The organism is Vibrio sp. MMG023 (genome assembly GCF_021654215.1).
Lineage (GTDB): Bacteria > Pseudomonadota > Gammaproteobacteria > Enterobacterales > Vibrionaceae > Vibrio > Vibrio jasicida.
The window spans coordinates 57,672-115,342 of record NZ_JAKFZP010000007.1; the positions used below are offsets into that span (position 1 = coordinate 57,672).

The 57,671-nt window shown below is 45.6% G+C and carries 50 protein-coding genes (2 of these 50 cut by a window edge); 27 read left to right on the forward strand and 23 right to left on the reverse strand.

Annotated elements, in window-relative coordinates; genetic code table 11:
* Positions 1–1,259, reverse strand: the 5' portion of a protein-coding gene (locus L1076_RS21285; RefSeq protein WP_237304416.1) for a sulfatase-like hydrolase/transferase. 313 nt of this gene lie to the left of the window's left edge; 1,259 of the gene's 1,572 nt are visible here — the first part of the coding sequence; it begins with the start codon at positions 1,257–1,259; its stop codon lies beyond the left edge, outside the window.
* 137 nt (positions 1,260–1,396) lie between these two features.
* On the opposite strand from L1076_RS21285, the gene L1076_RS21290 reads away from it, so the two are divergent.
* A complete protein-coding gene (locus tag L1076_RS21290) occupies positions 1,397–2,209 on the forward strand; it encodes an AraC family transcriptional regulator (RefSeq protein ID WP_237304417.1) in 813 nt (270 codons plus the stop codon).
* Between the two features lie 78 nt (positions 2,210–2,287).
* Here L1076_RS21290 and L1076_RS21295 read toward each other — a convergent pair whose 3' ends face one another.
* The 7 genes from L1076_RS21295 to L1076_RS21325 form a co-directional block, all read right to left on the reverse strand.
* The gene (locus L1076_RS21295) at positions 2,288–2,869 is read right to left on the reverse strand and encodes a DJ-1/PfpI family protein (protein WP_038879906.1); all 582 of its coding nucleotides are present in this window, start codon (positions 2,867–2,869) and stop codon (positions 2,288–2,290) included.
* Positions 2,869–3,510, reverse strand: coding sequence for a bifunctional 4-hydroxy-2-oxoglutarate aldolase/2-dehydro-3-deoxy-phosphogluconate aldolase (locus L1076_RS21300; RefSeq protein ID WP_038879908.1), 642 nt, complete (start codon positions 3,508–3,510; stop codon positions 2,869–2,871). The genes L1076_RS21295 and L1076_RS21300 overlap by 1 nt, the downstream gene beginning before the upstream one ends.
* Positions 3,503–4,450: a sugar kinase gene (locus tag L1076_RS21305; RefSeq protein ID WP_237304418.1), complete on the reverse strand. Its 948-nt coding sequence runs from the start codon at positions 4,448–4,450 to the stop codon at positions 3,503–3,505. The genes L1076_RS21300 and L1076_RS21305 overlap by 8 nt, the downstream gene beginning before the upstream one ends.
* Positions 4,451–4,548: 98 nt before the next feature.
* Positions 4,549–5,301, reverse strand: coding sequence for a 2-dehydro-3-deoxy-D-gluconate 5-dehydrogenase KduD (gene kduD, locus L1076_RS21310; RefSeq protein ID WP_005449923.1), 753 nt, complete (start codon positions 5,299–5,301; stop codon positions 4,549–4,551).
* A 9-nt stretch (positions 5,302–5,310) separates the two neighbouring features.
* On the reverse strand, positions 5,311–6,144 hold the full coding sequence (kduI, locus tag L1076_RS21315) for a 5-dehydro-4-deoxy-D-glucuronate isomerase (protein WP_104026155.1): 834 nt from the start codon (positions 6,142–6,144) through the stop codon (positions 5,311–5,313).
* 14 nt (positions 6,145–6,158) lie between these two features.
* Positions 6,159–7,916, reverse strand: a complete 1,758-nt coding sequence (locus L1076_RS21320) for a sodium/substrate symport (RefSeq protein WP_038879920.1) — start codon at positions 7,914–7,916, stop codon at positions 6,159–6,161.
* Between the two features lie 11 nt (positions 7,917–7,927).
* Positions 7,928–9,088, reverse strand: coding sequence for a glycoside hydrolase family 88 protein (locus tag L1076_RS21325; protein ID WP_104036906.1), 1,161 nt, complete (start codon positions 9,086–9,088; stop codon positions 7,928–7,930).
* 328 nt (positions 9,089–9,416) lie between these two features.
* Here L1076_RS21325 and L1076_RS21330 point away from each other — a divergent pair, with 328 nt between their 5' ends.
* The 5 genes from L1076_RS21330 (at position 9,417) to L1076_RS21350 (ending at position 16,331) form a co-directional block, all read left to right on the forward strand.
* Positions 9,417–10,664, forward strand: a complete 1,248-nt coding sequence (locus L1076_RS21330) for a carbohydrate porin (protein WP_038879926.1) — start codon at positions 9,417–9,419, stop codon at positions 10,662–10,664.
* A 75-nt stretch (positions 10,665–10,739) separates the two neighbouring features.
* Positions 10,740–11,891: an anaerobic sulfatase maturase gene (locus L1076_RS21335; RefSeq protein WP_054756525.1), complete on the forward strand. Its 1,152-nt coding sequence runs from the start codon at positions 10,740–10,742 to the stop codon at positions 11,889–11,891.
* Positions 11,892–11,906: 15 nt separating this feature from the next.
* Positions 11,907–13,652 (forward strand): DUF4955 domain-containing protein, encoded by a 1,746-nt coding sequence (locus L1076_RS21340; protein WP_237304419.1) that lies wholly within the window; start codon positions 11,907–11,909, stop codon positions 13,650–13,652.
* Between the two features lie 96 nt (positions 13,653–13,748).
* Entirely contained in the window at positions 13,749–15,620 is a 1,872-nt protein-coding gene (locus L1076_RS21345) for a DUF294 nucleotidyltransferase-like domain-containing protein (RefSeq protein ID WP_237304420.1), read from the forward strand.
* A gap of 3 nt (positions 15,621–15,623) precedes the next feature.
* Positions 15,624–16,331, forward strand: coding sequence for an exonuclease domain-containing protein (locus L1076_RS21350; protein WP_237304421.1), 708 nt, complete (start codon positions 15,624–15,626; stop codon positions 16,329–16,331).
* Positions 16,332–16,406: 75 nt separating this feature from the next.
* Here the strand turns inward: L1076_RS21350 and L1076_RS21355 are convergent, their stop codons facing one another.
* Positions 16,407–17,408: an arginine deiminase-related protein gene (locus tag L1076_RS21355; protein WP_237304422.1), complete on the reverse strand. Its 1,002-nt coding sequence runs from the start codon at positions 17,406–17,408 to the stop codon at positions 16,407–16,409.
* Positions 17,409–17,813: 405 nt separating this feature from the next.
* Here L1076_RS21355 and L1076_RS21360 point away from each other — a divergent pair, with 405 nt between their 5' ends.
* Both L1076_RS21360 and L1076_RS21365 read left to right on the forward strand, forming a co-directional pair.
* A complete protein-coding gene (locus L1076_RS21360; protein WP_042600274.1) occupies positions 17,814–19,652 on the forward strand; it encodes an ABC transporter ATP-binding protein in 1,839 nt (612 codons plus the stop codon).
* A gap of 636 nt (positions 19,653–20,288) precedes the next feature.
* Positions 20,289–20,996 (forward strand): DUF445 family protein, encoded by a 708-nt coding sequence (locus L1076_RS21365; protein ID WP_038871536.1) that lies wholly within the window; start codon positions 20,289–20,291, stop codon positions 20,994–20,996.
* A gap of 68 nt (positions 20,997–21,064) precedes the next feature.
* Here the strand turns inward: L1076_RS21365 and L1076_RS21370 are convergent, their stop codons facing one another.
* Positions 21,065–21,541 (reverse strand): Lrp/AsnC ligand binding domain-containing protein, encoded by a 477-nt coding sequence (locus tag L1076_RS21370; protein ID WP_237304423.1) that lies wholly within the window; start codon positions 21,539–21,541, stop codon positions 21,065–21,067.
* A 322-nt stretch (positions 21,542–21,863) separates the two neighbouring features.
* On the opposite strand from L1076_RS21370, the gene L1076_RS21375 reads away from it, so the two are divergent.
* On the forward strand, positions 21,864–22,031 hold the full coding sequence (locus L1076_RS21375; RefSeq protein WP_005428989.1) for a hypothetical protein: 168 nt from the start codon (positions 21,864–21,866) through the stop codon (positions 22,029–22,031).
* 7 nt (positions 22,032–22,038) lie between these two features.
* Here L1076_RS21375 and L1076_RS21380 read toward each other — a convergent pair whose 3' ends face one another.
* Complete coding sequence (locus L1076_RS21380; RefSeq protein ID WP_038871541.1) at positions 22,039–22,287, reverse strand: hypothetical protein; 249 nt, start codon at positions 22,285–22,287, stop codon at positions 22,039–22,041.
* Between the two features lie 445 nt (positions 22,288–22,732).
* Here L1076_RS21380 and L1076_RS21385 point away from each other — a divergent pair, with 445 nt between their 5' ends.
* Positions 22,733–23,338: a histidine phosphatase family protein gene (locus L1076_RS21385; protein WP_237304424.1), complete on the forward strand. Its 606-nt coding sequence runs from the start codon at positions 22,733–22,735 to the stop codon at positions 23,336–23,338.
* Positions 23,339–23,345: 7 nt separating this feature from the next.
* The gene (locus L1076_RS21390; RefSeq protein ID WP_237304425.1) at positions 23,346–23,870 is read left to right on the forward strand and encodes a GNAT family N-acetyltransferase; all 525 of its coding nucleotides are present in this window, start codon (positions 23,346–23,348) and stop codon (positions 23,868–23,870) included.
* A 41-nt stretch (positions 23,871–23,911) separates the two neighbouring features.
* Here L1076_RS21390 and L1076_RS21395 read toward each other — a convergent pair whose 3' ends face one another.
* Positions 23,912–24,151 carry an RNA recognition motif containing protein gene (locus L1076_RS21395; RefSeq protein ID WP_038871547.1) on the reverse strand — a complete coding sequence of 80 codons (240 nt, stop codon included), beginning with the start codon at positions 24,149–24,151 and terminating at the stop codon, positions 23,912–23,914.
* Between the two features lie 148 nt (positions 24,152–24,299).
* On the opposite strand from L1076_RS21395, the gene L1076_RS21400 reads away from it, so the two are divergent.
* Complete coding sequence (locus L1076_RS21400) at positions 24,300–24,830, forward strand: GNAT family N-acetyltransferase (RefSeq protein WP_237304426.1); 531 nt, start codon at positions 24,300–24,302, stop codon at positions 24,828–24,830.
* 50 nt (positions 24,831–24,880) lie between these two features.
* On the opposite strand, the gene putP is transcribed toward L1076_RS21400, so the two are convergent.
* The 4 genes from putP to L1076_RS21420 all read right to left on the reverse strand — a co-directional run bounded on the left by putP (position 24,881) and on the right by L1076_RS21420 (position 31,587).
* Positions 24,881–26,374 carry a sodium/proline symporter PutP gene (gene putP / locus L1076_RS21405; RefSeq protein WP_038871553.1) on the reverse strand — a complete coding sequence of 498 codons (1,494 nt, stop codon included), beginning with the start codon at positions 26,372–26,374 and terminating at the stop codon, positions 24,881–24,883.
* 137 nt (positions 26,375–26,511) lie between these two features.
* On the reverse strand, positions 26,512–27,219 hold the full coding sequence (locus L1076_RS21410) for a 1-pyrroline-5-carboxylate dehydrogenase (protein ID WP_038871556.1): 708 nt from the start codon (positions 27,217–27,219) through the stop codon (positions 26,512–26,514).
* An 11-nt stretch (positions 27,220–27,230) separates the two neighbouring features.
* On the reverse strand, positions 27,231–30,362 hold the full coding sequence (gene putA, locus L1076_RS21415) for a bifunctional proline dehydrogenase/L-glutamate gamma-semialdehyde dehydrogenase PutA (protein ID WP_237304427.1): 3,132 nt from the start codon (positions 30,360–30,362) through the stop codon (positions 27,231–27,233).
* 415 nt (positions 30,363–30,777) lie between these two features.
* The gene (locus L1076_RS21420; RefSeq protein ID WP_038879960.1) at positions 30,778–31,587 is read right to left on the reverse strand and encodes an AraC family transcriptional regulator; all 810 of its coding nucleotides are present in this window, start codon (positions 31,585–31,587) and stop codon (positions 30,778–30,780) included.
* 779 nt (positions 31,588–32,366) lie between these two features.
* On the opposite strand from L1076_RS21420, the gene L1076_RS21425 reads away from it, so the two are divergent.
* Complete coding sequence (locus tag L1076_RS21425) at positions 32,367–33,086, forward strand: helix-turn-helix transcriptional regulator (protein ID WP_080774286.1); 720 nt, start codon at positions 32,367–32,369, stop codon at positions 33,084–33,086.
* A gap of 63 nt (positions 33,087–33,149) precedes the next feature.
* Here L1076_RS21425 and pdxH read toward each other — a convergent pair whose 3' ends face one another.
* Positions 33,150–33,785, reverse strand: coding sequence for a pyridoxamine 5'-phosphate oxidase (gene pdxH / locus L1076_RS21430; protein ID WP_237304428.1), 636 nt, complete (start codon positions 33,783–33,785; stop codon positions 33,150–33,152).
* Positions 33,786–33,912: 127 nt separating this feature from the next.
* Between pdxH and L1076_RS21435 the strand changes: the two genes are divergently transcribed.
* The 6 genes from L1076_RS21435 (at position 33,913) to L1076_RS21460 (ending at position 43,369) form a co-directional block, all read left to right on the forward strand.
* On the forward strand, positions 33,913–35,796 hold the full coding sequence (locus L1076_RS21435) for an ATP-binding protein (RefSeq protein WP_237304429.1): 1,884 nt from the start codon (positions 33,913–33,915) through the stop codon (positions 35,794–35,796).
* Complete coding sequence (locus L1076_RS21440; RefSeq protein WP_102388943.1) at positions 35,789–37,015, forward strand: response regulator; 1,227 nt, start codon at positions 35,789–35,791, stop codon at positions 37,013–37,015. Before L1076_RS21435 ends, L1076_RS21440 begins: the two co-directional genes overlap by 8 nt.
* 113 nt (positions 37,016–37,128) lie before the next feature.
* On the forward strand, positions 37,129–38,520 hold the full coding sequence (locus tag L1076_RS21445; RefSeq protein ID WP_038871570.1) for an HlyD family type I secretion periplasmic adaptor subunit: 1,392 nt from the start codon (positions 37,129–37,131) through the stop codon (positions 38,518–38,520).
* 113 nt (positions 38,521–38,633) lie between these two features.
* Complete coding sequence (locus tag L1076_RS21450; protein ID WP_038871574.1) at positions 38,634–39,317, forward strand: transglutaminase-like cysteine peptidase; 684 nt, start codon at positions 38,634–38,636, stop codon at positions 39,315–39,317.
* A 5-nt stretch (positions 39,318–39,322) separates the two neighbouring features.
* Positions 39,323–41,236 (forward strand): LapD/MoxY N-terminal periplasmic domain-containing protein, encoded by a 1,914-nt coding sequence (locus L1076_RS21455; RefSeq protein WP_038871616.1) that lies wholly within the window; start codon positions 39,323–39,325, stop codon positions 41,234–41,236.
* Positions 41,237–41,254: 18 nt separating this feature from the next.
* Entirely contained in the window at positions 41,255–43,369 is a 2,115-nt protein-coding gene (locus L1076_RS21460; RefSeq protein ID WP_104036006.1) for a type I secretion system permease/ATPase, read from the forward strand.
* A 57-nt stretch (positions 43,370–43,426) separates the two neighbouring features.
* Here the strand turns inward: L1076_RS21460 and L1076_RS27030 are convergent, their stop codons facing one another.
* The gene (locus L1076_RS27030) at positions 43,427–43,561 is read right to left on the reverse strand and encodes a hypothetical protein (RefSeq protein ID WP_009706678.1); all 135 of its coding nucleotides are present in this window, start codon (positions 43,559–43,561) and stop codon (positions 43,427–43,429) included.
* Positions 43,562–43,769: 208 nt separating this feature from the next.
* Here L1076_RS27030 and L1076_RS21465 point away from each other — a divergent pair, with 208 nt between their 5' ends.
* Together L1076_RS21465 and L1076_RS21470 are read left to right on the forward strand one after the other, a co-directional pair.
* Positions 43,770–44,357: a mechanosensitive ion channel family protein gene (locus tag L1076_RS21465; RefSeq protein WP_181028008.1), complete on the forward strand. Its 588-nt coding sequence runs from the start codon at positions 43,770–43,772 to the stop codon at positions 44,355–44,357.
* A 133-nt stretch (positions 44,358–44,490) separates the two neighbouring features.
* Positions 44,491–45,075 (forward strand): NAD(P)H-dependent oxidoreductase, encoded by a 585-nt coding sequence (locus tag L1076_RS21470; RefSeq protein WP_237304430.1) that lies wholly within the window; start codon positions 44,491–44,493, stop codon positions 45,073–45,075.
* Positions 45,076–45,137: 62 nt separating this feature from the next.
* Here L1076_RS21470 and L1076_RS21475 read toward each other — a convergent pair whose 3' ends face one another.
* On the reverse strand, positions 45,138–46,763 hold the full coding sequence (locus L1076_RS21475; RefSeq protein WP_237304431.1) for an ABC transporter substrate-binding protein: 1,626 nt from the start codon (positions 46,761–46,763) through the stop codon (positions 45,138–45,140).
* A 187-nt stretch (positions 46,764–46,950) separates the two neighbouring features.
* Here L1076_RS21475 and mpaA point away from each other — a divergent pair, with 187 nt between their 5' ends.
* Complete coding sequence (mpaA, locus tag L1076_RS21480) at positions 46,951–47,661, forward strand: murein tripeptide amidase MpaA (protein WP_237304432.1); 711 nt, start codon at positions 46,951–46,953, stop codon at positions 47,659–47,661.
* A gap of 20 nt (positions 47,662–47,681) precedes the next feature.
* On the opposite strand, the gene L1076_RS21485 is transcribed toward mpaA, so the two are convergent.
* Positions 47,682–48,533 (reverse strand): SIS domain-containing protein, encoded by an 852-nt coding sequence (locus tag L1076_RS21485; protein ID WP_005428937.1) that lies wholly within the window; start codon positions 48,531–48,533, stop codon positions 47,682–47,684.
* 242 nt (positions 48,534–48,775) lie between these two features.
* Here L1076_RS21485 and murQ point away from each other — a divergent pair, with 242 nt between their 5' ends.
* From murQ to L1076_RS21505, 4 genes are all read left to right on the forward strand, one after another.
* Positions 48,776–49,678 carry an N-acetylmuramic acid 6-phosphate etherase gene (gene murQ / locus L1076_RS21490; RefSeq protein WP_237304433.1) on the forward strand — a complete coding sequence of 301 codons (903 nt, stop codon included), beginning with the start codon at positions 48,776–48,778 and terminating at the stop codon, positions 49,676–49,678.
* Positions 49,679–49,706: 28 nt separating this feature from the next.
* Positions 49,707–51,161, forward strand: coding sequence for a PTS N-acetylmuramic acid transporter subunit IIBC (gene murP / locus L1076_RS21495; RefSeq protein WP_237304434.1), 1,455 nt, complete (start codon positions 49,707–49,709; stop codon positions 51,159–51,161).
* Between the two features lie 152 nt (positions 51,162–51,313).
* Positions 51,314–52,372, forward strand: a complete 1,059-nt coding sequence (locus L1076_RS21500) for a porin (RefSeq protein WP_237304435.1) — start codon at positions 51,314–51,316, stop codon at positions 52,370–52,372.
* A 224-nt stretch (positions 52,373–52,596) separates the two neighbouring features.
* Positions 52,597–52,845: a hypothetical protein gene (locus L1076_RS21505; RefSeq protein WP_061009058.1), complete on the forward strand. Its 249-nt coding sequence runs from the start codon at positions 52,597–52,599 to the stop codon at positions 52,843–52,845.
* Positions 52,846–52,857: 12 nt separating this feature from the next.
* Here L1076_RS21505 and L1076_RS21510 read toward each other — a convergent pair whose 3' ends face one another.
* A complete protein-coding gene (locus L1076_RS21510) occupies positions 52,858–53,760 on the reverse strand; it encodes a LysR family transcriptional regulator (protein ID WP_237304436.1) in 903 nt (300 codons plus the stop codon).
* 92 nt (positions 53,761–53,852) lie between these two features.
* Between L1076_RS21510 and L1076_RS21515 the strand changes: the two genes are divergently transcribed.
* Positions 53,853–54,506 carry a CatB-related O-acetyltransferase gene (locus tag L1076_RS21515; RefSeq protein WP_237304437.1) on the forward strand — a complete coding sequence of 218 codons (654 nt, stop codon included), beginning with the start codon at positions 53,853–53,855 and terminating at the stop codon, positions 54,504–54,506.
* Between the two features lie 66 nt (positions 54,507–54,572).
* Here L1076_RS21515 and L1076_RS21520 read toward each other — a convergent pair whose 3' ends face one another.
* Both L1076_RS21520 and L1076_RS21525 read right to left on the reverse strand, forming a co-directional pair.
* Complete coding sequence (locus tag L1076_RS21520; RefSeq protein WP_237304438.1) at positions 54,573–56,252, reverse strand: FapA family protein; 1,680 nt, start codon at positions 56,250–56,252, stop codon at positions 54,573–54,575.
* A gap of 448 nt (positions 56,253–56,700) precedes the next feature.
* Positions 56,701–57,671: the 3' end of a GNAT family N-acetyltransferase gene (locus L1076_RS21525; RefSeq protein ID WP_237304439.1), read on the reverse strand. It continues 1,048 nt past the right edge of the window; 971 of the gene's 2,019 nt are visible here — the last part of the coding sequence; its start codon lies off the right edge, out of view — the gene reads right to left on this strand; the stop codon is at positions 56,701–56,703.

Sequence of the window (57,671 nt, forward strand, 5' to 3'; positions counted from 1 at the left end):
ACCTGAGTCAATGGGCGGCGAGCCTTACCTTGCATCACATTCAGCAAGTTATCGCCTTCCATTTGTGATGGAATTTCAATACCTGCAAATCCGAGGATAGTTGGCGCTACATCAATTGCAGAAACGCTCTCATCGGATTGTTTCAACATGGTTTGCTGAGATTTAGGAGGCTTGATCATCAATGGAATACGGAAAATATCTGGCTGGAAGTAAGAGCCTTTATCCGCCATAGCCATACGACCATTCATATCACCATGATCAGCAGAAAACACAATCGCAGTTTCATCCCATAACCCTTCTTCTTTGAGGAAGTAGTTTAAATGACCGATAGCATGATCAACCACCTCAACTTGCAGTAAATGACAAGCAATATAGTCCTTCGCCACTTCGGCGTCATACATCCCCCAATATTGCTGATAGAGCGCATAAATTGGGTTATCCTTTTCCTGCATGGTAAAACTATCAGGCAAGGTAATAGCAGCTTTGATTTGCTCGTAGCGTTCCTCTAAACCACTTGGCACAGAATAAGGCTGATGAGGGTCGAAGAATTCTAATTGAGTGAAAATTGGCTTAGCTGGCGCTTGGATTTTCGATGCTTTTATTTGCTCCACAGCCAACTTCGCCAAGAACACTGAGTAATGTGCATCTAACGGGAAATCACTGCCATCTTGCTGTTCAATCCAACCGCCAAATGAATTGGCAGGAGACAACTTATCAATCTGGAAACCACGGAGCTCTTTGCGATATTTTGGTAACTGTACGCCCATATTCGCGAGGTATGCTAGGTAGCGGTCATCGTCTTCTACTGGTGGTCCCCAGCGATCCCAAGCATGCACGTTTTCACCAAAGGTACGAACGAATTTCTCTACACCAACGTGACATTTACCTGAATGTTTGAGGGAGTAACCGACACGTTTTAGGTAGTCTTGGAAAATGATGTCGTCGAGCTCGAGATCCACCTTCATTCCTACAGGCGTACGTTCACCGTTTGAAAGATAGGGAGGGTGCATGCCAGTAAAAATAGCGGCCCTTGCCGGACCGCATAAAGGGCTGGGAGTAAATGCCGAACTAAATGAAGTACCTTCCGTGGCAATGGACTCGATGTTTGGCGTATTGATCACGCCAGAAAGCGGACGTTGGGGGTGATAACAATCCGCAGAAATCATATCGACAGTAATGAACACGATATTGGGCTGTTGTTGGTCATTTCTATAGAAAGCGCCCTTTCTCTCTTTAGGGTTTAAGAAATCAGAAATCATCTAGGCCTCAAAAAATATGCAAAGGTGATAGAGCTCTATTATTCAAGCCTTATCACGGACTACTGATTCCTAAAGTTAATCGTGATTGGTACTATAAACCATAGTAAAAATCCCTATTAAATGTAAAAAGCGAAACAATGAAAAATCAGCCGCTCCTCATCGAAGAATCCGCAGATTCATGTGGCATTACTCTACGCTCAATGTGGGATGTACATGCCGACATAAACTACCATATCAAATGGCCAAGAGACCGCATGTTGCCTATGCTGCCAAATGCCATTGTGGCGGTATACACCATCCAAGGCAGTGGGTGCATCAAGATGAAGAGCGGGAAAATTCTCACGGTTTCCGCACCAAGTGTGACCTTCATTGACAGCAGAAACATCGATAGCTACTGGACAAATGGAATCGTTTGGAACTTAAACTGGTTCGAGTTTTTAATGCAGGGTGTTACTCCGATTCCTTTTGAAGAACCTATTGCGTTGAAGAACGACGACTACCCAAACATTCTGTCTGAAGTCAAGGAACTCATTGCGTCTAAATCACCAATAAAACTCAATGCAGCGGTCGCAGGCTTTGGGTTTGTTTTTTATAAATGGCTCACCTTAATTGACCAATCGAAATCCATGACCAACCAAGAAAAGACGGTGCATGAGATTGTGGCAAAAATGAGCGAGAATATCGGTGAGAATATCGCCATAAAACAGTTTGCGCAGGAAGCGGGCTACACAGAACAATATCTAAGAAAACTCTTCCTTAAATACCTTAACGTGTCCCCAAAACAGTATTACTTAAAGCTGAAACTCGATGCCAGTATGATGATGCTCAAGCGCTCTGGAACTAATGTAAAGCGAGTCGCCTTCGAACTCGGCTTCAACGACAGCTTCCATTTTAGTCGCGCCTTTAAAAAGCAGTTTGGTGTTTGCCCATCAAAAGCAAATGACCTCTGATGGGCAAAGTTTTTGCAGAATATTAGGCCGTAATCGCGCATGGCTAGCGGCTAGTTGTGAATGTTTAGTAATCAAAGATTAGTGATTAAGCGGCCAGTTTGAGAAGTAAATATGATCCGCTTGCCAATCAACATCTTTGTTGTCTTGGAACAGCTTCGCAGCAACCGTAAAAGCAAACTCAAAGCTCACCCCTAACCCTTTCGCACTGATGAAAGGAGCGTCGACAACCACAGGCTGATCAACATACACGCCATCAGAAAAGTTCTTCTCTAGACCACCACCCGTTGTGTAATGGTGCAGCCCTAGAAGCTTGTTTGCAGCCAGTACTTTGGCACCGGATGAACACAGTGCGCAGATCCACTTATCTTCTGCGATATGTATTTTTAGAAACTCAATCACTTTGCTGCTGCACGTCAAATTGTCCGTACCCATTGGACCGCCCGGCATCATCACCGCATCGTACAGCTCCGCACTTTTTTCTGACAGCAAGTAGTCTGCAGAAATCAACGTTTTAAAATAGGAGCTCAAGGGTTTGCGATCGTGGATTGATAATACGTCCACTTCAATTTTGAGTCGGCGCATAATATCAATAAAGACCACCGCTTCTGCCTCTTCAAAACCATCCGCTAATAAAACGGCAACGCGTTTAGTCTCCGCCATTACTGCTTCTCCTGTTGATTAACCACCTTTACGGCTTCTCTCGTTAAGCGTCCTATTTCTTCCCAGTCTTGGTCTTCAATTAATGATTGGGGCACCATCCATGTACCACCACATGCCACCGTATTCGGTAACGCTAAGTACTGATTGATATTACCTTCGTTCACCCCGCCAGTTGGCATGAACTGTACATCTTTATAAGGCCCAGAAAGGGCTTTGAGCATGGCGACACCACCTGCAGCCTCTGCAGGAAAAAACTTCATCAAACGAATGCCTTGCTGTCGTGCTTGCTCCAACTCACTCGGAGTACAAACACCTGGAATAAATGGAATGCCTTTGGCAGCACACGCTTGCAAAGTATCTGGGTTAAAGCCCGGTGCTACAATAAATGACGCCCCAGCTAGAGTCGCTTGCTCGACTTGCTCTGCATCCAGCACCGTACCAGCACCAATATACATATCAGGCTGAGCAACGCTCAGTAGTGCAATAGCCTCCGCCGCAGCTGGGGTTCTAAACGTGATTTCAATGACGTTCAAGCCGTTGTCAGATAAGGCTTTGCCTAACGAGAGTACATCTTCAGCGCGCTCAATCGCGACTACAGGAATTACTTTATAAGACGCAAGTTTTGCACCTAAATTATTCATACAATTTGTCTCTTAGTAGATCAGTTATTGGTGACGGTACAATGGCACCTTTATATTGAATGACTTTGCTAGCCAATAAGTTGCCAATTTGACATGACGTGCCGAGCTCTAAACCTTCGCTTATTCCCCAAATAAAGCCTGCATTGAACGAGTCACCAGCTGAGGTGGTATCAATCACTTTTTCCACCGGGCTAGCAGGGTGATGGGTCACAGAATTGTTCCAGTTTGCTAAAGATCCGACACTGCAACCGTCCGCTCCTTGCTTGATAACGACGACCGCTTTGCTTTGCTGATTGAGTCGTTGAATGGTGGTCTCAAGGCTTTTATCGCCCCACAGTGCCTGTTCATCATCGCTGGTTAGCAATAAGTAATCGCTGATGTTGACGATGGCTTGATACCAATGTTGAGCATCGAGCCTACTGCTCCATAAACTCGGACGATAATTGCTATCGAAAATAACTCGAGCCCCTTGGTGGCGAGCATCAGTTAAAGTTGAGATAAGTTTGGCTCGGTCCTCGTCATCTAAAATGGCAAGAGAGATGCCCGATAGGTAAAGAAAATCAAAGGACATAAGCGATTGTTCAATCTTTGAAAATTGCTCATGCTTGAGTAATTGAGACGCCGCCGATTGATGTCGCCAATAAGCGAAACTGCGCTCTCCAGCATCATCTAATTGGATCATGTAAAGCCCGGTTGGATGTGCTGGGTCAATCAATACATATTGAGTATCAATCCCTTCTACTTGCCATTTTCCTGCCATGTGTCGAGAAATCGAATCTTCACCTAGCGCCGTGATATAGGCAGGCTTTAAATCAGGATTTAGGCGACTGAGATAAACCGCAGTATTTAATGTGTCACCACCATAGCTCTGAGTCATTTGCCCAAAAGGCTGCCCGCTGAGCTCGATCATACATTCGCCGATCAGGGCTATTTTTTTCATCGAAAACACCGAAAGTAACGTAACAATTCCGAGAGAAGCTCGGGAATAAAATCAGAAAGAAAATGCCTGCGAGTGCAGGCATTTTTGAAGTATCGAGATTAGCGAGCTAGCCAGCCACCATCGACAGCTAACGTATAACCGTTCACGTAATCAGACGCTGGTGACGCTAGGAAAATCACCGGACCCGCCAAGTCTTCTGGCAAACCCCAACGTTGTGCTGGGATACGCTCTAAAATGGCTTGGTTTCGATCTGCATCGGCGCGTAAAGCAGCGGTGTTATTGGTCGCCATGTAGCCTGGGGCAATCGCATTCACATTAATGTTGTGTGCTGCCCACTCGTTCGCCATCAAGCGGGTAATCCCCATAACGCCACTTTTCGATGCTGTATAAGAAGGCACTCGAATACCGCCTTGGAAAGAGAGCATAGATGCCACGTTGATGATCTTCCCGCCGGTGCCTTGTGCGATAAATTGTTTCGCAACCGCTTGAGACAAGAAGAACACCGACTTAACGTTAATGTCCATTACGTCGTCCCAATCTTGCTCAGAGAATTCCAACGCATCGTTACGACGAATAATGCCTGCATTGTTAACCAAGATATCGACACGACCAAACTCTGTCACAGCACGATCCACAATCGAGCTAATGTCATCCGTTTTCATCAAGTTCGCTCGGATATCGATGAATCGGCGACCTGTAGCTTGGATTTTTTCGATGGTTTCTGTCGGCTCAACAATATTCACACCAACAATGTCACACCCCGCTTGGGCTAGCCCTAGAGCCATACCTTGTCCTAGACCTGTATCGCAACCTGTCACAATCGCAACTTTATCTGTCAGTTTAAATTCCATGTTTTGCTCCTAGCGAAGATCGGTGGTTTTAATGTGGTCCATGTCGTCGAACGTTTGGTTCTCACCAACCATTCCCCAAATAAAGCTGTAGTTTTTGGTCCCCACGCCAGAGTGGATAGACCAACTCGGAGAAATAACCGCTTGTTCGTTGTGTACCAAAATATGGCGAGTCTCTGTTGGTTCACCCATCATATGGAACACCGCTTGTTCCGGTTGGATATCGCAGTACAAGTACACTTCCATACGGCGTTCATGTGTGTGGCAAGGCATGGTGTTCCAAAGGCTGCCAGCTTCCAGTTTGGTTAGGCCCATCACAAGCTGACAGGTCTCAACAACATCTGGCACAATGTATTTATAAATGGTTCGTTCGTTACAGCTTTCACTATCCCCCAGCGTTACTGGCATCGCATCTGCTTGAGTGATTTTGCGTGTAGGGTACGCGGCATGAGCAGGTGCACTGTTGTAGTAAAATTTCGCAGGCTGACTTTCGCTTTCACTGCCAAATGACACCGATTTTGCACCTTTACCAATGTATAACGCTTGTTGGTTTTCTAGCTCGTAAACCTCGCCATCAACGTCGACGTAGCCCAAGCTACCAATGTTGATAATGCCCATCTCACGGCGCTCTAGCAGGTAATCCACACCGAATTTTTTACCAATACCATCGAAAGAAACTTTCTCTTTTTGCGGCATCACACCACCAAACAGAATGCGATCGATATGACTGTAAGTCATGGTGTAGCTATCTGCCTCAAAGATACTCTCAACAAGAAACTCATCTCGTAGCTGTTGGGTGTCTAGCGTTTTTGCGTGTGCTTTATGAATGCCTTGACGTGTGTTCATATTTCTTTCACCTATCATTGTGTAACACTTGCGATTTTTTGTTTATTTCCAAGACTTTGAGAGTAAATCAAGCCTCCGATGGTCATGATGAACAGACCACAAATTAAGAAGTAATAAGCATGCTCGTTCGGAAGTAAGAAGAATGCCGTGATGACGCCACCAAAGAGCAGTGTTAAGCGACCTAGAATTCGACACTGCATCACATCTGACTCTTCCATGCCTACTGGCGAGACAATTGGTGTCTTTTGATTCGTAAAGAATTGTTCAATGGCACTCTTCCTTTCTCCTTCTGGCGCTTTGTAGAACAAGCCCGTACATAGGAAGAAGCCAACAGTGACAATAGCGTGCATAAACTGGGTAATAACCACACCCAAGTCACCAAGCTCACGTCCTGTTAATGCAACGCCAATCGTTTCTGAGACCCATTGAGCATTGAAGACATTGTTACTGATTAAGCTAACCACGAAACCGAAACAAACAGTCGCCCAACCTGCCCAATCAGGAACTCGCTTAATGAACATGCCAAGTGTTTGAGGGATCATCATCGGAATATTCACAAGACCTGCGAAAATGATCATCATTGAGAACAGGCTGATGCCACGTAATTCGTTCAAGAACAGCGCGAAGCCAATTACAATCAATCCCATCACTCCCGTCGAAATCTTACTAGCACGTAGCTCTTGTTCTTCGGTCGCGTCTTTATTCAGCATTGGCTTGTAGATAGATTTCACAAATGATGCCGCGACAAAGTTAATACGGGAATCCAGCGTTGACATTGTGGCCGCGAACATAGCCGAAACCACCAGACCAACCATGCCTGCAGGAAGAAGAACCTGAACTGCTGATAGATAAGCCGCTTGGTTCGCTTTTGCGCCAAGTTGTGGATACATTCCAGTAAGGTCAACACCAGCACTTGCAGACCACATCGGTGGGATAAACCACATTACACTGCCGAATGCGAACAACAATGCGGTTAGATAAGCCGCTTTGCGAGCTTGAGCTGAGTCCTTTACACACAAGAAGCGAACTGACTGACCAATGTTATTCATGTCGATAACGCGTTGAATAAACATGGCACCAATCCATAATAAGAAGATTTCTTGGTAGTGGATGCCATTGCCCGTCCAAAGCGTCGCGCCTTGCCAGTGGTCTGTGATGTCCGAAATACTGTCTACGTTGTTCATGACAGCGATAAAGGTCACCACACTGATGGCAACAATCAATAATGCCTGTAAAAAGTCACTCGATACGACGGCCCAGGCACCACCAGTAATGGTCATGAAGACAACGGCTGCACCTGTGATCACGATAGCCAGTTGGATGTTGATACCAATCACTGCAGAGATAAAGATTGAAACTGCATATAGCGTAATTGCCCCGCCCATCAACCCCGTAACCATGTAGATAAACGTATAGAAACGCTCTGTCTTTGCACCGTAACGCTGTCGAATGGCTTCCATTGGTGTAATCACATTGAGCTGTCTGAAGCGAGGAGCAAAGATACGTGCACAAACTAGATAGCCGACAATGTTAAATACAAAAATCCAAACAACGGCAAAGCCATCGATATAGGCTTTACCTGCCGCCCCAGTAAAAGTCCAAGCACTGAAAGTGGTCATAAAGGCACTAGAGCCCGCCATCCACCAAACCATCTTGCCGCCCCCGCGAAAATAATCACTGGTGTTGGCAACCTGCTTACGAAAAATAAATCCAAGCAAGATCATGAAAATAAAATAAAAAACAATCGCGCTAATATCGTATCCAGAAATCATTATCAGTTTCCTTACCAGAAGTAGCGTTGATGACCGCAAATACGCATCAATGCTTCGAGATAGTAGTAATCACCGTAGGGCAACATGTTGTTCGCCATGTCTTTTGCGACAAACGATGCGCCTTGAGAAAGCAGGCCATGAGCAGAAGGGTCTGCCGTTAGATCGCATTGTTCTATCAATCCTTGAACCAAATGCATGCCCCATTGCTCGAAGAAGTCACGTTCTTGTACATCCTCACAAAGGCTTGCAATCAACAAAAAGCCAGCTGCAGTAATAGCCCCCGCCGAACTGTCTTTGTATGGATGCTCCGACTCTGGTAAACGGTAGTCCCAGACAGGAACGGCATCGTCTTGCAGATAAGGTGTAACAAACAGCGCCAACTTTTTCGCAAGCGCCAAAAAATCTGGATTTTTGGTGTACTGGTAGGTTTGAGCAAAACCATGAATAGCCCACGATTGACCTCGAGCCCAACAAGAGTCGTCTGCATATCCTTGAAAGGTTTCGCCTTTGATTGGTGTTTGCGTCAGTGGATCAAAGTTAAAGGTATGAAAAGTAGAGAAATCTTCACGAACAATATGCTTAGCCATTGTTTTAGAGTGATTAATTGCTGCATCTTTTAATACATCGCTATTGGTTTGATTTGCAGCCCAAAAAAGCAGTGCCGTATTTTGTAGCGAATCGATAATTGTTTTTCCCTGAGTTTTCTCAGGGCCAAGAATGTGTGTTTCATTCCACGCAACAATATATTGGCCAAGTCGACGATATCGTTGATATAAACTATGAGCAGCTTCGATACCCATTGATTTATATTCCTCATCTTCGGTCAACATATAGCCAGCAACGCAACTTAATGAATATTGAAAACCTAAGTCATGATCATGCCAATTTGGGTTGATAAGTAATTCTTTAAAGTAAGGTTTACGCATATTTGCGCTATTTTTGAATGTCTCATCGCCGGTTAGCTGGTAGCAAAGCCACAGTTGACCAGTCCAGAAAGAAGAAACCCAATCTGAAGGACCACAGTAGCGCCATGTGCCATCTTCGTTACCAATCTTAGGATTATTAATACCAATACGAGGGATGTTGTTTTTAACTGAAGAAACAACCTTAGTTAATTGCCCTTCAAAATCAGTGTTGTTATACCTTTTTGAGGGATATGCATGTTCTATCATTGCGACTCGTTCCAGGTTGATTATTTTATTTCACGTATTTTTTATCTGGAGCCAGTTTATGAAGATTTGAGAGCTTCATTCAATGTGTAAAAACATACAAAAATGAAAAAAAAGAAACTACTTCGGAAATTTTCCTTATTTAGGTGACAATTTGTGAATAATGTCACAGAGCCAATAATTGAGGGCGATCACGCTTATAATATATGAATCAATAGAGTTTCATTTTTTTCATCCCTCAGCAACTTTCTTCATTCTAATAAAAAAAATAATCACTTAATTTCTATTTTGACTTTTGTCTTTACAAAATAAATAAAACAAGGAAATTAATGTGAACCACTCTACGATCAAAACCTCCCTTCTCATGACATCAATTGCCTTATGCAGCCAAGGTGTTGCTGCGCAAGATATCGATTTTTCTGGATATTTCCGTGCGGGAGCAGGCTCTAGTTCAAGCAATGGTGCGATGGTTTCTTACAACAAACAAAAACTTGGTCGCCTCGGAAACGAAGATGACATTTACCTAGGTTTAGGCCTAGGTACCCAACTTGCGAAAACCGAACAATACGACGTCTACTTCCAATCTCGTTTTGTTTACCAGTCTGATGGTTCAAACGACTGGGAAGCCATGGATGACGACGATACAGATTTCATGTTCAAAGAAGTGAACGTGGCGGTTAAAGGGCTGATCCCTTCTCTGCCGGAATCCACCGTATGGGCAGGTAAACGCTACAACCAACGTCACGATAACCACATCATTGATACCTACTACTGGAACGTGTCTGGTACTGGTGGTGGTATTGACTACATTCCTGTTGGTGACGGCCTGCTGTCGGTATCTGCTATCCGCTCGGACCGTAAAAGCCAAGACTTTGATGATCCAGGCACAAAAAATAACAAGCTCAACGTCAATATTTTCGACATTCGCTACAAAGGCATAAAATTGTGGGAAAACGCTGAGCTAGAAATCGGTCTTGACTACGGTATGCCAAATGAGTCGGATGAATTTACGTTGCAAACCGAAGATGGTGTGATGGCTACTGGCTTGGTTACCTACGGCGGTAAATGGGGTAAGAACAATACGGTTTTCCAATACGGTACCAACGGCTTCTCCAAAGCGCTGTTTAACGACCATGCAGGTAAAAATTACTTCGCAGAAGTGCAAAAAGATGCATCCGCTTACCGAGTAATGAACTATGGCTTGTTGAAACTGACCGACGACGTTGTACTTGCTCACTCTCTGTTCTGGACCTCTTCAATTGACGATATCGAGATTAACCAGACCACAACACAAACGACTTTTTCAGCGGTTATTCGCCCTGAATACAGCTGGGACGACAACAATAAAACCGTACTCGAGCTAGGCTACTTCGATGCGACGACTGCCGATGACACCCCTCAATCAGCTAGCAAGGTAACACTTGCTCAAACTTGGTCGCCATCTAAGAGCTTCTGGGCTCGCCCTGAACTGCGCGTATTCGCGACTTACTTCCAAGACTATGAAGACGATCATGCATTCGGTGATAACAACGACACCGAATTCCAAGTCGGTATTCAAGTTGAAGGCTGGTTCAAATAAGACAAAGCCTGCTCCTTCGGGAGCAGGTCTTTTTCTGTGAAACAACAATAAGTCTAGAAATAAAGGAAACGCGGAATGCAGTCATCTTACCCTTTTCACATCATGGCAAAGCCGACAGGATCTACCTGCAATATTCAGTGTGACTATTGCTATTTTCTCGGTCGTGAAGAAACGCTGAAAGAAGTGACTGCGAACTCAATGCCGCTCGAAACATTAGAACTCTACATTAAGCAATACATTGAAGCTCAACCCACCGAACAAGTGGTTTTCAGTTGGCAAGGTGGTGAACCAACACTGCTCGGTCTCGACTACTTTGAAACCATCATCAAGCTGCAAAAAAAACACAACCCACTTGGTAAAACCATTCATAACGATTTGCAAACCAACGGAATGTTGCTCAACAAGCCGTGGTGTAAGTTTCTTAAAACTCATCGTTTCTTCGTCGGGTTAAGCATCGACGGAACCCAAGAGGTTCATGATCATTATCGCCACACACGCTCAGGTAGAGGCACACATAAAAAGGTGCTCAATGCGGCGGCTTTGCTTCATAAATACCACATCCCTTTTGCGACCCTCACTTGTGTGACTCACCAAAGCACACACTCTGCACTAGAGATTTATCGCTTCCTGCGTGATGAAGTGAAAACCAAACAAATGCAATTTATCCCGATCGTGGATAAAGCCGAGCTAGAAATGCGCTCTTCATGCCTAGTCACTACTCAAGAACCTTATTCTGTTTCCCCACAAGGTTGGGGCGAATTCATGACAACCGTCTTTGATGAATGGCTGAAAAACGATATTGGTCAGGTTTACATTCCAACCGTTGAGGACTGCCTCGCCGTTCTACTGAATCATCCCTCTTCATCCTGTGTGACAAGCCAATATTGTGGTCGTGCTCTTGCGATCATGCAGGAAGGCTCCGTCTACAGTTGCGATCACTACATCGAAGATAGCCACCGCTTAGGCAATGTCAAAAATACACACTTGGCACAAATGGCATGCGACCCAAAGCAACAATCTTTTGGTCTCGATAAGACCCACTCACTTTCTCAACAATGCCAGCAATGCCCATACCTCAAGTTCTGTTTTGGCGGTTGCCCTAAAGACAGGGTGCGTTCAAACAAAGAATCTTCTCCGCAAAATTACCTCTGCTCAGGATTGCGCGCTTTCTACCAGCACGCCATTCCAGCATTAAAACAACGCATAAAAAACCTGTACCCCCAATAACAAGGAAATGATTCCATGAGATACAAAATAGGAACTCTCTCTGTCGCTTTGCTGCTTGTCGCTTGTAATAGCGAGTCGAGTGTCGAAAACACCAGCCAGTACTGGACGGATTTTGTTGCCAGCCGAGATTCAGCATCAGGTCTGTTGGATACCTCAACAACACTACCTGAAGAGCGCATTCTTCAAGACTACTCCTTTGCTGGTTATAAATTTAGCGATACGCCATTACCGGCACCCGCCCCAACAGAAACGGATGCTCTATACCAAGTGTTTAATGTCCAAGATTTTGGGGCAACACCGAATGATTCAATCAGCGATAAAGCTGCGATAAAAGCCACTATTGAAGCGATGAAACAAAGCCGCACGACGAATCCCGCTGAGTCAAAAATCGCTATACTTTATTTTCCTGAAGGCACTTACATCATCAATAATGCCGCAGATGATGCTCTCATCGATCCAGATAACGTAGATGACATAAAAAACAAACAGCCGATTTTCGTCGATCTGGATAATGTAGTGGTGAAAGGTGATGGTATTGGTAAAACGGTGCTCAAGATGGACACCTACCTGCAACCAGAAGACCCATCGAAAAAATGGACGACACCGCACATGTTTCAACTCGGCGCAAGAAGTGACGCCGAAACCACAGCCGCACCTATCGAGCTTTCACAAACGCTTGAAGGCGGCTCAAGCTTTTCTGTTCAGGTAGACAGTAATGCAGGTTTTTCTGTCGGCGACAGTGTTCAAATTTCTGCTTTAATTCAACGCGAGCCAGCGATCAACGACGCAATCTCACCGTACCTCATCGAATACAAAGCCTCAGCAGCAGACACGCCAGTTTGGGCAAATCTGGTTCAAGGGCTCGATAAACGCGAGAAACATACCATTGCAGCTATTGATGGCAATGTTCTGACATTCTCTACCCCAGTTGCACATACGCTCGATCAAGCCGACGCTTGGCAAGTGAAAAAAGTCACCTCTTATCAAAACGTCGGGATTGAGAACATGACGATTTCTGGCAATTGGCACGAAGAATTTGTCCATCATGAAAGTGCCTTGCACGACAGTGGTTATAGCTTGTTAGCACTTAACCGAGTTCATGACAGCTGGGTAAGAAACATTGAACTACGCGATTTCAACCAAGGAGGCGTGCTATGGAATACCTACAATGTGACGGTTGATGATGTCACGCTGTCCGGAACGCCGGGACACCTTGCTTTCACTATCATGTATGGCAACTACAACTTAATTGAAAACATTACCGACAACTCTCACGCTTGGCATGCGCCTGGCGTATCGAAATACTCGATTGCCAATGTGTACAAAAACAGCCAATACGCCGCTAACTCCTCTATTGATTTGCATGGTGAGCAGTCCATGCACAACCTATTCGATAACATGAAGGGCGGATGGATTTATGGTCGCTGGGGCGCGAGTTCAGGCAACCAGCCAAACCATCTAAAAGGGCTCACTTTCTGGAATCCTGTCAACACTGGCGTGAGCGCAAATGAATTTATGTTTATGAAGGATGATGGCATTTATGGTCGTGTAATTATGCCTTACATCATCGGGATGACGGGCTCAGAATTCTCTGTGGCACCACAAGCCAAATACATCAATACCATGATCGAAAACGGTACGGCGAACTACTCCGAAGTACCCGATGAAAGCCTTAAGCAAGCACATTTGGAGTCTATCGGTACGGCGGTTGAACCGACATCACTCTTCGATGCACAGTTGAATTTACGCCATGCTAAGTAACCGATGAATTCGAGGTAAAGCCGAAAGGCGAAGTCACTTAATAATATCGACAGGAGGCTCAAATTGAGCCTCCTATAACAACCAGAAGCTGTCCTTATGAAAACCTCCGCAACACTCAATATCCTGCACTTCTTAGAGAAGCTCGACCCTTTTGATAAGCTCCCCACAGAGATCGTTGAGCAGCTCGCCGATCTCGTAGTGGTTAGTTACCTAGCTAAGGGAGAAACCATCGACGAAGAAACTTTAAGTCAGTCGGCGCACTTGTACTTCATCCGCTCAGGTGCAATTGAGCAAAAAGACTCGACAGGAGGTTTGTTGGCTCGATTGGGAGAAAATGACCAGTTTGGGTTTACCTTCTTTCAAGACTCTTCCCTTCAATCACAACGTTATCAGGTCTACGCACTAGACAGCACCTTGCTTTACTCCATCCCCTACGAAGCTGTGCGTAAGGTGATGAACAGCGCAAGCACAACGACAGATTGCTTTGATCCACAAGCACCAAAACGTCTAAACAGTGCCGTCAATCACTCGCAACACAAAGAAAACAAAAATTTATTCTTCAGAACTGTAAAAGACATCGCGAGTGGAAACATTACGTCTGTGGACTATCTCACCCCAATCCAAGACGTAGCAGAGCAAATGTGTTCTCGTCCTAAAAGCTCTTGTGCCGTCGTAGAAAAAAGCGGTGAATTGGTGGGAGTCATTACCGATCGAGACATGACCATGAAAGTGGTGGCGAAAGGGCTCCCACTCACGACGCCAGTTCACCAAATCATGACCTCTCCTGTAACCGTGATCGATGAAGACGAGCGGATCATTGAAGCCATTTCACTCATGCTAGAGCACAATATCCGGAGCCTGCCTGTTATATCAAAAGGGCAAGTCTGCGGACTGCTTACGACCACCCACTTAGTACACAACCACCGTACCCAATCGTTGTTTTTGATTGAGAAGATTCGCTACGCTGATTCTATCGAAGCTCTTGCCAAGCTGCGCGACGAGAAAGAATCGATTTTTCAGGCGCTGGTTGAAAACGGCACCTCCTCAAACTTACAAGGCAAAATCATGTCGATGATCATGGATGCGTTTACTCGCAGAATCATTGAACTAACGGAAAAGGTACTTGGTCCTGCGCCCTGTAAGTATGCTTGGATGGTGGCTGGTTCTCATGCGCGTAATGAAGTGCATCTCTTATCTGACCAAGACAATGCCATCGTCGTTGAAGATGACAAATTCCAAGAGCACCAACTGTACTTTGCCCACCTTGCGATGCGAGTTTGCAACGCCCTAGCGGCTTGTGGCTACCCACTTTGCGATGGTAAATATATGGCGGCATCTCCTCGGTGGTGTCAGCCTCTGCAACGTTGGAAGCACTATTACAACAAATGGGTTTCTAGCCCGGAGTACAATCAATTATTGAATATCAGTGTGTTCCTAGAGACCCGCGCCATCTATGGCTCTTATGAGTTAGTCGAGGAGTTGCAAGATCACCTCAACGATTGTATTCAACACAATTCGAGCTTCTTGCCATGCTTGACGCGAGATGCCATTAACATTTCACCACCACTGAGCATCTTTAATAACTTGGTGGTAGAGAAAGGTGGGGAGCACAGCAATACCTTAAACATCAAAAAGTACGCCTTGAATCTCATCGTAGATTTAGCGCGAATTTTCAGCCTCTCGGTAGGATGCAAGCTTGCTGGCACAGAGGAGCGATTTCGTTATGCTATGACTCATAAAGCCATTTCTGAAGATGCCTGCGAGAGCATTATTGAAGCGCTGCGATTCATCAGCCAAGTTCGCTTCCGCCATCAATTGCATGCTATACAAAACGGGCATATACCCGATAACCACATCGCACCCGATCAATTCAGCAGTTTTGAAAGAAAGCACCTCAAAGAAGCATTTAAAATCATCGGTAATTTGCAAGACGTCGCAAAGCTTAGGTTTGTAAAAGGAAACCAATAAGCCATGTTGACGAGTCTAAAACACAAATTCCACTTGGAGAACATCGAGACACTTCGACAACATATCAAGGACCAAGGTGAATGGATTGGCGGTTGGGGAGCCTACCTCAGCACCCCATTGCCCTCAGTCACATCACCACTTCAACAGCTTGAATATGTCGCTATTGACTTTGAGACAAGTGGACTCGATTTTAAACACGACCAGATTTTGTCTATTGGTTTAGTGCCATTCAGTTTTCAACAAATCGAACTGTCGACCGTTGACGAGCTTTTTATCTCACACGGGCAATACATCACCGCTAAAAGTGCCAGCGTGAACCAATTAACCCCCAAGCACCTCAGCCAAGGGCTCACTCTCGATGCAGCGATGAATAAACTTTTTGAAGCCTTGGCAGGAAAAGTGGTGTTAGCTCATGGCGCATTCATTGAGAAAGGCTTTCTGTCGTGCTACCTCAGAAAAAAGTTTGGCATCGTTAAACTTCCCTTTTACTTTATCGATACGATGGAGCTCGAACGACGATTCTTATCATCAAACCTTGCTCATAGCCCTGCCAGCTTTCAGCTTGATGACCTCAGGGAGAACCTTGGATTCCCTGCTTACTACAACCACAGCGCAGCAAGTGATGCGTTAGCATGTGCCGAGCTTTTTATTGCCAGAGTGCATAAAACAACTTCACTCGCCAATGCCTCTCTACACAAGGTCATGTTGTAAACCCGCTGGAGCCCATCAATAAAAAAGCACCACATCTTTCAACATGGTGCTTTTTGGGGGAAATTCAGAAATGGTTTACAGCACGGCTTTGCGGCTTGGTAGGAACACTTCGCCTAACATGCAGCGTACAGAACCACCACCAATCGATTCGATGGTAGAAACGTCGAATGGGAGCAATTTACCGTGAGTCGCGAGTTGATTTCGTTGTGCTGGAGAGAACGCATCGTAAGCCGATTGAGACATAGCAATCACCTTATCGCCGCGTACCGTTTCCAGCTGAAGGATGTTGCCGCAGAACTGGTTCATCTGCTCAAGCGAAATAGAAATAACCTGCTTGTCTTTCGCCAATGACTTAAGCACAAAGCGACGCTCAAACTCAGGGATTACTTCGTCACAAATAACGCAGAACTGCTCCCCCACTGCCATCATCACGTTAGTGTGGTAAATCGGTGCACCAGAAGGCAAACGGGTTTGGAAAGAAATCACGCGATCGTAACCAATACGCTTGGCGTAGTCTTCTAACACCAGACGATCACAACGCTGTGAGAGCGCGGCATAGATGGTCTTATTAAAGTGATCGAACACCATCACGCCCGTGCTTTCTAGGTAGGCTTCTTCATCTAAATATTCAGTCAGCGAGTCTTGTTGATGCACTTCGCGACCCGCTTGTGCTAATGCTGCGACCAGCGCATCTGGGCGAACTTCATGCTGACGGTTTTCACACGCCATCGGGAACGTATACAAAGTGCCTTCTGGAGTGGTGCTAAACCAGTTATTCGGGAACACCGCATCTGGCGTGGCAATGCCTGATTGAGGGTAATCAAACTCGACGACTTGCACGCCTTCTTTGCGCAATATTTCAACCATCGCGGAAAATTCAGCCATGGTGTTACGTGAGACTTCTTCTTGAGTCAGAGAAACTTGGTGTTGAAACTCGTTGTCTTGCGCGGTTTCTTCGTTAAAACGAAACTCTTTCGGCGGCACCATCACAACGCAATTTGCGGTATGACGCAGAGCACTTTGCGTGCTTTCTTCTTTTCCATGTGCATTCTGAGGCACTGATTCGTGTAATAGCATCCAAACATTCCTTTTGACTAGAATGATGAGATTGTAAAATTATTGTTAACTTCAGTTTTACTGTTTTTAATAATAATTCTATTAGTCAAAAGTAATATTTACTGTAAAAAACCACTAAAGCCCGATTTTTTATTGTCACTTTGAAGGTTTACTGTTTTATGAAGTGTGAATCACATTCTCAAGAATAATGCACCGACTATTAAGCAATAACCAACTAGTTACATTTAAAAGACAATCGGTTAGACTATTTTTTCGCCTCTCTCACATTCGTAACTTTGTCTGCTTTTCTGGCTAGCAGACCACAATATGTCTTACCCCATACTCAGTATTAACTGCTTAGTCCAAGGCAGGAAGAATTGATGAATTCAATGACTGAGATGGGAACCATTAACTTTAGGAAGAGTTATGTTTAAACGATTTGAAGGCTTTACCGAGCCGTTCCCCAAATCACAGCCTGACCAGCCCCCTACTGGGATTTTCGCGTTTTTACGCCACTACACTCGCGGCTTTGAAAAACCGCTGATCATCATGTCGATCATGTCGACCATTGTGGCGATCGTGGAAGTGTCTTTATTTGGTGCCATGGGTCAGTTGGTCGATTGGCTTTCCACCAGCAACCCTGAAACGTTTTTGCAAGACAACAAAGCAGAGCTGATGTTTTACGGCGCGTTGTTACTGATTGTCATGCCCATTTTGGTGGTTGCGTATTCTTTGTTGATTCACCAAACCTTGCTTGGTAACTACCCTATGTCGGTGCGTTGGTTGGCACACCGCTATTTACTCAATCAAAGCCTGAACTTCTATCAGGATGATTTTGCGGGACGTGTTGCCACCAAAGTAATGCAAACCTCACTGGCCGTGCGTGAGACCGTCATGAAAACGATGGACGTCTTTGTTTATGTGTCTGTCTACTTCACCAGCATGATCGTGATGTTAGCCGCAGCAGATTGGCGTTTAATGATTCCAATGATCATTTGGTTATTGGCTTATATTGCCATTCAAGTGCATTTTGTTCCGAAACTGAAAGACGTTGCGTCTGAACAAGCGGACGCTCGATCGACTATGACAGGTCGTATTGTCGATAGTTACACGAATATTCAGACGGTAAAGCTGTTCTCGCACAGTAAGCGTGAAACCGACTACGCCGAAGAGGGTATGAAAGGCTTCTTAAATACCGTGTACCGTCAAATGCGTTTGGTGACTGGTTTTGATATCGCGGTTGAGATTTCAAATTACCTGCTGGTTTTCTCGGTAGCGGCTCTGTCAATTTACTTGTGGCTAGACAGCGCGATCAGTGTCGGTGCCATCGCGATTGCGGTCAGTTTAGCACTGCGCGTGAACGGCATGTCAATGTGGATAATGTGGGAGGTCGGTGCTCTATTTGAAAACATGGGCACGGTTGTCGATGGGATGAAGACACTGTCTAAACCTATCGATATTAAAGACAAAGCTGATGCAAAAGATCTGCAAGTTTCTCAAGGTGGTATCCACTTTGACAACGTCAGCTTCCACTACGGTGAAAACAAGGGAGTGATAAGCAACCTCGACCTCAATATCAAACCAGGAGAGAAAGTCGGCCTGGTCGGGCGTTCAGGGGCTGGTAAATCCACCTTAGTGAACCTGTTGCTGCGTTTTCATGATGTTGAAGAAGGCAGTATCAAGATTGACGGACAAGAGATATCAAGTGTCACACAAGACTCGCTACGTTCAAATATCGGCATGGTGACACAAGATACGTCACTGCTGCACCGTTCGATTCGTGACAACATCTTGTATGGCAACCCAGATGCAAGCGAAGAAGACCTGATCAAAGCCACCAAGCAAGCGCACGCGCATGAGTTTATCGAAACCCTAACTGACCCGTTTGGCAACATTGGATACGACGCACAAGTAGGTGAACGTGGTGTGAAACTGTCTGGTGGTCAACGCCAACGTATCGCCATTTCGCGAGTACTGCTAAAAGACGCACCTCTGCTGGTACTTGATGAAGCGACTTCAGCACTGGATTCAGAAGTTGAAGCGGCAATTCAAGAAAGCTTGAACGAGCTCATGCAGGGTAAAACGGTTATTGCTATTGCACACCGTTTGTCGACCATTGCGCAAATGGATCGCCTGATAGTGCTCGATAAAGGTAACGTGGTTGAACAAGGGACTCATAAAGAGCTGATTGCCAACAACGGCATTTATGCTCAGCTTTGGGCACACCAGACTGGTGGTTTTCTTGGAGAAGAATCCAATAGCTAAATCTCTTTCAAAAAAGAGACCAACAGAAACGGCGCTTCAAGCGCCGTTTTTTTTACCTTCTGTCTACTGAGGTAATTTTGATAACCCCAAACAAAAGGTGATCGAGATCACTTAAAATCTCACATATGAAACAATAATATGGGTGCATATCACATTTTTTCTGTTAATATAGCGCCCCGTTGCGTATTCGAAAGCAGTGGACACAACGCAGAGTATTGAGCTGGCTTCATTTGTTATTTCACTTTTTGAGAAACAGCTATACTCAATCGATGGCTTAGTTATTAATCTAATAATAAGGTAATTAGCTTATGTGCAAATGTGGTTCAATGCAGATCGTACAAGTAAAACAAAGTTGGGCAGATAAACTATTCGGCTACTCAGAGCGCTGGAAATGCCAACTTTGCTGTAAGATCTTCCGCTTCTAAAAGACCAAAAAAGACGCTTAGATTTTCTAAGAAAAAGCAGTGGCCCGACAATGATTGTCGGGTTTTGTTTTTTTGGCCTTTATCAACATTATGCTTCTTTATCACCACGCCTTACCCAATCGATTATTCTCACAACCTAGCATCTCGGTGTGACTTAGGTATAGAATCATGTCCACTTATTCCTTCTTCAATTCATACATAATCGCTCACTATGAACAAAAGTTTGCTGACTAATATCCTTGCTATCGCTCTGATGGGTGCAGGATACCAAATTCAAAACGATTACCTTTGGTATGCAGGTTTGTTTGCGTTTTCTGGCGCAATTACCAACTGGCTAGCCATCCACATGCTGTTTGAGAAAGTTCCAGGGCTTTATGGTTCTGGCGTTATTCCTGCACGGTTCGAGGAGTTTAAGCTGGCCATCAAAAACTTGATGATGGAGCAGTTCTTTACTGAAGCAAACATCGACCGTTTCCTTAATAAAGAAATGGCAGGAGGCGTAAACATCAACCTTCAACCTGTCATCGAAAAAGTGGACTTAAACCCAGCGTTTGATTCACTTGTCGAAGTCATCGAAGGCTCACAGTTTGGAGGTATGCTTGCAATGTTTGGAGGCACAGAAGCCCTGCAACCAATGAGACAACCGTTTGTTGAAAAGATGCAGGAATCAATTGTAGAACTGAGCCAAAGCGACACCATCAAAGCAGCGTTAAAAGATCAATTAGAATCGCCAGCGATGATGGATGAAATCAAACAAAACATTGAAAGCATTATTGATCAGCGGCTAAGTGAATTGACGCCCGCTCTCGTTAAAGAAATCGTGCAGAAGATGATAAAAGAGCACTTGGGTTGGCTAGTCGTCTGGGGCGGTGTTTTTGGTGGTTTAATTGGTATTTTAACCACCTACGTTAGCGCATAAGCATTTATCTACCTGATACAAAAAAGGAGCCAGTAGGCTCCTTTTTTGTATCTAGCATTTAGCCTTAGTTAGCTTAACAGCTCTGGATTAACGCCAAACCCCGTTTTATGCTCTTCGATCACCACTTCACTACGAGTCTGAATCACACCAGGCAACGTCCCAAGCTTACTCGACATGAACTCTTGATAAGCTTTCATGTTCTTTACTCTTACCTTAATCATGGTGTCAAAATCACCAGACAATGAATAGCACTCTTCAATCTCTGGCATCAGCTCTACGGCTTTAGCAAATTTTTCAAAAATCGAAAAGCTGGTTTGATCGAGACGGATATGGATAAAAACTTGTACATCTAAACCTAACTTTTCCGCATTAAGTTCGGCGTGATAGCCATTAATATAGCCTTCTTTTTCGAGTCTTTTGACTCTCTCAGAGCATGGAGACGTGGTTAAATTGACTTGTTTTGCCAATTCAACGATCGGAATTCGGCCTCGAGAATGCAGAATCCTTAAAATCTGTAAATCAATTCTGTCTAGTTGATAACTCATTAACCACATCCTTTTAACAACTTAGGAGCCTTCAGATTAATAGTTACTATTCAGTTTGCAAATAGTGAAAGAGAGAACGTGTGAAACCTGCATACATTTAACGATTGCCATGTACAAAAAAGTGTCAAACGTTCAAAAAATGAAAACATTCATATGCCAAATTTATAGATGCACAGACCAATATAGGTAACTTTATTAATAAGATAATTTTGTTAACGAAAAAATGGAATGATGAACTTTGGAGAGAAAAATACGAGCTTTAAAGAAAAGAAATGAGCCAAATAGTAAGGTAATAATAGGCAAAAATAATGAGGAGAAAGCAATGTTAACCCTACAACTCGCGTACAAACCATTTGGTGTTGGCGAATGGACGTACACGACCGTTTCACACGAAGTCGCAAAGTCTCTGGCGTCTGAATATGCCTCTTACGGCTGGCCAGTTATGATCGACGGATTACCATTTGCTACCGAGAAAGAACTCGCAGCCTAAACGCCGGTTACATTATCGCTGATGTCTGTCGCGCTGGATGCTGAACTAATTCACCAATAGCGCGATGGTTACAGCAACGACAATAATATTGAGGCTCCATTTCGTAATAGTGTTCACCTGTTACAAATTTGGCCATCAGCTGCGTAAAGCTCACCACTTTGCCGCTCAGTGTCGCAATTTGCTCTGGTTCACAACGCTTCATGATCACTTTATGCTGCGTTGATCTTCTACAAGCTGAGCAATAAATATCTGGCATTACATCTCTCCCTGCTTTTTCCTGTGCTACTGACAATTGACATATTTTGTTCAAAATAATTCCACAATAAAAAAGCCCCATTGTTTTTTTGTGTCCCACCTCCAAAAAATCCCTTTTCAGTGGTCAAATTATGAGACCTTGGTCAGACCTCAACTTTCATTCCTCAACTATGAAAAATAACGCTTATGTATGTAATTCTACGCGACATAGCACATAAGTTATTATTGCGGTTTGTTTTTATTCAAAAGCGATTGGCGACGGCTGACAATTATCAAGCCCCCCCATCATCACCGGTTCAAATTTCAGCGATTTACAGTGTGAATTTCATCCAAAAATAATAGAGAATCACAAGGATATGAATTAGTTGAACCCACTTTTATTTGGTAAAGCCATGCTATTGTTCAGCGTGCCTGCCAAATAAAAATAACTGACAAGGAAGTCACCGATGATCCACATTACTTTTGTTCGTCATGGACGTTCACAAGCGGATGATTTACGCGTTCACGAAGGGCGCTTTGATAGTCCGCTCACCGAAGTAGGGATTCAACAAGCCGAAAATCGCGCGAAACAATTTGCCGAAGAAGGGCGAAAGTACGATGCAATTTTAAGTAGCTCAATGCAGCGTGCACGTCATGTTGGAGAGATATTTTCTACACACCTAAATGTCCCTATGACCACACATGATGAATTGATGGAGCGTGATAACGGCCCTTTGCAAGGGCTACCTTTTAGCGAATCTCAACACAAATACCCTATGGCTGATTTCGTCAACCCGTACCAACCTTGCGTTGTCTCTGCCAATGAAGGGGAAAGCGGTGTGGAACTTTTTGCACGTGCTAGCCTTGCTCTTCAGTCCATCATAAGAAGAAGTCGTGGCCGTTACTTGGTGGTCTCCCACGGCCGTTTTATGAGCGCCATGTTCAATGTGATTTGCGGCAACCAACCTAGAGCGAATGAAGCTGGAGTTCAATTCGCATTTCACGATTTAGGCTACTTCGATACTACCTACCGACCTGATCTTGATGTTTGGGTCATTCAATCTGTAAGGTGATGCCGTTATGCCAACACAACCAAAACTCTTTACTGAACGACTCATTCTGCGACCTTTTCAGCATGAAGATAGTGAACGCGTCGCTTTACTCGCGGGTGAAAAAATCATCGCAGATATGACCGCGAACATTCCACATCCTTATGGGCTGTCTATGGCGAAAGCATGGATTGAAGGACATGAGCCAACGTACGACGAGCGCAGAGGTGTCGTCTACGCGATTACCTTGCGTGAGTCAGGAGAGTTATTAGGGGCCGTGAGCATACCGACAATTGAGGATGGTTATGGCACTTTAGGATATTGGCTAGGTGTCCCTTACTGGGGGAAGGGTTACGCGTTTGAAGCTACGAAAGCCCTCATCGACTTCGCACGTGTCGACTTTGAGTTAGCCGGAATTAAGGTACTGCACTTAGTAGAAAACCACCGTTCCAAATCGGTGATAAACAAACTCAATGTACCTTATGTCGAAAACACTTGGGTTGGTCCTAAAGGGGCTGAGCGTGAAGTTTGTGTCTATCAAAAGACGTTCGTTTGAAGGGACAAAAAAGCCAGCGATGATGCTGGCTTTTCTCTATCTTAGTCTTGAGCGACTTTCACGCGGATTTTGCTTTTCGCGACGCTAGAAAGGTTTAGCGCTTCTAGTGCAGCAATTGCTTCTGCTTCATCTGGCATGATCACAAAGCCAAACCCTTTCGATAGACCCGTTTCTTGATCAAGAACCAGAGTACAAAGTTCTACTTTGCCGTGCGCTGAGAATAATGTGCGCATATCTTGCTCGGTCGTTTCACGAGCCAAGTTTCTTACTAAAAGTTTCATAATGAACCTAGTTGGTTTAATAACCGTACGATTCTCTCAGGTTCTTCCAAGCAAACCAAGCGAATAATATTGTACTAACGACTAGATCATTCTAAGTACATCTGATTAAATGATTTTTCGTTCATTTTTCACCCAAAGGAGAATCGATATGGAAACGAAACGTCTTAAGTTAGTCCCTGCTTGTTTGGAACGTGCAGAAGAAGCACATCAAGCGGTTGTGCGCAGCCAGAAGACGCTCGAAACGTACCTTCCTTGGGTGCCACATGTGCTCACGCTAGAAGCCATGATTGAGGGAACAGAAAAAGCCATCGCCAACTTTGAAAACTTCGAAGAAGAATTGCGTTACTTCATTATCGAAAAGGAAAGCGATCGCTTAATTGGTGCCGTTGGCCTGATGATTAGAGACCAAGAAGTACCGGCATTTGAGATTGGCTACTGGTTAGATGATATCGCTGTTGGTAGCGGCTACATTTCCGAAGCGGTGCTTGAACTAGAGCGCTACGCGTTCGAAGATCTTGGTGCGAGGCGCATTGCTATTACGGCAGATTCAACCAACCTAAAAAGCCGCGCCGTCGCAGAGCGTTGTGGTTATGATTTTGAAGGCGAGTTGAGACACGACCGCCTGTCTACCTCAGGGGAATTAAGTAACACTGTAGTTTACGCCAAAATCCGTCACTAAAAGCAAAAAAGCCCGCGATGGTCGCGGGCTTTGTTTTCACTTGAGAATGATTAGTCTAGTTCAACCAACTTCTTCTGGTACTCTTTGTGTTGCTCTAGTACGTCTTGCGCAGCACCGCCAGTCATTTTGCTCACAACCACGATAGCGATAGTAGAGAAGATGATGCCCGGTACGATTTCGTACACATCGAACCAACCGCCTGTTAGCTGTTTCCAAACCACGATAGTCACACCACCGATTAGGATACCTGCTAGTGCGCCGTTACGGTTCATACCGCTCCAGTAAAGGCTAAGTACAACTGCCGGACCAAACGCAGCACCAAAGCCTGCCCAAGCGTAAGATACAAGACCTAGAACAGAGCTATCTGGCGTCATTGCTAGGAATAGCGCGATAAGAGAAATCACGATAACGCCTACACGACCAATCATTACCACTTCTTCAGACGTTGCATCTGGCTTAATCACTTGCTTGTAGAAGTCTTCAGCAAGAGCTGATGAAGATACTAGAAGCTGTGAATCTGCAGTACTCATTACCGCCGCAAGAATTGCCGCCAGTAGGATACCTGCAATCACTGGGTGGAATACCGTATTCACCAATAGCATGAAGATTTTCTCACCATCATCCAGTTGGGTACCAGGGTGACCTGTTACCCACACTAGACCAACAAGACCCACAAGCATTGCACCCGCCATAGACAGCGCAGTCCAACCCACAGCGATACGACGCGCTGTTGTTAGGTCTTTGTTTGAACGAGAAGCTTTAAAACGCGCTAGGATATGTGGCTGACCAAAGTAGCCTAGGCCCCAAGCCGCTAGCGAAATGATCGCGATAGCCGATAGAGGTTCACCTTTCACATCGTTCCATAGCGTTAATAGCTCTGGGTTGATGTTGTGCATGTCAGTCGCTAGTTGACCTAGACCGCCGTCCATTACAGCAACAGGCACAATCATCAGTGCCGCCGCCATCAATAGACCTTGTACTAAATCCGTCCAAGATACCGCCAGGAAGCCACCAAATAGCGTGTACGAAACCACACACACGGTACCGATGATAACGGCAATGCTGTAATCCAAGCCGAATACGGTTTCAAACAGTTTACCCCCTGCAACCAAGCCTGAGCTGGTGTAGAAAAGGAAGAATAAAAGAATGAAGAACGCAGAGATTGTCTGAATCAGTTTCGACTTATCGTTGAAGCGACGCGACAGGAACTCAGGCAGCGTTAGTGAATCGGTTTGAATACTATACGTACGTAGACGCTTCGCATTGATCAACCAGTTTGCCCACGTACCCAGTAGCAGACCACCCGCTAGCCAGAACGCTTCGATACCTGCTGCATACGCATACCCCGGAAGACCCAGCAGCAACCAACCACTCATGTCTGATGCGCCCGCAGAGAGTGCCGCTGGCCATGGACCAAGGCTACGACCACCTAGGAAGTAGTCAGATGAATTGGAAGTCCTCTTATACGCGTAAACGCCAATGGCAACCATAATTAGTAAATACGCCACAAAAGTGGTCGTGATAGCAAAGCTATTTTCTATCATTTGATAGTCCTCGTTATAATTATTTCCTTCCTTGCCCGCTTTGATATTTTGCCATCGCAGCAATACATCAAAGTAAGAGATACCAACCCGAGTAAGCTCTCAGGCTCTTTTGATTCAGATTGGTATCACAAGTCAGGTTAGTGGGAGTCGCTTCCCAACTCGAGTAGAGTCGCGTTACCGCCCACTGCTGTAATATTTATCGTTCGAGTACGCTCAGTAATGAAGCGCAACGACAGATGAGGATCATGAGTCAATGTCGGTGACTCTAAATCCGTTTCAGAAACTAAACCGACGATGGCACCGTCACGCTTAGCCAGTTGCAGGTTAAGCGCATGCTCAACCTGTGAATGCCCAACATAACCAACACTACGTACGTCGCTGTCTAACAGCGGGGAAGACGCGTCGTACGCAACCACTTGGATTAAGTTAGATGGGAAGTTTGCTGACGTTACAGCCTGCTTAACCATCTGATTAAGTTCCGTATTGTCACTGCAAATCACCACGCTGTTGCCTGCAATCAGAGCACAGGTGATCATTGCAAAGGTGCTGTACAGAGCGTTCTCGGTATTTGCTAGGTTGTTCTCACAAACAACCAAAGCCACACCGCGACCCGCTGCGTACAGCTCGTTAGTTTCGCCCGTAGGCCCCACTAACTGATGAGTTTCTGCCAACAGAGCAGACGCTTGCTGCAAGTGGTAAGACACCACTTTGCCCGCCACGCTATGCTGCTCTTCAATCGCAGATTTAAATGCCAGCAAATGCTCACATTTGTAATCAAAATCGGTCAGATTCCACTGCTCCCACGCAGAGAATGCATCTTTAAAATACGTGATCTGATGAACCATAATGCGACTCCTTACGCCTTCTCTGCTTGAACAAGATGTTGTTTAGTAAAGCGGTATAGGTAGTGAGGACCACCTGCCTTCGGACCCGTGCCTGACAAACCTTGACCACCGAATGGCTGAACGCCAACCACCGCACCAACCTGGTCGCGGTTGATGTAGCAGTTACCCACGCGAGCGTGTTTTTCAATCCAACGGTAAGTGGTTTCGTTACGGCTGTGGATGCCCATTGTGAGACCAAAACCAGTTTGGTTGATTTGCTCAACCACGTTTGGCAACTCAGACGCTTTAAAGCGAACAATGTGCAAGATAGGACCGAATTGCTCTTCTTTCAGAACATCAATGCCCGAGATTTCGAACGCACTTGGCGACACAAAATCACCGTGCTGACAAACTTCATCCAATTGCAATTGAGCAACTTTGGTTTGCGTGCTTGTCATGTGCTCTAGGTGAGCAAGGAGTTTGTTTTTTGCATTGCTGTCGATAACCGGACCCACATCGGTTTTGTGTAGGTAAGGAATACCAACATGCAGTTCATTCATTGCACCTTGGATAAGGTTGATGATGCGATCCGCAACATCTTCTTGAACGAACAGAACGCGCAGAGCGGAACAGCGTTGACCAGCAGAAGCAAAAGCGGAACGAATCACGTCACGCACAACTTGTTCTGGTAGTGCCGTACTATCCACAATCATGGCGTTCTGACCGCCAGTTTCAGCGATAAACGGTACTGGCTTCGCGCTACGCTCGGCAAGCGTCACATTGATGCGCTGCGCTGTTGCTGTCGAACCAGTAAATGCCACGCCTGCAATCGCATCGTGAGACGTTAATGCATGACCAATTTCACCACCACGACCCGGCAATAGCTGAATCACACCAGCAGGGAAGCCGGCTTCTAACATCAATTCGATCGCTCGCGCCGCAATTAAGCTAGTTTGTTCAGCAGGCTTAGCGACGACGGTGTTACCTGCAACTAATGCGGCTGTGACTTGACCAAGGAAAATCGCGAGTGGGAAGTTCCATGGGCTGATACAAACGAATACACCTAACCCTTCACGGCTAGACATGCGTTTCACGCCATCAAAGCCTTCTAGCTCAAACGGCTGAAGATTTTGCGCTTGTTTCGCGTAGTAACGACAGAAGTCGACCGCTTCACGCACTTCATCAATGCTGTCATGAATCGTCTTACCCGCTTCTTGGTGACAAATCGCCACCAGCTCAGCCAAGTTTTCTTCCATCAGATCCGCAAGCTTATCTAGGCACACCGCTTTTTGTTCAATTGCAGTGCCTTTCCACTCAGGGAATGCAGCATCAGCCGCTTCGATTGCAGCGGAAACATGATCAAGGCTTGCAAAAGCCACCTGACCCACTTCAATACGACGATCGTAAGGTGCAGTAATGATCTCTGCGGAGTTTTCCTTGATCATGCTTTCGGCATGTTTCACGCCGTTGATGATCGGACCCGCAGTCCACTTCTGATTCAGGAAGCTTTCAACCTGCCCTTCAAACGGCTTCGCTTCGCTATCAATATCAACGTTCACACCGTATGAGTTTTTACGCTCCGGGAAGATGCCGGTTGGCATTGGAATTTGACCGTTGTGCAAGGTCTCAAACGAGGTCAACACATCAACAGGGTGATGCGTCAGCTCTGAAATTGGGCAACGCGCGTCCACCAAACGGTGTACAAACGAGCTGTTCGCGCCGTTTTCTAGTAAGCGACGAACCAAGTAAGGCAGTAGATCCGCATGGCTACCGACTGGCGCGTAAATACGTACTGGCTGACCATAAGTGTCCATTACATGGTTATAAAGCGAATCGCCCATACCATGCAGACGTTGGAATTCGTAATCTTTGTGCTCTGCCATCACAGCAATCGCAGTAACAGTGTGCGCGTTGTGACTAGCAAACTGCGGGAAGATATTACCGCGCACGCCTTCACTTAGTAGGAAGCGTGCACACGCGAGGTAAGCAACATCCGTCGCTTCTTTGCGCGTGTAAACAGGGTAATTCTCGTAACCAGCTTGTTGCGACCACTTAATTTCGCTGTCCCAGTACGCGCCTTTCACGAGACGCAGTGGGATAAGATCGCCCTGCTCTTTCGCTAAACCGTTCAACCATGCCAATACTGGCAGCGCACGTTTCGAGTAGGCTTGAACCACAAGACCAAACTTGCCCCAGCCTTTGAGTAGATCGCTACGGTACAGTTTTTCGAACAGCTTCAGTGACAGCTCAAGGCGGTCTGCTTCTTCTGCATCAATCGTGATGGCAACATCCACTTCGATAGCGCGCTTAAGCAGTTGCGTCAGCGTATCGTAAAGCTCAGTCATCACGCGTTCTTCATTCGCTACTTCGTAACGTGGGTGAAGTGCTGAAAGCTTGATAGAAACAGAAGGCGCAGGACTCGTGTCACTGCCATACGTTTCTCGACCTACGGCTTCAATCGCCATTAGGTAGTCTTTGAAGTACTTACTTGCGTCTGCCGTGGTTAGCGCCGCTTCACCCAACATATCGAATGAGTAAGTGAAACCTTTGTCGCGCATTGGCCGGCCGTTCTTTTGTGCTTCTTCAATCGTACGACCACGTACAAACTGGTGACCCATGATCTTCATTGCCTGATACATGGCTTTACGAATCACAGGTTCAGAGAATTTGTTCACCAGACGGTTTACAGCCTGACTTGGGCTCTGGGTTTCTTGGTCACCAATGCCAATCACTTTACCTGTCAGCATCAAACCCCAAGTTGAAGCGTTAACGAAGACAGAATCTGAACTCTTAAGGTGAGATTTCCAATCCGCAACACTTAACTTGTCTTTAATCAGTGCATCGGCCGTCGCTGAATCCGGAATACGCATCAACGCTTCTGCAAGACACATCAACAAGATGCCTTCTTGAGTATCTAGGCTGTATTCCAACAACAGCGCATCAATCATCTGAATTGACTTCTTATCGGCACGAATGGCTTCGATAAGCTGAGTTGTTTGGGTCGTGATTGCCGACTTTTCTTCCGCTGTCGGCGTTGCTAGTGGCAATAATTGCTCTAGCCATTGAGACTCGTCCACCATGTACAATGGCGAGATCAGTGACCACAACTTATCAAGCGGTTGCTCGATAAATTCCGGTGTTAACACGTTTGTTGCAGTAAACATGCGTTTTCCTCAATCTCTCTCCTCGAAAACCGCTTCGAGGATCATCAATGGCTGGCAGTGTATTTTGAGCCCGAGAAGAATACTTGTCAAAAACTCCGAGCTTTTTGCTAAAAACTCGCTTTTATAACAAAACATCTACATAGTCACACGCAATTAGATAATATATTGTGTTGTAAAAATTAATTTTTGCATGTCATTTACAACAAAAGTAGACAGGTTTTGGGCAATTTTTATTTGAATAAGAAGGATTTAGATTGTGATTTTGTGAGGAATGGGCAAAAACACTGAAAATTTAAAGGGGAATTACGCAAAAAAGTTCGACTTTCCTGTGCAAAATACAGACGTAAAAAAGCCGCGACCAATGCGCGGCGTTCTATCAATAAGCAACAAGACGAACAAAAAGAAAGATATTTTATTAACTCTGTTTCTTATACTGCGAAGGTGACAAACCTTGTAAACGAGTAAAAGTATGCGTGAAAGTACTTTGGCTAGAAAAACCTGTAAATTCGGCTATCTGGCCGAATGTAAGGTGGCCTTGCTCAATCAAATCACGCGCCATATCAATACGTTTACCTAGCACATACTGATGCGGCGTTATACCCATTTGCTCTTTAAATAAGCTGTGGAACTGGCTTTCGCCCAAGAACACACTACCTGCCAACTGCGCAACACTGATTTTATGGCTCAAATGCTGTTCGATGTAACGATCTATCGCATCCAAATCGAATCGTGAATCTTTTTTTGATGTTTCAAATGAAGAGATATGGCGTTGCATCAACGCAATCACAGTATCGTTACAAGCGCGACTAAGCAGCAAATCATCAGGATGATTACGCATCTCCTGTACCAACATCTGAATCAGCTTTTGGATTTGACCATCCAGTTGGAAGTAAAGGTGAGAGCGCTCTAGATTATTGATTTTCTGTAGCATCTCAGGATCATCATTAGCAGGCTTTGGCATGTTGAGTACCAAAATGTCTGATTGATGAATCACGCCGCCGAAAGCATGATCAGAAGACGCCGTTACGATGCAACCTTGTCCCGGACCAACTAAATTACCCTGTCCACGAACTTCAAATTCCGCTTGGCCTTTCAAACCGATCACGATCTGCGTGTAAGCATGATCATGGCAATCCATATAAGACGGAAGCGTGATCAACTCTGCTGGTTTAGGCAGCGCGATCTCTTTATACAGCGGGGCTTTCGGGTTATTTGAATCACTCATTTAAAACAGTCGTCTTTCACGGTCGGCTTACACCTTGGCATCATATACCTTCTCGGTCGGGTTGCAAATCTTCCCCAACTCAATCGCATAAGATCAAACCAACACGATCAAGGCATTCTACATGATCATAGTTCCGGAACGATGATCATGTAAGAGTAACTTACGGTCAATGTGCAACCAATTTTTTTAACAAAAACGGATAGATAGTCAAAATTACTAAAGTTGAGACAGCTCGACTCAAAAGATCTTTGCGGTTGAAGTGCACACCAATGTAAGTCAAGAGGTCAAAATTACGATCAAAAGCGCATGAATTAACCAGAAAACAGCAACATAGAGGGAATTCCCCCCTTACCAATATACGCTCAATTCAATACATTAGACCTCGAGCTCTAGGATGCATACGACCCTGAGTTCACCGGTATCTACTTGATACCTCTAACTTACTTAGCAGACCCTCGCTATGTAATTTAGAACCTCTTCTACACGTCGACAAGATTATATCTTGTGTTGCCAGCCCGTCTTCAGGCTGGCCTTTTTTTTGCTCTACGCCAATGAAAACAATGGCATAAGCTGATATTATATGGGCCACCTCACCGTATCCTGAGCTTAATCATCACGCTGAGCTAACTTGATCTATCTTCTCTCTTTTCCAGTTTGTCTGGCGCAATTCCTGAAAGCATGATCAAGGAACGATTTCGTAAGAGAAATTTCAGGATAATCGAAGTGAGAACACTGACCTGCAATAAAGCAGGCGATACGTAGCAGTAGTGAGCCCTCTTGTGAATATTCCAGTCAATACCATAGAACAGTCGCTCCTCCGACAGCTACCGGGTTGTTGGGGATGCAAAGATAAAGCGTCAGTATTCCGATATGTGAATCAGGAATACGCAGAATTGATAGGCTACGATTCACCTGAAGCCTGTATTGGAAAGACAGACTTTGAAATGGCGAGCCCAACCATTGAGTGTGCAAAAGAGTTTCAAGAGCAAGATAAGCATGTTATTGAGACTGGCGAGTCACTGAAGATCCTCGATATCCACCCCTATCCTGATGGTCATTGGCGAGCACATATCTTTACTAAAACGCCGTGGCGAGATGACGATGGCAACATCATTGGCACCATCTTTTATGGGCGTGAACTGACTGATACCGCCGTCATCGAAGTAGGCTATTGGGTTTGCCGAGCCATTGGTGGAAACCCGAGCAAAAAATCAATCTTCCGCTTCTCGAACCTGAAACCCGAACCCGAAAAGCTAACCTGCCGCGAACAAGAAACCTTATTCCTATTGCTGTATGGAAAAAAACCGCAATTCATCTCTCAGGTCATGGGTATTTCCACTAAAACAGTAGAGGGGCATGTTGCTCGTCTACGTACGAAGTTTGAAGCCAACAGCAAGAATGAGTTGATCGACAAAGCGATGGAAGCTGGTTACGGCTCCATTGTGCCAAAGACCCTACTTAAACATCAGCTCTCTGTGGTGCTTAACGGCGAACGCTGATTCTTAATAAACAAAAACACCGCCAAATTGGGCGGTGTTTTTTTATTCTTTTTTTTCGCGTGATTATGGCGCAAGACGATCAATGTCCCACGCCCCTTCTTGATTAGAAAATAAGAAACGATCATGCAAGCGGTGCTCGCCACCTTGCCAAAACTCGATACTTTGTGGTTTCACACGGAAGCCACCCCAGAAGGTTGGCATTGGGATTTCCCCTTTGGCGAATTTCTGTTTCAGCTCTAGGAATTTGCCTTCCAACACGCCTCGAGCGGAAATACGACTACTCTGTTTACTGGCGATAGCAGCAAGCTGACTCTCTTTCGGGCGAGAAGTGAAATATTTCATGTTCTCCATCGGTGACAGCTTCTCTGCAACGCCCGTAATATGGACCTGACGCTCAAGCGGATGCCAAGGGAAATGTAGGCTGATATTGCTATTGTGCCCAAGCTGCTGTGCTTTGCGGCTGCCCAAGTTGGTGTAAAACACAAAACCATCTTTATCGACACTTTTTAGTAGTACGATACGTTGAAATGGCATGCCATTCTCATCAACCGTGGCAACGGTCATTGCAGTAGGGTCGGTCAAGCCAGCTTCTACCGCTTGCGCCAACCACAAATTAAATTGATCGACAGGATCTGCTTTTAAATCTTTACGACGCAGGCCACCTTTTGTGTACTCACGACGAATATCAGCAAGTTCCATCTTCACTCCTTCACTCGTTTTTTCCGATTGTGCGCCCGATGATACTCAATTTCAAGGACAGCAAACGATAACTCTGATTGCGATTTGTGTTGTGTCACGTTGTCGCTGCGGCTCACAGCATCGTTAAATGCCTTTTGATAACATGGCGTTAAAAACGAGTGAGCCAACCGTGAACCTACTCAACCCCAAAGCTCTGCGCCATTTTTTGCTGGTGTTGCTCGCCATCGGTATGGTCGGGCTAATATCGACTCATAAGTACGCAACCCAGCATCAACATGATCAATGGCAAAAAAAACTTCAAACCCAAGCCACGCAAGTTGCTCAGGAGATCGATTATGAGTTGGCTAAGTTTGAACAAATCCCCAATCTACTCAGCCACGATCCAAGATTGCTCGACGCTATAAAAATCGGAAAACCGTCTGATGCACTTAACCGTTTGTTGGCGGAATGGCTCACACAAAGCTTGGCCGATACCATCTATGTCCACGACAAAACGGGCTTAGTAATCGCATCAAGTAATTACCAGCAAGACGACAGTTTTGTGGGCTCTAACTTTGCCTTTCGCCCTTATTTTCAGAACGCGCTCAATGGCGAGAAAGCCCAATACGTTGGATTAGGCGTTCGCTCTAATAAGCGGGGCTATTTCTTCTCATCTCCGCTTTGGGTTGATGACAAAGTCGCGGGAGTGATTACGGTTAAAGTCAACTTAGAACAACTTGAACAAAGGTTGGTTCAAGACGATGGAGATTTACTCGTCACAGGCGTGCATGACGTCGTTTTCATGAGTAATCTACCGGATTGGCGTTATCGCGCATTGTTTCCACTTTCCGAAGCAGCAAAACATGAACTCAGTCAAACCCAACAATACGGCCACTCCCTACCAGAATATCGTGGTGAGTTAACCGGAAAAAGTGGTGCGACGCAGTTTAAAAACAATCAACTTCTACTCTCTCCAAACTATCTAGCATACGCGACCCAGTTGTTTGAAAAAGGCTTCCGTGTTGTAGCACTGATCAGCCAGCAAGAAGTACTCACCGCCGTTCTTCAAGCCGATGTCATTTATCTGCTGTTGTATGCCTTGGTTGGTTTAATTGCTTTGGCTTGGTTCCAAATGCTGGTCAACAAAGCACGCCTCGCGAATGTGAACGCGAACTTGGAAGAAAAAGTCTCGGAAAGAACGTTGGTCCTCAGCCAAGCCAACCACAAATTGCAGCAAACCGTGCATCAATATGAGAAGAGTCAGCAAGAACTCAAGCAAACTCAACAAGAGTTGACGCAAGCCGCCAAACTCGCACTGCTTGGGGAGCTGTCCGCCAGCATCAATCACGAAATTAACCAGCCGCTTGCCGCGCTGCGAACCTACACCGAAAACTCACAACGTTTGATGGCAAAGGAGCGTTACCCTATGGTGGCAAGCAATTTGGATAAGATGCTGTCACTCAACAACACGATTGCCGAAGTCATTGCTCGTTTAAAAGTCTTTACACGCAAAACCGACAGCAACCAACACAGCGAAGTCGCCATCCTGCATGATGCTGTACACAACGCCACGCGAATTTTGAGTAACAAGCTAATCAAGCAAGGCGTAACATTAAAAGTGCCAACTATTGAATATAACGTGAGGTTAGCGATTCACAGCGTTGAGCTTGAGCAAGTGCTGATTAACCTCTTTCATAATGCGGCGCAAGCCATGGATAGCTACTGCCTTGATCCACAAATTTCGATTGCCGTGCAATGCGAAGAAACTCACTGCGATATTTTAGTTTCCGACAACGGCCCAGGCATGTCCGAGAGTGCCTTAGCAAAAGTCTTCGACCCATTCTTCACTACCAAGCCCGAGGGATTGGGCTTAGGGTTAACCATTTCAAAACGTATTTTAGAGAGCTACCAAGGTGCTTTGAGCGCTTACCAACATCTAGACGCTCAAACACAAAAAGTAAACGGCATGACTTTTGTTATCACGGTTCCACTCGCTACAACACCTTCCTTAGGGGAAAACACCTATGCATAATCCCGTTTTCTTTGTCGATGATGAACCGCATATTCGTGATGCTGTATCACAAGCGCTTTTAATTGAAGATATCGAAATAACCTGTTTTCCCAATGCAGTCGAAGCACTACGCGTTATCGACCCGCACACACCAGCCTTGATCATTACCGATATCCATATGCCAGTGATGAACGGCTTAGAGTTTATGCGCACGCTGCTGAGCAAAAACAATCACTTTCAGTTTATTGTTCTCACTGGCCACGGTGATGTAAAAACAGCGGTAGAGGCGATGAAAAGTGGCGCATATGACTTTCTCGAAAAGCCATTCTCGACAGAGCAACTGTTAAAATCACTGAATAACGCCAGTGACAAACTGACTCTATTGCAAGAAAACGTCTGGTTGAAAAAAGAGCTCGATATGCAAACGCACGTGGGGCCAAAAATGATTGGTCATAGCCAAGTTATGGTCGATATTCGTCGAACCTTAATCAGCGCCTCACTCCACCAGCCACTGATCTTTTTTGGCGAAGATGGCACAGGACGAAGACTCGCTGCGCAATTTGCCCACGATATTCATGCCACGTCAGACAGTGAAATGATCGTCGCGTCTGGTGAAGATTTGTATGAATTAAGCTCGGATGCGTTCGACAAAGCGATTTATCATTTGTCACAAGGGAGGCCACATTGCAGTTTGTATCTTCACAGTGCCGAACACATCTCATTACCACAATGGCAATGCCTGTTTAAGCACCCAAGCTTACAACGCGTGTTTGGGGCCGCAAACAAAGTAGTGCAAGGAGTCGAGACATTGGCTAAGTTGATTCGCATGCCGAGCTTGGACGAGCGCAAAGAAGACATAGGCCCGCTGTATAAACATTTTGTTCGCCATGCTGCCAGTCGTTATCAGTTGCAACCACCACAAATCAGTTTGGCAGAAGTAAAACGAATAACAGAACTGGCTTGGCCAGAAAACATCAAACAATTGAGGCAGTTTGCGGAATTGCGCGCCCTCAAACCAGATGCGTTTCGCATGGAAGACTGGAACAGTGAAAAGAGCATTGAAATCCAAAGTATGACTCAACGCACAGAACACTTTGAATATTGCTTATTGTTCGATGCACTACAACGACATAGAGGCAGACTCAAAGAGGTTCAACTAGAATTACAGGTGTCGCGAAAAACCTTGTATGACAAACTAAAACGACATCAGTTGGATAAAACAAAGTTCAAGGCACTGTAAAAGAGGGACCATCTACCCCTTTCACACATTTTTATTAACCGAGCATGCTGACATGGTCGGTTAATAATAATAAGATCAAAAAGATAAACCGTCTTTATAAAACAAGGAATGTGATGAGCCGAGACAACTACAACAAGCTAAGCAACGACGAGTTGGATTTTGTTGACGATAAAACCGCTGCTTTGCTCCTGAACACTCCGAGTAGTGCCCGCCTTATGTTGTGGGTTATGGTGTTGTTTTTTGTTGCTGCTATTGGCTGGGCATCTTGGGCGCAAATCGACAAGGTGACGGTTGGTCAAGGCAAAGTCATTCCTTCTTCTCAAATCCAAGTGGTACAAAACCTTGAAGGCGGCTTGGTCAAAGAGATCTTAGTAAAAGAAGGCGAACAAGTAGAGAAAGGCCAGCAGCTGTTGCTGATTGACGACACGCGATTTCGCTCAGACTTTCGAGAACGTGAACAACAAGTAGCGAACTTAACGGCCTCGGTGTTGCAGCTTTCAGCCTCCATCAGCAGTGTAGAAGTGAACCGTGATTTTGAAGACAAAGACTGGGAACAAAGTGTCTTACTCGATTACGGTAAATTGACGTTCCCACCGACACTTGAAGAGAACCAACCTCGCCTCACCCAACGCCAAAAAGCAGAGTACCGCGAAGATCTCGACAACTTACGCAACCAGCTGTCAGTTATCGATCAGCAAGTTAAGCAGAAACAACAAGATTTGGTTGAAATTAGGGCTCGAGTTAACAACTTGCGCCAAAGCTACCGATTCGCGAAGAAAGAGCTAGACATCACGAAGCCACTGGCAGACGAAGGTGTCGTACCTCGTATTGAGCTACTCAAACTTCAACGCCAAGTAAACGATACTCGCCGTGAGATGACCTCTAGCGAACTGAAAATTCCAGTGCTTCGTTCTGCGATACGTGAATCCATGCTTAACCGTATTGATGTGGCATTGAAATTCCGCTCTGAACAACAAGAAAAGCTCAATAGCACTCAAGACCAACTGTCCGCACTCGTAGAATCCGCGGTAGGCCTAGAAGACCGAGTAAACCGCACCGTGGTGGTTTCTCCAGTAACCGGCACCATCAAAACTCTCAACGTGAACACCGTTGGTGGTGTTATTCAGCCTGGTATGGACATTGTTGAAATCGTTCCAACCGAAGACACTTTATTGGTCGAAGCAAAGATTGCCCCAAAAGACATCGCTTTCTTGCGTCCAGACCTTCACGCTATCGTGAAGTTTACCGCGTATGATTTCACCAAATATGGCGGTCTAGAGGGTGAACTAGAGCACATCAGTGCGGATACCACACAAGATGAAGAAGGCAACAGCTTCTACATTGTTCGAGTCCGTACCGATAAAACCAATTTTGGACAAGATGCTGACTTACCAATCATTCCCGGAATGACAGCATCGGTCGATATCATCACAGGGAAACGAACCGTTTTGGAATACTTGCTTAAACCGATTTTGAGCGCCAAAACCAACGCACTGAAGGAGTAAGTATCTGCAAGGTACAAATAATGTGTTCTTAAGTGACGACAAGTGGTTAAATAAAAAGCACTTTTCTCACCCACGAACGCATTTCAAAGGTACACTTGTGATGTGAGTCGAATATGCCACCCAAATTGAAGCGTAAAGTTACATTATTAATCAGCATCAGTTGTTTTTCGTTCCAAATTGGGGCGCTCAACAGCAAGGAACAGCGATGGGTCGATACGGTCACTTCAGTTTATGGTGAGCGGGCAGGAATGCGCGTGAAAACATGGCGGGAAAACATCGACTTTTTTAAAACACTGGAGACTCATGAGAAGCTTGCAGGCGTTAACGACTTTTTCAACCAACTTTACTTCGTTGACGACATCAAACTTTGGGGAAAGAAAGACTACTGGGCAACACCGCTCGAATTTTTGGGCAGTAATGCGGGCGATTGTGAAGATTTCACCATTGCTAAGTACTTCTCACTGCTGGAGCTAGGCATACCCGATTCTAAGATGCGCTTGATCTATGTTAAAGCCATCGAACTGGATCAATTCCACATGGTATTGGCTTACTACCCGACCCCAAGCTCTGAGCCGCTCATTCTCGACAATATCAACCCAGACATTGTTCGAGCCTCCAAACGTAGCGACTTGCTACCGATTTACAGTTTTAATGGTTCAAACCTATGGCTAATGAAGTCTTCTGCTGGCACTGGAGAGTTAGCAGGAAAAGCCTCACGTTTGAGTCTTTGGAATGACTTACGCTCGCGCGAACGTAAGTTGCAGTTAAAGAAACCTAAAATTAACTATGACGAGTGAAAAACATGACCCTATATAAGAAGCTTGTAGTGGGAATGGTTACGGTCTTTTTACTGTTGATGGCATCAGTATTCGTAATCCAATTCAACACTACTCGAGACAGCTTAGAGCAGCAGCAACGTTCAGAGGTCAACAACACCATTAACACCGTTGGTTTAGCATTGGCACCGTATCTAAAAGATAAAGATAAGGTGGCAGTCGAGTCCGTGATTAATGCGTTGTTTGACGGCAGTACTTATTCTGTCGTACGTCTCACCGCGTTAGATTCGGATTACCAGATCGTGCGCTCGTACCCAGTAAAGCCAAGCCATGTCCCACAGTGGTTTATCGACCTGAATCTATTTAAAGCGATTCACGATAAACGCGTCGTAACCAGTGGTTGGATGCAACTGGCTGAAGTAGAAATCATCAGCCACCCAGGTGCTGCTTACGAACAGTTGTGGCAAGGCTTTATTCGCCTGCTATCGGCATTTGGCGTTATCTTCCTGGCGGGTTTAGTCGCGATTTCTTACATCCTACGTCGCTCACTCAAACCTTTAGCAGCCATCGTTAAGAAAATGCACGAAATCGCCAACAACCAATTTGGTGACCCACTTGCTCGTCCAAAGACCAAAGACCTCATTGCAGTCGTAGACGGTATCAATATGATGTCGGCTCAGATTGAACTGTCATTCAAAGAACAAGCGAAAGAAGCGCAGCGCCTACGTGCACAAGCTTACCTAGATCCGATCTCCAAGCTGGGTAACCGCTCGTTCTACATCAACCAAGTGGACCAATGGTTGGCAGAACAAACGCAAGGGGGTATCGCGCTACTCCATGCAGAGTACATTGGTGACATCTACGAAACGAAAGACTACCAACGCGCAGATGCCCACGTGAAAGAGTTGTCTCAACGTCTTAAAAACACCATCGATGTACCAGGAGCAACCATTGCTCGTCTATCAAGCGACGAATTCGGTCTGTTATTCCCACACATGGATGAAAGCGAACTGCGCATCCTAGCGGATAGCATCGTCAACTGTGTGAATGGTCTAAACACAGACCCAACAGGTCTTGCTAAACCAAAAGCTTCGCTCGGCGTGGCACACAGTAAAGATCAGAAAACACGCTCAGAAGTGCTTTCCATGGTGGATAACGCACTATCGAAAGCAAAAGCGCAACCAGACAGAGCTTACGGCTTCGTGGGTGGTGAAAACTCTTCTAACCTAATGGGTAAACAGCAATGGAAAGCGCTGGTTGAAGAAGCGATTCACGGTGATTGGATTAAATTCCGTTTTCAATCTGCGAAAAACACATGGGGCAAGGTATTCCACAACGAGGTGTTCTCTAGTATCGAAAAAGATGGCGAGACCTTCCGTGCCAACCAATACCTGTTTGCTTTAGAGCAGCTTGATGCCACCAACATCTTCGACCAATACGTCATTGAGTCGATGATTAAAATGCTAGAAAGCGGTGAGTTGAACGAACCTGTTGCCATCAACATTGCACAAAGCAGTCTGTCGCAACCTTCGTTCATTCGTTGGACCACCAGCATGCTAGAGAAGCACTCGAAAGTTGCGCCAATGCTGCACTTTGAGGTTCCAGAAGCGTGTTTCATCGACCATCCACACCATACAGCACTACTGTGTAATGCCATTCGTCAGTCAGGTGCAGAATTCGGTGTTGATAACTATGGTCGTAACTTCCAGTCACTTGAGTACATTCAGGAGTTCCGCCCGAATTACGTAAAACTGGATTACCTGTTCACGCACAACTTGCATGACGAAAAACAGAAATTCACGCTGACTTCGATCTCGCGAACCGCTCACAACTTGGGTATCACGACGATTGCATCACGTGTAGAAACGCAGATTCAGTTGGACTTCCTCACCGAGCACTTCGTCGAGGTCTTCCAAGGTTTCATCGTCGACAAGGAATAAAGAAAAGGTATACCAAGGATGAAAGACCCTTTACTGAACTCGCTGATTTACGTTAGCCGTTATTACGGTTTAGCCAACTCTCCGGAAGCGCTAATTAATGGGCTTCCACTCTCTGAGGGTAAGCTCACACCGTTTCTGCTACCGAGAGCGGCGGAAAGGGCCGGATTGGTTGCCAAGGAAAACCGTGCAGAATTAGACAAAATCTCAAGCCTAATTCTGCCGGCTATCTTACTTCTTAAAGGTGGCGACTCTTGCGTTCTCAATAGTATTAATTTGGAGACACAAGAAGCAGAGATCACTACCCTAGAAAGCGGTTTGGTGCCCATCTCCATCCCTCTAGAAGAACTACTTGCGCAGTACACTGGTCGCTACTTTTTAGTTAAAAAACAATTTCGATATGATGAGCGCTCTCCCGAAGTGCTCAAAACCAAAGAAGGCCACTGGTTCTGGTCAACCTTATGGCAGTCTAAACGCATCTACCGCGATGTACTTATCGCTTCTATCCTCATCAACATCTTCGCCATTGCCGCACCAATGTTCACTCGCTTGGTGTACGACAAAGTAGTCCCTAACCTCGCATTTGAAACTCTATGGGTGCTGGCAAGTGGTATCTTCGTAGTGTTCTTGTTCGATTTCTTGCTCAAATCACTGCGTAACTACTTTATTGATGTTGCGGGTAAGAAATCCGACATCCTGATTTCTTCAAAGCTGTTTAGCAAAGTCATGGGCATTCGAATGGAGTCCAAACCACCTTCTGTGGGTGCGTTTGCTCGCCACTTACAAGAGTTCGAATCGATTCGTGAATTCTTCACCTCTGCAACCGTGAGTGCTCTGATCGACTTACCTTTCGCGATTTTGTTCCTAGTCATCATCTGGCTGATGGCGGGCGATCTGGTTTACGTGCCAATGATTGGTGTGGTGATTCTGATGATTCACTCGGCGCTGATTCAAGGTCCACTGCGCCGCTCAATTGAGGAAGGTTCTCGCCTTGCTTCACAGAAATACGCCAACCTGATTGAAAGCCTTTCCGGCCTAGAAACCGTGAAAATGCTGAGTGCACAAAGCCAATTCCAATACCGTTGGGAAGAAGCCGTTGCACACATGGCAAACTGGAACATCAAGAGCCGTCGTATTACCGACAGCATTCAAAACGCAGCGGGCTTTGTTCAACAAAGTAGTAACGTCGGCATGATCATTCTGGGTGTTTATCTCATTTCAAACGGCGATTTGACGATGGGTGGCTTGATTGCAGCAACCATGCTAAGTGGTCGTGCAATTGGTCCAATGGTTCAGCTTTCATTGTTGTCTACACGCTACAACCAAGCGAAGTCTTCGATGACCATCATTAATCAAGTAATGGAAATGCCAGACGAGCAAGAAGAGGGTAAACGCTACATTCATCGTCCTATCGTTCAAGGTAAGATTGAGATTGACCGAGTGACCTTCCATTACCCAGATGCGCCAGTGGCATCGATTCGTGATTTAAGCCTAACGATTGATCCAGGTGAAAAAGTCGCAATCATCGGCCGTATTGGTTCGGGTAAAACCACACTAGAACGCCTGATAATGGGTCTGTACAAGCCGACAGAAGGTCACGTGCGTATTGATGACACGGACATCGAACAGCTTCACCATGTGGACGTACGACGCAATATCGGCTGTGTACCGCAAGATTCGAATCTGTTCTTCGGTTCTATTCGCGACAATATTACCCTAGGTCGTCCGCTCACCGATGACCGCGACGTATTAGACGCCGCAAACCGTGCAGGTGTCACCGCCTTTACTCAATCAGATCCAGCGGGTCTAGAGCGTCAAGTGGGCGAAGGTGGCGGCATGTTATCTGGTGGTCAACGTCAAGCTGTGACAATTGCACGAGCGTTCTTGGGGCGTCCTCCAGTGCTCTTAATGGATGAACCAACCAGTGCAATGGATAACCGTTCAGAAATGCACATCAAACATCAGTTAGCACAGCTAAAACCGAGCGAAACGCTGATTTTGATTACTCACAAAACCTCAATGCTCGATATTGTTGATCGCGTAATAGTGATGGAAAAAGGCAGCGTGATTGCTGATGGTCCGAAAGCGCAAGTACTGAACGACTTGAAGCAAGGTAAAGTTCGCGCCGTCAGCTAATGCTAAACCGCACAAAATAAAAATCAAAGCCCCGTTGAACCCAGTGTTTCTCGGGGCTTATTTATTGATAGTCAGTAATCCAAAGTATCCAAACTCTTCGAGAAATATCCAAAGCAGTACAAAGCCAACAATAACCACTAACCCCATGATTGCCCTTTCATCTTCTTCCATCGCATCCCTACCATTTTCCATAACGATCGTAAGCTCCGTTTCTAGATTAGCAGCAGCCAACACACCAGATATCAGAGTTCGTCTCTTCTCAATTCGGAACTGAGATATAGCTCAAAATTTGTTCAAAACAAATCTCATGCGGAAGCGAAATTTATAATTACTTGAGAGACAAAATCGGCTATAACACGCGCCTTCTTAATATTCTCGAGTTCAAGAAATGAATCATTGGATGCATCTAGAGCAAATCAGTCAGTATTTCACGGCTGGCTCTATTGGCTATAAAGTGTTGATGGGCGTCATCATTCTGATTGCTTATCGTGTACTGAAGAAAATCGCTAACCGTGCCATTCTGAATTTAGCAGAATCCAAAGGGGTTAAAAAAGCGCGCCTGAGCTTTATACAGCGCTGCTTCAACGTCGCGTTTTTGTTCATGTTTGTGTCGATTTTCGCGATCGTTACTGGTATTGGCTATGGCGATGTGTCGCTGTTCCTATCATCGATTTTCGCAGTATTAGGTGTGGCTTTCATCGCGCAATGGTCGATTCTTAGTAACATTACAGCAAGCTTTCTGATTTTCTTTGTCTTCCCATACCGTGTCGGTGACCGAATTAAAGTGGTAGATAAAGACGAAGACATCAGTGGTGAGATTCAGGAAATTCGTATGTTCCATGTGTTGATCAAGCACGACAACGGCAACCTAATCACTTACCCGAACAACTTGATGCTTCAAAAAGCGGTCTTAAAACTGGCAAAAGAAAAAGCCAAGCCTGAGGAGCCAAAAACCACCTCACGCATTTATACCCGCAGAAAGAAATAGCCCACTAAAAAGCCGATGTATCTACATCGGCTTTTTGTTTGTGCTCATCTCAAATCATCTCTTGACCTAAACCAAGCTTGAGGTTTTAGCCTTATTCGCACGATTCAAAATCAACAATGAAAAAGGAACCATTGTGTCCAAAATTGCGATTATTTATTTCTCTAAAACCGACGTTACAGGCCAGCTAGCTCGCGCGATTGCCGCTGGCGTTGAACAACAAGGTATTGAGCAACAAGGTGGATTTGAAATTCTCTCTCACCGTATTGAAGGCAGTGAGATTATCGAGGGACGTTTTGTGAACCCTAGCCTAATGGATGAACTTGCTGAGTGCGATGCGATTATCTTTGGCTCACCGACCTATATGGGCGGCGTAGCAGCGCAGTTTAAAGCATTTGCAGATGCAAGCAGTGAATCTTGGTATTACCAAAAATGGGCGGGCAAAATCGCGGCTGGCTTTACCAGTGGTGGGGCAATGAATGGCGATCAGTCAATGACGTTGCAATACCTACAAACGCTAGCTAGTCAGCACGGTATGATGTGGGTCGGATTGGATAAGATCAGCAATTCTGGCGAGCAAAATCTGAACCGATATGGCGTACAAGGTGGGATTGTTGCTCAAGGCGGTGAAGATGGTCAGTTGCATGCCTCAGATGTTGCAACAGCAGAGTATCTTGGCAAACGAGTGGCAATACTCGTAGACAAGCTCTCCACTCGCTAGCAATAAAAGAAGCCCCGTAAGATACATCTTCGGGGCTTCTTATTTATCGCTTGTTTTGAGCGCTACTTCTTAATGTAGAGGTCTTTCGAGTAGATACGACCCTCTACGTTGTTCTTGGCAAAACCGCCAACCGTAGGGCGAACCAAACGCGCTTGCATGTAGTAGTAAATCGGTGCGATTGGCATATCTGCCGCCAACAATTGCTCGGCTTGGTCATAGAAACCTTGGCGCACTTTCTCATCCGTTGCGGCCAATGCACTGTTCATCGCCTTGTCGTAGGCTTCACTGCTGTAACGCGCAAAGTTACCTGATGAACCAGAGCGCAGTAGACTCAAGAAGGTGGATGCTTCGTTGTAATCTCCGCACCACGAGGCGCGCATCACATCGAAATCACCTTGCTTACGAGCGACGAGATAAGACTTCCACTCTTGGTTTTCTAATTCGACTTTCGCGCCCAAGTTGTTCTTCAACATAGAAGCAATCGCCACCGCAATCGCTTTGTTCGATTCACTGGTGTTGTACAGCAATTTGAAATCAAGCGGTTTACCATCACCGTATCCCGCTTCTTTCAGCAGCTCACGCGCCTTTTCATCACGCTGTTTCTGCGTCCATGTGCTGTATTCAGGCTGAGTCGCATCAAAACCGGCGGTATATTGGTGTGCGAACGTATAAGCAGGCAGATTACCTACTTGCGTGACACCATTCGTGATCACATCACGCATCATCGAATAAGACACAGCTTTACGAACTCGCTCATCATCGAACGGAGGACGTGTTGTGTTAAACGCGTAGTAGTAAGTACAGAGTAGCGGAACCGCGGTATACGCTTGCTCGTAATCTTTCTTCAGCTTTTGCGCCATATGGGTTGGTACATCTGAGGTAATGTCCACTTCGCCCACCGCATAGCGATTGATCGATGCGTTTTGGTTCTCAAACGGAATGTATGTCACTTCAGTGAGATGAGTATCCGCGCTATCCCAATAGTTTGGGTTCTTTTTCAGTTCAATGCGCTCATTCACCACCCATTTATCCAGAACAAATGCACCGTTGCCAACAAACTGCTGTGGATCACTCCACGGCTTTTCGCTGTTCTCAACCGTTGCTTTGTGTATCGGCATCATCGAAGTGTGGCCTGTCATTGCGACAAAGTACGGCACCTTACTATCAAGTTCGAAGCGCAGAGTATGTTTATCGACGGCGGTGATACCAAGATCATCCAGTGGCTTTTTACCTTCTGCTACGTCGGCGATGTTTTTGATCTTGGTGAGTTTGAGATACCAAACATTGGGAGAAGCGGTTTTCGGATCCACTGCACGACGCAGTGAATAGACAAAATCATCCGCTGTCACAGGATCGCCGTTCGACCATTTTGCGTCTTTACGCAGCTGGAACACAAAGGTTTGGTTATCTTCGGTTTGCCAAGATTCCGCAACGCCAGGAACGATATTGCCATCGCGGTCTTGAATGACTAATCCCTCAAACAAATCACGAATCACGTGCATCTCTGGCAAACCTTCGGCTTTTGCAGGGTCTAGCGTCGCCGCTTCTGCATCGTTTGCTCGTACTAAATGTTGTTCTGGTGCGAGTTGCACACCATCAGGCAAAGAATCAGCGAGAGCTGAAGCGGATAAAAATGGGGTCAATAAAGAGGAAACCAGCAACGCTGTTGAATGCTTTTTAAAATCCATATCGTTTTTCGTTCTCCTAACACGTCTTTTGAAGCAAGTACCATTATTCATCATACAAGCATTGACGAACTTTAAGTGTTCAGTTTATATCCGAGTAATCTCAAGATGCTAAGTTCAACGGCTGTAACATGAGTTATATATAGCTTGAGTGATGAACAGATACTACTCGAACAATCAGGAGATTACGGTGAGTCTAATTCCAAGAACGGAAAGAGCGGCATTTTTAATTACGCCAACATCATATGGAAAATCGGTACTGGGTGCGCCGTTGTTGTACTTCCCAGCACAAGTAGAAAGTAACTCGCGAGGCCTCATTCTCGCTGGAACACACGGCGACGAGACAGCCTCAATCACCGGATTGTCGTGCGCGTTAAGAAGCTTGCCAGCGGAGTGTCTGAAGCACGATGTGATTTTATCGATGAACCCAGACGCAAACCAACTGGGTACACGAGCCAACGCCAATCAAGTCGATCTAAACCGAGCGTTTCCTACGCAGAATTGGACAGAGCACGGCACAGTCTATCGTTGGAGCTCGCATACACCGGTTCGAGACGTGAAAGTAAAAACAGGCGACAAAGAACAGCTAGAGCCAGAAGTTGACGCACTAATTAGTTTGATTGAACTGCGCAGACCAAAATTTGTGGTCTCGTTTCATGAACCATTAGCGTTTGTCGACGACCCTGCTCATTCTTATTTGGCCAAATGGCTCGGCAAGCAATTCAATCTACCTATCGTTGACGATGTTGATTACGAAACGCCGGGGTCTTTCGGTACTTGGTGCAATGAACGCCAACTACCTTGTATTACGGTAGAATTGCCCCCGATCTCGGCGGATCTCACGATCGAAAAGCATCTCGATGCGTTTATTGCTTTGTTGCAGCACGATCCAGATCTTTAATTTCTAGCTATACGAAGCGATCAAGTAAGGATCTGCTTGATATCGGTACTGATATCACTGATCAACTGACGCGCGCTTTCGTCTCTTTGCTGCACCAAAATAATAAACAGCAGATCCGTAATCACGTTTTGTGCCGTACGCGAAGCAATGGAAGAACTACGATGCTCTGTTTCATTGGCGATGGTATCAAACGTGATATCGGCAATGTCTCTCAAGCGGCTTCTCCCCGGAGCAGACAAAGCAATCACCTTTGCTCCCTGCTCTTTCGCCGCTTCCGCAGCCACCAGAATCTCTTTGCGTTCTCCTGAAAAAGAAATCGCGATCTGCACATCTTGTGAAGAGAGCGTACGCGCAACCGCAATTTGTACGTGACTGTCTTGCTCTGATAGCGCGGTAATCCCAAGCTTAAGCAGTTTAAAGCTCAAATCTTTTGCCGTAAGTGCAGAGCCGCCAATGCCCACCACTTGCACACGGCGCGCTTCACTCAACCACTTCACCGCTTGATGACACGCCTCATAAGAGAGCGCATTGGTCGTTTGGAACATAGCGTCGGTTTTCGCTTTAACCAGTTTTTGCGAAATCACCGCAATCGGGTCATCCGCCAGAATGTCACTGTGCAGCGGCGTGGATTGCATCGCTTGCTTACGGCCAATCTCTTCGTTCAACGCCAACTTGAACTCGCTATAGCCTTTATAGCCAATTCTCTGAGTGAATTTGACGATGCTCGATTGGCTCACTTGCACTTGCGCAGCAAGTTCTTGACTGGTCAATTGGGCGGCTTTTTCTGCATTTTCGACAATCCAATCGCCAACCAAACGACCACTTTGAGAGAGTTGAGTACGTCTTGCGACGATTTTATTGATAACGGACACGACAAAATTCCAAAAACTTTAAATAAATTATTCCAAAACAGAAATAATCACACTTTTGTTTAACTGCCTGATTAACCTAACAACCCTTGTTTCTACGTTGGTTATCTCATCAGTATTCTCGGTCATTATTCCAAATTTTCACTGAACAAAGAATAACCTCAAGTGTGATTTTTATCACCAAACCTGAATATTTTATTCCATAGAATCGCCCTCAGATTGAACATTTACGAAGAGTACAAAACATGAAAATTGATTTAAGCCGATTGGTGACAGAAAGCCGCAATCCAGCGAGCGCAGAGATCGATACGCTTTCTACCATCGAGATGCTGCAAGTCATTAACCAAGAGGATCAGAAAGTCGCTTTGGCGGTGCAAGCCGTATTGCCACAAATCGCGCAAACCGTCGATGCCATTACTGCAGCGTTCGCCAATGGTGGCCGTTTGATTTACATGGGCGCAGGTACATCTGGCCGCCTTGGTATTCTTGATGCGAGTGAATGCCCTCCAACTTATGGCACACACCCAGATATGGTTATTGGTTTAATTGCTGGTGGTCATCAAGCGATTTTGAAAGCGGTAGAAAACGCAGAAGACAACGCTCAAATGGGCCAAGACGATTTAAAAGCGCTGAATCTGACTCAGCATGATGTTGTTGTTGGCATCGCTGCCAGTGGCCGTACTCCTTATGTTTTAGGTGGTTTGGAGTACGCAAAATCTGTCGGAGCAACAACGGCATCAATCGCTTGTAACCCAGAATGCGCAATGGCAGAAGCGGCGGACATCGCCATTCTTCCAGTAGTGGGTGCAGAAGTCGTCACCGGCTCTTCACGCATGAAAGCGGGCACAGCGCAAAAATTGGTGCTGAACATGCTGACTTCTGGCGCAATGATTCGCAGCGGCAAAGTGTTTGGCAATTTAATGGTGGATGTAGAAGCCACCAACGCCAAACTGATTCAGCGTCAAACTAACATTGTGATTGAAGCAACGGGTGCAACAAAAGAACAAGCAGAAAAAGCCCTTGAAGCGTGTGAGCGTCAATGTAAGACCGCAATTTTAATGATTCTGGCGGATTTGGATGCTGAGCAAGCCAAATCTCGCCTCGCCGAGCACAACGGTTTTATTCGTGCAGCACTAAATAATAACTAAATAGCCCTAGTCCTGAAGGATAGTCCCTATGGCCAAAATTACCTCTAACACCGTATCGCAACTGCTCGCCGCAGTGGGTGGCAGTAACAACGTAAGTAAGTGCGGTAACTGTATGACGCGTTTGCGTTTATCTCTCGCGAATAACAGCTTGGCGGACCAATCCGTCATTAAACAAATTCCCGGCGTAATGGGTGTGGTAGAAAGCGACGAGCAATTCCAGATCATTCTTGGTCCCGGTAAAGCTCAGCAAGCTGCCGATATGATGAATAAGTTGATCGACAGCTTAATCTCTGGTGACAGTGAAGAGCCTGACGCACCACAACAGGATCTTTCTGCTGTCGCTGCAGAGCAGAAAAAACAGATGAAGAGCAAGCAAACCAGTGCGGTTCAGCGTTTTCTGAGTAAGTTTGCCACCATCTTTACACCGCTCATTCCCGGCTTTATCGCTGCGGGTTTGCTGCTCGGTTTTGCCACGTTATTGGAACAAATCTTCGTGCTCGACCAAACGCCAAGTCAGTTTATGTTGGATTTGATTGCCTACATGAAGGTCTTTGGCAAAGGTCTGTTCGCTTTCTTAAGCATTCTAATTGGCTACAACGCTCAGCAAGCTTTTGGAGGCTCAGGTGTCAATGGTGCCATACTCGCTTCGCTATTTGTGTTGGGTTACAACCCCGATGCAACGTCGGGCATTTATTCCGGAATGAATGAGTTCTTCGGTTTTGCGATTGATCCGCGCGGTAACATTATTGGCGTGTTAATGGCAGCGATCATTGGTGCTCAGGTCGAGAAAAAAGTGCGTCAGTATATGCCTGACGATCTGGACATGATCTTGACCTCAGTTGTCACGCTTTTGATCATGGGTGCAGTAACGTTTTTGATTATCATGCCAATCGGTGGTGAGCTATTCAAAGGCATGTCTTGGTTGTTCCTAAACTTGAATGACAACCCATTAGGCGCAGCAATTTTGGCAGGTTTGTTCTTAATTTCCGTGGTATTTGGCATCCACCAAGGGTTTGTGCCGGTGTACTTTGCCCTGATGGAAGCACAAGGTTTTAACTCGCTGTTTCCTATCCTAGCGATGGCTGGTGGCGGTCAAGTGGGTGCTTCGATGGCGCTGTACTTCAGAGCCAAGAAAGACGCACTGCTACGCACACAAGTAAAAGGCGCCATCATTCCAGGTCTACTTGGCATCGGTGAACCACTGATTTACGGCGTGACGCTACCGCGCGTTAAACCGTTCGTAACCGCTTGTATTGGTGGCGCTGCGGGTGGCTTCTTTATCGGCTTAGTCTCTTACCTTGGCCTGCCTGTCGGTCTAAATACCGTCTTCGGCCCATCTGGTATCGTTGCAATCCCCCTGATGACCTCGGCTAGCGGCATCTTTGCCGGCATGATGGTGTTCATCGGTGGCCTACTTATCTCTTACATCGTTGGCTTCCTAGCTACCTACTTCTTTGGCTGCAAAGACGTTGATTTAAGCTAAATCATTCTAACCCCTATAGGAATGGACTAGCTCGCGCCCTTGAGCTTTCAAGGGCGCACCCTCTCTCTACTTCTCACGACATTGATTTTATTCCGTTATTCGGAAGGGGCTTTGTCGTGCTTAAAAACAATAGAAACGAAAAGGTCGTTCACATGAAAAAGCACATTTTGACTCTACTTCTCCCTACTCTGATGGCATCAAACGCAGCGATGGCTGCTCAACTTTACCAAGCAGAAGACGGGTCGGTTTTGAACATTTACTCTCGTCTAGGCTTTAACGTCACAAATAAAAATGATGAACACGGTGATGCCAATGGCGAATTTGATGGCCGTATTGGTTTGAATGGCTCACAAACCATCAACGAACACGCCTCTGTCATTGGCCAAGCGCAATACCAAGTGGGTGCAGCAGAATACGCCAACCAAGTGAACGACAAGCCTTCTCTGACAGCACGTTACGTTTGGGCTGGTATTGATGCGCAAGATTACGGTCGAATCACAGGTGGTCGTGTTGCGTCAGGATTGATCATGTTCACTGATATTGGTGATGTGTTCGCGTCATCAGACGTATCTATGGCACGCCAAGCAAATAAAGTGGATAAAACCGCTACACAAGTTTTCCGTCAAGACGGTACGCTGCAATACCAAAACCGCATTGGCAACTTCGATGCATCGGTGGCTTACATTCTTGGTAACAGCACCTCTGAACTCGACTACGGCTACAACGCAGCACTTCGTTACACCCTAGAAATGGGCGATTTAGGTACACTCGCCCCTGTAGTTGCTATGCAAAAAAGCAAAGGCGATGCGCGTGAAAACAACGATACCGATTACACCTTCTGGGGTGCAGGTACGCGTTACTACTTGGGTGATTTGATGTTAGGTGCGCTTTACTCAGAAGATGAGCTAGAAGGTTACTTCTCTGAAACCAGTACCGATAAAGTCATGGAGCTGACCGCAGTTTACAGTGTAAATGACAAATGGGCGCTACGTGCTGGTTACCGCTCTCTAGAAAACAGCGACGGCGACGAGCTTGAGCTGAAAGACACAACCGTTGAAGTGCAGTACAAACTGACCCCTCGCTCTTCTATCTACACCAGTTACGTTAACCGTAATGGCTCACGCGGTTACGACAACGCACAAGAAGTCTCGTTTGGTGGTGCACATGCAGATGAAAGCTACTACCACTTCGGGCTACGTTACGAGCTGTAAATGTCCATACACTCGTTTTAGTTAGCTAAGATTTCCTCCTCGATATTTTTCCTGCCTTTAAAATATCGAGGAGTGAAATCTTCCTTCTTTTCAGTTACTAGCAATTCTATGAGTTTCCTAATAGGCATTGCTGTCAATTATCATTACATGCATGTTTACTTTTTCATCATTAAGCAAAGTACTCTCTCATCAATTAATCGTCACTGAATCAATATGAGAGCCTTATGCCTGTAAAATTTTGCTCACACTGCAACAAACCGACTGAACACAAACGCGTGATGAAACGCATCAACATTCAACCAGAAAACATCAACGGCAAAACAGCCCGTTTAATGGTGTTGGTATCACGCTGTTTTACCGGTAACCACTATCACGAGTTAACGCCTCAATTCTACTGCCGCACTTGTAATCAACACTTTCAAGGCACTGCAGAGATTAAAGACCTGCACGCTCAAGACAACCTGTCAGTTTAAAATGATTACAGCTTAAAATGATTGCTGTTTGAAATGCTCAATAAACGCCTGCGTTCGCTTTGGTAAATGCTCACGTTTAGGATAAAGAATATAGAGTGGTAGGATCGCATCCGTTTGCCATTCAGGGAGTAACGGCACGAGTTGCGATCGCTCTTCACCGCTGAGTTTCTCCAATGCGAATTCATCCAACATTGCAACGCCGCATCCCGCAAGAGTGGCCTCAAGCATGGATTGAACCAAATTAAAGCTGAGTACACTTTGCAAAACCACTGACACTTTTTGTTTGGTTTCCATATGATGGAAGTGCCACGTATCGAGGTTTAACACTTCATTTCGATACACAATATGGTCAAGCTGATAAAGATCTTCCGGCGTAGCTATGCTTGGTTTGTTAGACAAGTACTCTTTATGTGCGAACGGTTTACAGTGTAAAGAGCGCAGATGGTGGCCAATATAGCCCTCGGGTGGATTGTTCGTGAAGAAAAACGCCACATCAAAGCCAGACTCAATAAGATCCAAAGGCGTTTCTGAAAAGATCACTTCGAACGTCACTTCAGGATATAACTGGCGAAACTCGATCAAGGCTCGGTTCAATAACGCTGCCCCAAATGACGCCGACGCCGCGATGCGCAAATGCCCGGCGACTCGATCACTTTCCATCACTTGTTCATTAATCTGCTCTGCCCCATCCATCAAGCCCTTCACTTGCTGATAAAAGCGCAACCCATCGTAAGTTAGATTAAATTGCCTTGTTGTACGTTGAATCAACTGTACTGACAGAATCTCTTCTAACTGCCTCAATTGACGGCTCGCGTGCGCGTTTGAGCAACGCAGTTTTTTCGCCGCACCGGCAATACTCTTCTCTTCACATAGAGCGATGTACATCGGCACGTAGCTTAGCCACTTTATTTCCATATGGTAATTATGAATCTCTAAAAACAACCTACTGGAAATAATAGAAAGGCTCTACACTGCTTACAACTTAAAATTTGAACGGAGAATCACGAATGAACGCATTCGATACTTGGTTAAAAGGGCAAGTGATCAAAGACCATGTCACTAACCCGAATATCGAGGTGGGAGATTACAGTTACTACTCAGGGTTTTATCACGGTAAAAAATTTGAAGATCAATCGGTTCGTTATTTGATGGGCGACAGCGTTACCCAACAAGAGTGGCAAGAGGGTGCTTATGGCGAAGTGGACAAACTGATCATTGGCAAGTTCTGTTCAATCGCTTCTGGCGCGACCTTTATGATGGCAGGCAATCAAGGCCATCGGGTAGATTGGATTTCTACCTTTCCATTTTCTCCTGAAGAGTTTGGAGAAGATGTACAAAGCGGATTTGAACGTGCAGGTGATACTGTTGTGGGTAATGATGTGTGGATTGGCAGCGAAGCGATGATCATGCCGGGCGTGAAAATTGGAGATGGTGCCGTGATTGGTGCGCGCTCAGTCATCACAAAAGATGTTCCGCCCTACTCGATTGTTGTTGGTCACAATAATATTGTTCGCCAGCGCTTTGACGACGAATGTGTCGCTATGTTGTTGGAAATCAAATGGTGGGATTGGCCCATTAACCATATTAAACAAGCAATGAAGATCATGTGCAGCAGTGATGTACGTGCGCTTGGTGCTTACTACCAAGAACACATTGCCTAGCGTTCAAAAAACAAAAGCCCGTGTACCTCTCAATACACGGGCTTTTTCATTCTTCCTATTAAAGAGTTAAATCGCGACGACGTCTTCTTCCTCTAAATTTGCCGCCACTTTGATTTCGTATTGGTTAAAGCTAAACACACAACCGCCATGGGTGCGTTTGGTTGTCACCTGTTCGTCTCCAAATTGCACTGTAACGCGCGTAAACACGCGATCTTTGGCTTCGACGATATTCTCTTCTAGCGATGCTTCAAACTCTTGCTCATTGTGTTCTAGCTTCTGTTTAACTTCTTCAAGGCGAGTATTGTTTTGCGCTTTCATTACTTCGATTTGAGCTTGTTCTTCATCAGTACGCTCTGCTTTAGGACGCTTCTTAAATTCAAGTTCCTTACGAATCACATCCATCGTGCCTTCTTGGGCCGATTTGTATTCTTCTTTTAAGCTGGCAATGCGCTCTTTATACAAGGCGTAATTAGCAAACGCCTCGACCTTCGTTGCAGTATCGCCTTCTACACCAAGTTGCGAACAAAGTACCTTACCTCCTACTTTGACATCACCACCGCTTAAAGTGCCGTTTTTACCGCTGGCATCAAGTACCGTCAGGTTGCGTCCACAGTCAATGTCGTTATTCATGCTGTGCACAGCGAGCTCTATATCCTCGCCAGACTGCAATTCACAATACTGGGCGTAACTAGCACGAATCGATGTTTTGGTTCGAACGTGGCAACTCTTCGGCTGACCATCACTGACTGTGTGGCCAATTATGCCCTTCGCCACTTGGATATCACCCTCAGCTTGTACATCCGCAGATTCAATAAAGCCACCAACGGTAATAGAGCCTGTCGCTTTGACGATCATGCCAGATTCAATGTTGCCACCAATGATGACATTGCCTTTAAACTTAACGTGTCCGGTATTTACGCCCACACTGTTCAGGCACAGCGCATTATCGACCTCGATGGTTTTGTCTTTGATCAGAGGCGTACCAGATACAGAAGCAATCAGAAGATTAGGATCGGCTTTGCTAATTTCCGTTCCTTTACCCGGTTTAATCGGACTGTCTTTGCCTGCTTGAGGAGGTATTACGCGGCCTTGCACAGTAAAACCTGGAATACCCTTAGTAGCAGGCGTTCGACGCATGACCTCATCACCCACGTCCACGGCAATGGTTTCACCTAAGTTTCGTAAATCAATTTTGTCGCTAGTGGTTTGGCCTTCTTTTGGTTTGAGGATACGTTTGGTGATGTCTTTAACGAGAGGCGTAAAGATGGCGTCTTTACCTTTGACTGGTTGTTTACCAACGGCGACCGGTTGAGTGAAGGTTTCTCCGGGTTTGAGTTGATTGCTGACGACCATTACTTTTTTAAGCGCCAACTTATTAATGCCTTTCGATACTCTCGCATGAGCAAGTGCTTGAACGATTTCAGGGCCACGCAAACCACGGCCACCATAAGCACCTACAATCTTCATGCTCGCGAGCATGTCGTTGTTCGACAGTTCAACTTCTACCAGAGCATTCTTAATCTGCGCAACGACAATACCTTCGTATGCTTCTGCTTTACGCTCACGAGCACAGTTAATGAATCGAACCACTTCAGCGTCATCAACGAACGCCTGACTGGCATTCATTGCTTCAAGTTGCTCAGGTAACTCCTTCTGATTTAGCTCACCTCCGAGTTCAACATCTCCCGGTAGGCGAGCTAAAATCCTCGTTTTGTCTTCCGACCATTCAAGGCATATCTTCCACATAACCAATCCATCTACTACCCATCACCCAATTCAGTCTAACCAAATTCATTTTCTGAACAAACCTCTCACTTCTCAGAATCAGGCTCACATCACTAAAGGAAGCCCCGCTTTTTCTGAGGTTGAGGCAGACAGGCACAGAATTTCTAAATCACGTTAGGATTCATTTTTTGGGTGGAACTGTCCCTTCATAACCAAAGCATCACGATCTTTATTTGAATATATGGGAAAGCCTCCTTAATGAACAATCTAACTTTATTAACAATTTATTATTTAGCTCACTTCACAGATAGCTCATTGCACACAACTTGTGTTTACAGTGTAAATCGAGATTGGCTTTACATCCCAACCGAAAACCGTGGTTCAGGTGGCAAACAAAAAAGGAGAGGATTTACAGTGTAAACCCTCTCCTCCCATTAACCACTTTTACAGTGTAAATTGCTTGCTCTGTTTACACTGTAAATTTAGCAATCAAAACTTGTAGCTCTTTTCTTATCTGCGCTTCAACTTGCTTACGTCCCGGCAAGCCATATTGCTTAGCGCACGCACTCCAGTCTTTGTTTAAGAATAATTTACTGATCATCAAGTCAGACACATCATCCAAACCACATTGCAGTAACCATTGCTGAATCCAAACAGAGACCGATTCAAAGTTGTTCCCACCTTGAGCATAACACTCGATTAAAGTGCGCTTCGTTAAATGGGACTGACAGGTAGATACCGAGGCTGGCAATAGCGCACGAAGCAAACTTGGCTCTAACTTAGGATAAGCAGACGCCGCACTCAATGGCAACAGTTCTTCGAATAGCGATTTGGCTTCGTTTATCCAAGCTTGTTGTGAGCCACACTGGCGAACCATCAACAATGAGTAACACCCACTTGCCGCATCTCGCATACTTCCAAGACGAATGGATTCAAAACCAGATTGGTTCCAAAACGTAATCAGTTCTTCTGCTGCACCAAAGCTGGTGGACAAATAAGAGATATGAGGCGGCGTAGTTTGTTCCAACTGCTTTAACATTTGTTGGCCAATACCTTGCCCTTGCAAATCTGGATGCACCGCAATTCGCATGACTCGCAAAGTAGAAAGCGCACCCACATCGGCGTAACCAAGTTGATTGATAATAGTCACTGGCGTCAGGTGCCCTTTCGGACGACGTTTCCCAAGCTGAATATCTTTAACGAGATTCGAATCGAGGTTGCCTTCCTCCACAGTTAACATCACCCCGACGACTTCATTGTTATTCTGAGCCACGTAGATCTGGCAATGTTCATCTTGCAGAAGATGCAGCAAATCATTTGGCGAGGTTTGATAATGCGCATTCACAAGTAACGCAAAGCACGTTTTCAATACGGAAGGATTAGAAATCAACGCTGACTTACGGAGGTTGATTAATGAAATATCGCCAAGCTCGGCAGGTT

Excerpts from the sequence above, each read along its gene's own strand:
- L1076_RS21290 (WP_237304417.1), top strand. The coding sequence starts at position 1,397 with ATGAAAAATCAGCCGCTCCTCATCGAAGAATCCGCAGATTCATGTGGC.
- L1076_RS21295 (WP_038879906.1), bottom strand. The coding sequence starts at position 2,869 with ATGGCGGAGACTAAACGCGTTGCCGTTTTATTAGCGGATGGTTTTGAA.
- L1076_RS21300 (WP_038879908.1), bottom strand. The coding sequence starts at position 3,510 with ATGAATAATTTAGGTGCAAAACTTGCGTCTTATAAAGTAATTCCTGTA.
- L1076_RS21305 (WP_237304418.1), bottom strand. The coding sequence starts at position 4,450 with ATGAAAAAAATAGCCCTGATCGGCGAATGTATGATCGAGCTCAGCGGG.
- kduD (WP_005449923.1), bottom strand. The coding sequence starts at position 5,301 with ATGGAATTTAAACTGACAGATAAAGTTGCGATTGTGACAGGTTGCGAT.
- kduI (WP_104026155.1), bottom strand. The coding sequence starts at position 6,144 with ATGAACACACGTCAAGGCATTCATAAAGCACACGCAAAAACGCTAGAC.
- L1076_RS21320 (WP_038879920.1), bottom strand. The coding sequence starts at position 7,916 with ATGATTTCTGGATACGATATTAGCGCGATTGTTTTTTATTTTATTTTC.
- L1076_RS21325 (WP_104036906.1), bottom strand. The coding sequence starts at position 9,088 with ATGATAGAACATGCATATCCCTCAAAAAGGTATAACAACACTGATTTT.
- L1076_RS21335 (WP_054756525.1), top strand. The coding sequence starts at position 10,740 with ATGCAGTCATCTTACCCTTTTCACATCATGGCAAAGCCGACAGGATCT.
- L1076_RS21340 (WP_237304419.1), top strand. The coding sequence starts at position 11,907 with ATGAGATACAAAATAGGAACTCTCTCTGTCGCTTTGCTGCTTGTCGCT.
- L1076_RS21345 (WP_237304420.1), top strand. The coding sequence starts at position 13,749 with ATGAAAACCTCCGCAACACTCAATATCCTGCACTTCTTAGAGAAGCTC.
- L1076_RS21350 (WP_237304421.1), top strand. The coding sequence starts at position 15,624 with ATGTTGACGAGTCTAAAACACAAATTCCACTTGGAGAACATCGAGACA.
- L1076_RS21355 (WP_237304422.1), bottom strand. The coding sequence starts at position 17,408 with ATGCTATTACACGAATCAGTGCCTCAGAATGCACATGGAAAAGAAGAA.
- L1076_RS21360 (WP_042600274.1), top strand. The coding sequence starts at position 17,814 with ATGTTTAAACGATTTGAAGGCTTTACCGAGCCGTTCCCCAAATCACAG.
- L1076_RS21365 (WP_038871536.1), top strand. The coding sequence starts at position 20,289 with ATGAACAAAAGTTTGCTGACTAATATCCTTGCTATCGCTCTGATGGGT.
- L1076_RS21370 (WP_237304423.1), bottom strand. The coding sequence starts at position 21,541 with ATGAGTTATCAACTAGACAGAATTGATTTACAGATTTTAAGGATTCTG.
- L1076_RS21375 (WP_005428989.1), top strand. The coding sequence starts at position 21,864 with ATGTTAACCCTACAACTCGCGTACAAACCATTTGGTGTTGGCGAATGG.
- L1076_RS21380 (WP_038871541.1), bottom strand. The coding sequence starts at position 22,287 with ATGCCAGATATTTATTGCTCAGCTTGTAGAAGATCAACGCAGCATAAA.
- L1076_RS21385 (WP_237304424.1), top strand. The coding sequence starts at position 22,733 with ATGATCCACATTACTTTTGTTCGTCATGGACGTTCACAAGCGGATGAT.
- L1076_RS21390 (WP_237304425.1), top strand. The coding sequence starts at position 23,346 with ATGCCAACACAACCAAAACTCTTTACTGAACGACTCATTCTGCGACCT.
- L1076_RS21395 (WP_038871547.1), bottom strand. The coding sequence starts at position 24,151 with ATGAAACTTTTAGTAAGAAACTTGGCTCGTGAAACGACCGAGCAAGAT.
- L1076_RS21400 (WP_237304426.1), top strand. The coding sequence starts at position 24,300 with ATGGAAACGAAACGTCTTAAGTTAGTCCCTGCTTGTTTGGAACGTGCA.
- putP (WP_038871553.1), bottom strand. The coding sequence starts at position 26,374 with ATGATAGAAAATAGCTTTGCTATCACGACCACTTTTGTGGCGTATTTA.
- L1076_RS21410 (WP_038871556.1), bottom strand. The coding sequence starts at position 27,219 with ATGGTTCATCAGATCACGTATTTTAAAGATGCATTCTCTGCGTGGGAG.
- putA (WP_237304427.1), bottom strand. The coding sequence starts at position 30,362 with ATGTTTACTGCAACAAACGTGTTAACACCGGAATTTATCGAGCAACCG.
- L1076_RS21420 (WP_038879960.1), bottom strand. The coding sequence starts at position 31,587 with ATGAGTGATTCAAATAACCCGAAAGCCCCGCTGTATAAAGAGATCGCG.
- pdxH (WP_237304428.1), bottom strand. The coding sequence starts at position 33,785 with ATGGAACTTGCTGATATTCGTCGTGAGTACACAAAAGGTGGCCTGCGT.
- L1076_RS21435 (WP_237304429.1), top strand. The coding sequence starts at position 33,913 with ATGCCTTTTGATAACATGGCGTTAAAAACGAGTGAGCCAACCGTGAAC.
- L1076_RS21440 (WP_102388943.1), top strand. The coding sequence starts at position 35,789 with ATGCATAATCCCGTTTTCTTTGTCGATGATGAACCGCATATTCGTGAT.
- L1076_RS21445 (WP_038871570.1), top strand. The coding sequence starts at position 37,129 with ATGAGCCGAGACAACTACAACAAGCTAAGCAACGACGAGTTGGATTTT.
- L1076_RS21450 (WP_038871574.1), top strand. The coding sequence starts at position 38,634 with ATGCCACCCAAATTGAAGCGTAAAGTTACATTATTAATCAGCATCAGT.
- L1076_RS21455 (WP_038871616.1), top strand. The coding sequence starts at position 39,323 with ATGACCCTATATAAGAAGCTTGTAGTGGGAATGGTTACGGTCTTTTTA.
- L1076_RS21460 (WP_104036006.1), top strand. The coding sequence starts at position 41,255 with ATGAAAGACCCTTTACTGAACTCGCTGATTTACGTTAGCCGTTATTAC.
- L1076_RS27030 (WP_009706678.1), bottom strand. The coding sequence starts at position 43,561 with ATGGAAAATGGTAGGGATGCGATGGAAGAAGATGAAAGGGCAATCATG.
- L1076_RS21465 (WP_181028008.1), top strand. The coding sequence starts at position 43,770 with ATGCATCTAGAGCAAATCAGTCAGTATTTCACGGCTGGCTCTATTGGC.
- L1076_RS21475 (WP_237304431.1), bottom strand. The coding sequence starts at position 46,763 with ATGGATTTTAAAAAGCATTCAACAGCGTTGCTGGTTTCCTCTTTATTG.
- murQ (WP_237304433.1), top strand. The coding sequence starts at position 48,776 with ATGAAAATTGATTTAAGCCGATTGGTGACAGAAAGCCGCAATCCAGCG.
- murP (WP_237304434.1), top strand. The coding sequence starts at position 49,707 with ATGGCCAAAATTACCTCTAACACCGTATCGCAACTGCTCGCCGCAGTG.
- L1076_RS21500 (WP_237304435.1), top strand. The coding sequence starts at position 51,314 with ATGAAAAAGCACATTTTGACTCTACTTCTCCCTACTCTGATGGCATCA.
- L1076_RS21505 (WP_061009058.1), top strand. The coding sequence starts at position 52,597 with ATGCCTGTAAAATTTTGCTCACACTGCAACAAACCGACTGAACACAAA.
- L1076_RS21510 (WP_237304436.1), bottom strand. The coding sequence starts at position 53,760 with ATGGAAATAAAGTGGCTAAGCTACGTGCCGATGTACATCGCTCTATGT.
- L1076_RS21515 (WP_237304437.1), top strand. The coding sequence starts at position 53,853 with ATGAACGCATTCGATACTTGGTTAAAAGGGCAAGTGATCAAAGACCAT.
- L1076_RS21520 (WP_237304438.1), bottom strand. The coding sequence starts at position 56,252 with ATGTGGAAGATATGCCTTGAATGGTCGGAAGACAAAACGAGGATTTTA.